The 53,461-nt window shown below is 70.8% G+C and carries 59 protein-coding genes and 2 tRNA genes (1 of these 61 cut by a window edge); 24 read left to right on the top strand and 37 right to left on the bottom strand.

All coding sequences use genetic code 11. The annotated features are described in order from the left end of the window. Nucleotides 1-358: the 5' portion of a GNAT family N-acetyltransferase gene (locus L1280_RS13640; protein WP_253582837.1), read on the bottom strand. 206 nt of this gene lie to the left of the window's left edge; the window shows 358 of its 564 coding nt (coding positions 1-358); it begins with the start codon at nucleotides 356-358; its stop codon lies beyond the left edge, outside the window. Further along, complete coding sequence (locus L1280_RS13635; protein WP_253582836.1) at nucleotides 324-899, bottom strand: GNAT family N-acetyltransferase; 576 nt, start codon at nucleotides 897-899, stop codon at nucleotides 324-326. The genes L1280_RS13640 and L1280_RS13635 overlap by 35 nt, the downstream gene beginning before the upstream one ends. A 111-nt stretch (nucleotides 900-1,010) precedes the next feature. On the opposite strand from L1280_RS13635, the gene L1280_RS13630 reads away from it, so the two are divergent. Continuing rightward, nucleotides 1,011-2,117: a Gfo/Idh/MocA family protein gene (locus tag L1280_RS13630; RefSeq protein WP_253582835.1), complete on the top strand. Its 1,107-nt coding sequence runs from the start codon at nucleotides 1,011-1,013 to the stop codon at nucleotides 2,115-2,117. Further along, the gene (locus L1280_RS13625; protein ID WP_253582834.1) at nucleotides 2,114-2,671 is read left to right on the top strand and encodes a putative glycolipid-binding domain-containing protein; all 558 of its coding nucleotides are present in this window, start codon (nucleotides 2,114-2,116) and stop codon (nucleotides 2,669-2,671) included. Before L1280_RS13630 ends, L1280_RS13625 begins: the two co-directional genes overlap by 4 nt. Before the next feature lie 3 nt (nucleotides 2,672-2,674). On the opposite strand, the gene yidD is transcribed toward L1280_RS13625, so the two are convergent. Both yidD and L1280_RS13615 read right to left on the bottom strand, forming a co-directional pair. Further along, entirely contained in the window at nucleotides 2,675-2,998 is a 324-nt protein-coding gene (gene yidD / locus L1280_RS13620) for a membrane protein insertion efficiency factor YidD (protein ID WP_253582833.1), read from the bottom strand. 55 nt (nucleotides 2,999-3,053) lie between these two features. Next, the gene (locus L1280_RS13615) at nucleotides 3,054-3,995 is read right to left on the bottom strand and encodes a hypothetical protein (RefSeq protein WP_253582832.1); all 942 of its coding nucleotides are present in this window, start codon (nucleotides 3,993-3,995) and stop codon (nucleotides 3,054-3,056) included. 68 nt (nucleotides 3,996-4,063) lie between these two features. Here L1280_RS13615 and L1280_RS13610 point away from each other — a divergent pair, with 68 nt between their 5' ends. Further along, a complete protein-coding gene (locus L1280_RS13610) occupies nucleotides 4,064-5,290 on the top strand; it encodes an FAD-dependent oxidoreductase (RefSeq protein WP_253582831.1) in 1,227 nt (408 codons plus the stop codon). Between the two features lie 8 nt (nucleotides 5,291-5,298). Beyond that, entirely contained in the window at nucleotides 5,299-6,078 is a 780-nt protein-coding gene (locus L1280_RS13605) for a hypothetical protein (protein WP_253582830.1), read from the top strand. Here the strand turns inward: L1280_RS13605 and L1280_RS13600 are convergent. The 4 genes from L1280_RS13600 to L1280_RS13585 all read right to left on the bottom strand — a co-directional run bounded on the left by L1280_RS13600 (nucleotide 6,065) and on the right by L1280_RS13585 (nucleotide 10,058). Next, nucleotides 6,065-8,281: an AAA family ATPase gene (locus L1280_RS13600; protein WP_253582829.1), complete on the bottom strand. Its 2,217-nt coding sequence runs from the start codon at nucleotides 8,279-8,281 to the stop codon at nucleotides 6,065-6,067. The two genes, L1280_RS13605 and L1280_RS13600, sit on opposite strands and share 14 nt — an antisense overlap. Beyond that, nucleotides 8,278-8,607, bottom strand: coding sequence for an ATP-dependent Clp protease adapter ClpS (gene clpS / locus L1280_RS13595; protein ID WP_253582828.1), 330 nt, complete (start codon nucleotides 8,605-8,607; stop codon nucleotides 8,278-8,280). The genes L1280_RS13600 and clpS overlap by 4 nt, the downstream gene beginning before the upstream one ends. 116 nt (nucleotides 8,608-8,723) lie before the next feature. Then, on the bottom strand, nucleotides 8,724-9,614 hold the full coding sequence (locus tag L1280_RS13590; RefSeq protein ID WP_253582827.1) for a YtxH domain-containing protein: 891 nt from the start codon (nucleotides 9,612-9,614) through the stop codon (nucleotides 8,724-8,726). 57 nt (nucleotides 9,615-9,671) lie between these two features. After that, nucleotides 9,672-10,058 (bottom strand): hypothetical protein, encoded by a 387-nt coding sequence (locus L1280_RS13585; protein ID WP_253582826.1) that lies wholly within the window; start codon nucleotides 10,056-10,058, stop codon nucleotides 9,672-9,674. A 153-nt stretch (nucleotides 10,059-10,211) separates the two neighbouring features. On the opposite strand from L1280_RS13585, the gene L1280_RS13580 reads away from it, so the two are divergent. The 4 genes from L1280_RS13580 to L1280_RS13565 all read left to right on the top strand — a co-directional run bounded on the left by L1280_RS13580 (nucleotide 10,212) and on the right by L1280_RS13565 (nucleotide 13,098). Further along, the gene (locus tag L1280_RS13580) at nucleotides 10,212-11,132 is read left to right on the top strand and encodes a DUF1517 domain-containing protein (protein WP_253582935.1); all 921 of its coding nucleotides are present in this window, start codon (nucleotides 10,212-10,214) and stop codon (nucleotides 11,130-11,132) included. A 139-nt stretch (nucleotides 11,133-11,271) separates the two neighbouring features. Continuing rightward, nucleotides 11,272-11,598: an HNH endonuclease gene (locus L1280_RS13575; protein ID WP_253582825.1), complete on the top strand. Its 327-nt coding sequence runs from the start codon at nucleotides 11,272-11,274 to the stop codon at nucleotides 11,596-11,598. 31 nt (nucleotides 11,599-11,629) lie between these two features. Next, nucleotides 11,630-12,136 (top strand): PH domain-containing protein, encoded by a 507-nt coding sequence (locus L1280_RS13570; RefSeq protein ID WP_253582824.1) that lies wholly within the window; start codon nucleotides 11,630-11,632, stop codon nucleotides 12,134-12,136. Beyond that, nucleotides 12,133-13,098 (top strand): hypothetical protein, encoded by a 966-nt coding sequence (locus L1280_RS13565; protein ID WP_253582823.1) that lies wholly within the window; start codon nucleotides 12,133-12,135, stop codon nucleotides 13,096-13,098. The genes L1280_RS13570 and L1280_RS13565 overlap by 4 nt, the downstream gene beginning before the upstream one ends. A gap of 64 nt (nucleotides 13,099-13,162) precedes the next feature. Here the strand turns inward: L1280_RS13565 and L1280_RS13560 are convergent, their stop codons facing one another. From L1280_RS13560 to L1280_RS13545, 4 genes are all read right to left on the bottom strand, one after another. After that, nucleotides 13,163-14,782 carry a HAMP domain-containing protein gene (locus L1280_RS13560; protein ID WP_253582822.1) on the bottom strand — a complete coding sequence of 540 codons (1,620 nt, stop codon included), beginning with the start codon at nucleotides 14,780-14,782 and terminating at the stop codon, nucleotides 13,163-13,165. Nucleotides 14,783-14,855: 73 nt separating this feature from the next. Beyond that, complete coding sequence (locus L1280_RS13555; protein ID WP_253582821.1) at nucleotides 14,856-15,293, bottom strand: hypothetical protein; 438 nt, start codon at nucleotides 15,291-15,293, stop codon at nucleotides 14,856-14,858. Further along, complete coding sequence (locus L1280_RS13550; protein WP_253582820.1) at nucleotides 15,290-16,108, bottom strand: hypothetical protein; 819 nt, start codon at nucleotides 16,106-16,108, stop codon at nucleotides 15,290-15,292. The genes L1280_RS13555 and L1280_RS13550 overlap by 4 nt, the downstream gene beginning before the upstream one ends. A gap of 157 nt (nucleotides 16,109-16,265) precedes the next feature. After that, the gene (locus L1280_RS13545; protein WP_253582819.1) at nucleotides 16,266-16,910 is read right to left on the bottom strand and encodes a monothiol bacilliredoxin BrxC family protein; all 645 of its coding nucleotides are present in this window, start codon (nucleotides 16,908-16,910) and stop codon (nucleotides 16,266-16,268) included. A gap of 73 nt (nucleotides 16,911-16,983) precedes the next feature. Between L1280_RS13545 and L1280_RS13540 the strand changes: the two genes are divergently transcribed. After that, nucleotides 16,984-17,214 (top strand): hypothetical protein, encoded by a 231-nt coding sequence (locus tag L1280_RS13540; protein WP_253582818.1) that lies wholly within the window; start codon nucleotides 16,984-16,986, stop codon nucleotides 17,212-17,214. Between the two features lie 3 nt (nucleotides 17,215-17,217). Here L1280_RS13540 and L1280_RS13535 read toward each other — a convergent pair whose 3' ends face one another. The 7 genes from L1280_RS13535 to L1280_RS13505 all read right to left on the bottom strand — a co-directional run bounded on the left by L1280_RS13535 (nucleotide 17,218) and on the right by L1280_RS13505 (nucleotide 23,519). Then, on the bottom strand, nucleotides 17,218-18,168 hold the full coding sequence (locus tag L1280_RS13535; protein WP_253582817.1) for a class I SAM-dependent methyltransferase: 951 nt from the start codon (nucleotides 18,166-18,168) through the stop codon (nucleotides 17,218-17,220). 115 nt (nucleotides 18,169-18,283) lie between these two features. Then, nucleotides 18,284-19,201, bottom strand: a complete 918-nt coding sequence (locus tag L1280_RS13530; RefSeq protein ID WP_253582816.1) for a phospho-N-acetylmuramoyl-pentapeptide-transferase — start codon at nucleotides 19,199-19,201, stop codon at nucleotides 18,284-18,286. Between the two features lie 141 nt (nucleotides 19,202-19,342). Next, complete coding sequence (locus L1280_RS13525) at nucleotides 19,343-20,341, bottom strand: isocitrate/isopropylmalate dehydrogenase family protein (protein ID WP_253582815.1); 999 nt, start codon at nucleotides 20,339-20,341, stop codon at nucleotides 19,343-19,345. A gap of 35 nt (nucleotides 20,342-20,376) precedes the next feature. Then, the gene (locus tag L1280_RS13520) at nucleotides 20,377-21,345 is read right to left on the bottom strand and encodes an FAD-dependent oxidoreductase (RefSeq protein ID WP_253582814.1); all 969 of its coding nucleotides are present in this window, start codon (nucleotides 21,343-21,345) and stop codon (nucleotides 20,377-20,379) included. Next, nucleotides 21,342-22,022, bottom strand: coding sequence for a tRNA (5-methylaminomethyl-2-thiouridine)(34)-methyltransferase MnmD (mnmD, locus tag L1280_RS13515; protein ID WP_253582813.1), 681 nt, complete (start codon nucleotides 22,020-22,022; stop codon nucleotides 21,342-21,344). Before mnmD ends, L1280_RS13520 begins: the two co-directional genes overlap by 4 nt. Before the next feature lie 76 nt (nucleotides 22,023-22,098). Next, nucleotides 22,099-22,587 (bottom strand): YsnF/AvaK domain-containing protein, encoded by a 489-nt coding sequence (locus tag L1280_RS13510; protein ID WP_253582812.1) that lies wholly within the window; start codon nucleotides 22,585-22,587, stop codon nucleotides 22,099-22,101. Nucleotides 22,588-22,676: 89 nt separating this feature from the next. Beyond that, nucleotides 22,677-23,519 carry a DUF2382 domain-containing protein gene (locus L1280_RS13505; protein ID WP_253582811.1) on the bottom strand — a complete coding sequence of 281 codons (843 nt, stop codon included), beginning with the start codon at nucleotides 23,517-23,519 and terminating at the stop codon, nucleotides 22,677-22,679. A gap of 299 nt (nucleotides 23,520-23,818) precedes the next feature. Here L1280_RS13505 and L1280_RS13500 point away from each other — a divergent pair, with 299 nt between their 5' ends. From L1280_RS13500 to L1280_RS13480, 5 genes are all read left to right on the top strand, one after another. Beyond that, on the top strand, nucleotides 23,819-25,825 hold the full coding sequence (locus L1280_RS13500; RefSeq protein WP_253582810.1) for a translation factor GTPase family protein: 2,007 nt from the start codon (nucleotides 23,819-23,821) through the stop codon (nucleotides 25,823-25,825). A gap of 69 nt (nucleotides 25,826-25,894) precedes the next feature. Then, on the top strand, nucleotides 25,895-26,917 hold the full coding sequence (locus tag L1280_RS13495) for a low specificity L-threonine aldolase (protein WP_253582809.1): 1,023 nt from the start codon (nucleotides 25,895-25,897) through the stop codon (nucleotides 26,915-26,917). Between the two features lie 53 nt (nucleotides 26,918-26,970). Further along, entirely contained in the window at nucleotides 26,971-27,921 is a 951-nt protein-coding gene (locus L1280_RS13490; RefSeq protein ID WP_253582808.1) for a CPBP family intramembrane glutamic endopeptidase, read from the top strand. 8 nt (nucleotides 27,922-27,929) lie between these two features. Continuing rightward, entirely contained in the window at nucleotides 27,930-28,316 is a 387-nt protein-coding gene (locus tag L1280_RS13485; protein ID WP_104991898.1) for a YkvA family protein, read from the top strand. A gap of 10 nt (nucleotides 28,317-28,326) precedes the next feature. After that, entirely contained in the window at nucleotides 28,327-28,992 is a 666-nt protein-coding gene (locus L1280_RS13480) for a hypothetical protein (RefSeq protein ID WP_253582807.1), read from the top strand. Nucleotides 28,993-29,045: 53 nt separating this feature from the next. Here the strand turns inward: L1280_RS13480 and L1280_RS13475 are convergent, their stop codons facing one another. Beyond that, on the bottom strand, nucleotides 29,046-29,546 hold the full coding sequence (locus L1280_RS13475) for a DUF456 domain-containing protein (RefSeq protein ID WP_104990117.1): 501 nt from the start codon (nucleotides 29,544-29,546) through the stop codon (nucleotides 29,046-29,048). Between the two features lie 58 nt (nucleotides 29,547-29,604). Between L1280_RS13475 and L1280_RS13470 the strand changes: the two genes are divergently transcribed. Together L1280_RS13470 and L1280_RS13465 are read left to right on the top strand one after the other, a co-directional pair. Beyond that, nucleotides 29,605-30,195 carry a peroxidase-related enzyme gene (locus L1280_RS13470; RefSeq protein WP_253582806.1) on the top strand — a complete coding sequence of 197 codons (591 nt, stop codon included), beginning with the start codon at nucleotides 29,605-29,607 and terminating at the stop codon, nucleotides 30,193-30,195. 13 nt (nucleotides 30,196-30,208) lie between these two features. Then, nucleotides 30,209-30,373 (top strand): hypothetical protein, encoded by a 165-nt coding sequence (locus L1280_RS13465; RefSeq protein WP_253582805.1) that lies wholly within the window; start codon nucleotides 30,209-30,211, stop codon nucleotides 30,371-30,373. Nucleotides 30,374-30,430: 57 nt separating this feature from the next. Here L1280_RS13465 and L1280_RS13460 read toward each other — a convergent pair whose 3' ends face one another. From L1280_RS13460 to L1280_RS13440, 5 genes are read right to left on the bottom strand one after another with little or no spacing between them, the layout of a single operon-like run. Beyond that, nucleotides 30,431-31,267 (bottom strand): 3-hydroxyacyl-CoA dehydrogenase family protein, encoded by an 837-nt coding sequence (locus L1280_RS13460; RefSeq protein ID WP_253582804.1) that lies wholly within the window; start codon nucleotides 31,265-31,267, stop codon nucleotides 30,431-30,433. Continuing rightward, entirely contained in the window at nucleotides 31,264-31,713 is a 450-nt protein-coding gene (locus L1280_RS13455; RefSeq protein ID WP_253582803.1) for a hypothetical protein, read from the bottom strand. Before L1280_RS13455 ends, L1280_RS13460 begins: the two co-directional genes overlap by 4 nt. 29 nt (nucleotides 31,714-31,742) lie before the next feature. Further along, the gene (locus tag L1280_RS13450) at nucleotides 31,743-32,066 is read right to left on the bottom strand and encodes a YciI family protein (protein ID WP_253582802.1); all 324 of its coding nucleotides are present in this window, start codon (nucleotides 32,064-32,066) and stop codon (nucleotides 31,743-31,745) included. A 10-nt stretch (nucleotides 32,067-32,076) separates the two neighbouring features. After that, nucleotides 32,077-33,258: an acetyl-CoA C-acetyltransferase gene (locus L1280_RS13445; protein ID WP_253582801.1), complete on the bottom strand. Its 1,182-nt coding sequence runs from the start codon at nucleotides 33,256-33,258 to the stop codon at nucleotides 32,077-32,079. 23 nt (nucleotides 33,259-33,281) lie between these two features. Continuing rightward, the gene (locus L1280_RS13440) at nucleotides 33,282-33,614 is read right to left on the bottom strand and encodes a nucleoside triphosphate pyrophosphohydrolase (protein ID WP_253582800.1); all 333 of its coding nucleotides are present in this window, start codon (nucleotides 33,612-33,614) and stop codon (nucleotides 33,282-33,284) included. 22 nt (nucleotides 33,615-33,636) lie between these two features. Between L1280_RS13440 and ffh the strand changes: the two genes are divergently transcribed. Further along, nucleotides 33,637-34,983 (top strand): signal recognition particle protein, encoded by a 1,347-nt coding sequence (gene ffh, locus L1280_RS13435; RefSeq protein WP_253582799.1) that lies wholly within the window; start codon nucleotides 33,637-33,639, stop codon nucleotides 34,981-34,983. A 96-nt stretch (nucleotides 34,984-35,079) separates the two neighbouring features. Next, nucleotides 35,080-35,155: transfer RNA gene (locus tag L1280_RS13430), tRNA-Lys, on the top strand. A 52-nt stretch (nucleotides 35,156-35,207) separates the two neighbouring features. Here the strand turns inward: L1280_RS13430 and L1280_RS13425 are convergent. From L1280_RS13425 to recX, 4 genes are all read right to left on the bottom strand, one after another. Further along, a complete protein-coding gene (locus tag L1280_RS13425; RefSeq protein WP_253582798.1) occupies nucleotides 35,208-36,110 on the bottom strand; it encodes a hypothetical protein in 903 nt (300 codons plus the stop codon). A 100-nt stretch (nucleotides 36,111-36,210) separates the two neighbouring features. Beyond that, nucleotides 36,211-36,921, bottom strand: coding sequence for a metallophosphoesterase (locus L1280_RS13420; RefSeq protein ID WP_253582797.1), 711 nt, complete (start codon nucleotides 36,919-36,921; stop codon nucleotides 36,211-36,213). 78 nt (nucleotides 36,922-36,999) lie between these two features. After that, a tRNA-Pro gene (locus L1280_RS13415) sits at nucleotides 37,000-37,076 on the bottom strand. Between the two features lie 110 nt (nucleotides 37,077-37,186). After that, nucleotides 37,187-37,696, bottom strand: a complete 510-nt coding sequence (gene recX / locus L1280_RS13410; RefSeq protein WP_253582796.1) for a RecX family transcriptional regulator — start codon at nucleotides 37,694-37,696, stop codon at nucleotides 37,187-37,189. Between the two features lie 197 nt (nucleotides 37,697-37,893). On the opposite strand from recX, the gene rpsT reads away from it, so the two are divergent. After that, entirely contained in the window at nucleotides 37,894-38,169 is a 276-nt protein-coding gene (gene rpsT / locus L1280_RS13405) for a 30S ribosomal protein S20 (protein ID WP_104990128.1), read from the top strand. A gap of 55 nt (nucleotides 38,170-38,224) precedes the next feature. Here the strand turns inward: rpsT and L1280_RS13400 are convergent, their stop codons facing one another. The 3 genes from L1280_RS13400 to L1280_RS13390 are packed head-to-tail and all read right to left on the bottom strand — an operon-like array spanning nucleotide 38,225 to nucleotide 40,390. After that, nucleotides 38,225-38,602 (bottom strand): hypothetical protein, encoded by a 378-nt coding sequence (locus L1280_RS13400; RefSeq protein WP_253582795.1) that lies wholly within the window; start codon nucleotides 38,600-38,602, stop codon nucleotides 38,225-38,227. Nucleotides 38,603-38,621: 19 nt separating this feature from the next. After that, entirely contained in the window at nucleotides 38,622-40,079 is a 1,458-nt protein-coding gene (locus L1280_RS13395; protein WP_253582794.1) for an aminotransferase class I/II-fold pyridoxal phosphate-dependent enzyme, read from the bottom strand. Continuing rightward, entirely contained in the window at nucleotides 40,076-40,390 is a 315-nt protein-coding gene (locus L1280_RS13390; protein ID WP_253582793.1) for a hypothetical protein, read from the bottom strand. Before L1280_RS13390 ends, L1280_RS13395 begins: the two co-directional genes overlap by 4 nt. Before the next feature lie 66 nt (nucleotides 40,391-40,456). On the opposite strand from L1280_RS13390, the gene L1280_RS13385 reads away from it, so the two are divergent. Beyond that, nucleotides 40,457-41,530, top strand: coding sequence for a GTP pyrophosphokinase family protein (locus L1280_RS13385; protein ID WP_253582792.1), 1,074 nt, complete (start codon nucleotides 40,457-40,459; stop codon nucleotides 41,528-41,530). Between the two features lie 148 nt (nucleotides 41,531-41,678). Here the strand turns inward: L1280_RS13385 and pgi are convergent, their stop codons facing one another. Beyond that, the gene (gene pgi, locus L1280_RS13380; RefSeq protein WP_253582791.1) at nucleotides 41,679-43,346 is read right to left on the bottom strand and encodes a glucose-6-phosphate isomerase; all 1,668 of its coding nucleotides are present in this window, start codon (nucleotides 43,344-43,346) and stop codon (nucleotides 41,679-41,681) included. Between the two features lie 222 nt (nucleotides 43,347-43,568). Between pgi and L1280_RS13375 the strand changes: the two genes are divergently transcribed. Further along, nucleotides 43,569-44,855 carry a thiolase family protein gene (locus L1280_RS13375; RefSeq protein WP_253582790.1) on the top strand — a complete coding sequence of 429 codons (1,287 nt, stop codon included), beginning with the start codon at nucleotides 43,569-43,571 and terminating at the stop codon, nucleotides 44,853-44,855. Next, nucleotides 44,852-46,210: a 3-oxoacid CoA-transferase subunit B gene (locus L1280_RS13370; RefSeq protein WP_253582789.1), complete on the top strand. Its 1,359-nt coding sequence runs from the start codon at nucleotides 44,852-44,854 to the stop codon at nucleotides 46,208-46,210. The genes L1280_RS13375 and L1280_RS13370 overlap by 4 nt, the downstream gene beginning before the upstream one ends. A 107-nt stretch (nucleotides 46,211-46,317) precedes the next feature. Here L1280_RS13370 and L1280_RS13365 read toward each other — a convergent pair whose 3' ends face one another. Both L1280_RS13365 and L1280_RS13360 read right to left on the bottom strand, forming a co-directional pair. Continuing rightward, nucleotides 46,318-47,037 carry an alpha/beta fold hydrolase gene (locus tag L1280_RS13365; protein ID WP_253582788.1) on the bottom strand — a complete coding sequence of 240 codons (720 nt, stop codon included), beginning with the start codon at nucleotides 47,035-47,037 and terminating at the stop codon, nucleotides 46,318-46,320. Nucleotides 47,038-47,046: 9 nt separating this feature from the next. After that, nucleotides 47,047-47,739 carry a TetR family transcriptional regulator gene (locus L1280_RS13360; RefSeq protein WP_253582787.1) on the bottom strand — a complete coding sequence of 231 codons (693 nt, stop codon included), beginning with the start codon at nucleotides 47,737-47,739 and terminating at the stop codon, nucleotides 47,047-47,049. Between the two features lie 222 nt (nucleotides 47,740-47,961). Between L1280_RS13360 and L1280_RS13355 the strand changes: the two genes are divergently transcribed. Next, nucleotides 47,962-50,232: a bifunctional (p)ppGpp synthetase/guanosine-3',5'-bis(diphosphate) 3'-pyrophosphohydrolase gene (locus L1280_RS13355; protein WP_253582934.1), complete on the top strand. Its 2,271-nt coding sequence runs from the start codon at nucleotides 47,962-47,964 to the stop codon at nucleotides 50,230-50,232. A gap of 106 nt (nucleotides 50,233-50,338) precedes the next feature. Here L1280_RS13355 and L1280_RS13350 read toward each other — a convergent pair whose 3' ends face one another. Continuing rightward, the gene (locus tag L1280_RS13350) at nucleotides 50,339-51,124 is read right to left on the bottom strand and encodes a phosphatase PAP2 family protein (RefSeq protein WP_253582786.1); all 786 of its coding nucleotides are present in this window, start codon (nucleotides 51,122-51,124) and stop codon (nucleotides 50,339-50,341) included. A 64-nt stretch (nucleotides 51,125-51,188) separates the two neighbouring features. Between L1280_RS13350 and L1280_RS13345 the strand changes: the two genes are divergently transcribed. Next, on the top strand, nucleotides 51,189-52,790 hold the full coding sequence (locus tag L1280_RS13345; RefSeq protein ID WP_253582785.1) for an ABC transporter ATP-binding protein: 1,602 nt from the start codon (nucleotides 51,189-51,191) through the stop codon (nucleotides 52,788-52,790). Between the two features lie 70 nt (nucleotides 52,791-52,860). Here L1280_RS13345 and L1280_RS13340 read toward each other — a convergent pair whose 3' ends face one another. Beyond that, nucleotides 52,861-53,325 (bottom strand): hypothetical protein, encoded by a 465-nt coding sequence (locus L1280_RS13340; RefSeq protein ID WP_253582784.1) that lies wholly within the window; start codon nucleotides 53,323-53,325, stop codon nucleotides 52,861-52,863. Between the last annotated feature and the right edge of the window lie 136 nt (nucleotides 53,326-53,461).

Below are 53,461 nucleotides of genomic sequence, written 5' to 3'. Positions count from 1 at the left end.
TGACCGTAGCGAGAGTGTCGAGGTACAGCTCGCCCGCCTCCGCCTCGGTGGGAATGGCCGGGTCCAGCCCCAGCGAGCGGCGGTGCTCGCGGAAAGGCCCGTCCAGCGCCTGCGCGAACTCGCCGGGATACAGCACGGCGAGGCCCACCGGACGGCCCTCCTCCCCCTCGGCGATCAGCGTGTGGATGAAGCTCAGGCGGTTGCCCCGCGTCACGAAGAATTCAGCGATGACGTGCGCGGCGTCCCCGTCGGTCGTGGTGCCCGTCAGGTGCTGGCCCACCCGCCCGATGGCCTCCTGAATCAGCGGGGCGGCAAAGGCCGCGTCAAAGGTCTGGGCCGGGCGAATGCGGGGGGTCATGCCGCCCAGTCTCCCACCCGCGCCGCAGCCGGGCGAGCCGCACACTGTCCCAGCGCTGCCCGTTCCACGCCCGCGCCTCCGGCACCCGCCCGCATTCGTGGTAGCCCACCCGTGCGGCGGCCCGGACCATCCGCCCGTTGCCGCTCCAGGTGGTCAGGGTGAGGACATGCGCGTCCGTCTCGCGGAAGGTCGCGTCGGTCCACAGCCCCAGCGCCCGCGTCCCCAGCCCGCCGCCCCAGTGGGCCGGGTTGTAGATCAGCACGCCGAGTTCCCACCAACCGCCGCCCGCCGGGGCCTCCTCCCAGCGGGTGACCATGCCGATGCAGGTGCCCTCCAACGCGATGATCTGGCGGTGGGGCGAGGGCGGTTCGGCCTGTGCCCGCTCGGTGTACTCCGTCAGCGACAGGGGAGAGGCGGGGCGGGCGGCATGAAAGTACGGCGCGTCCCAGCGTTTCCATTCCGGGTCTGTCTCGGCGTGCAGCCAGCGGTGCAAGGTGGGGAGGTCGCCGGGCTGACGCTCGCGCAGGGTGAGGGGAGGCATTCGCCCCAGGCTGCCAGATGACTCCGCTGCGGGCATCGGCCGGATGGCGTGTGGGCGAGCGGTGAAGAAGCCCTGACTGGCGCGGGTCGCCCCGACCGCTTACGGTGAACCATGCCCCTGAAACCGGACATCGAACACCCCGAATCTGGGCGTCGCCGCGCCGGGTACGCCATCGTCGGCATCGGGGAACTCAGCGCCGACGAGCTGATTCCCGCCGCCCGGACCAGCGAGCACGCCTACGTCGCAGCCCTCGTCACCAGCGAAAGGGACAAAGGCGTGGCCTTTGCGCGGGCCTACGACCTCACCGAGGAGGACGTGTACAGCTACGAGGACTTTGAGCGCTTGTCCGAGCGCGAGGATGTGGAGGCGGTCTATATCGTCCTCCCCAACGCCCTGCACCGCGAGTACGTGGAGCGGGCCGCGCGGATGGGCAAGCACGTCCTGTGCGAGAAGCCGCTGGGTGTGAACGCCGGGGACGCGCAGGCGATGGTGGACGCCTGCCGGGACGCCGGGGTGCTGCTGATGACCGCCTACCGCTGCCAGTACACGCCCCAGCACTGGGCCGCGCGGGACGCCGTGCAGGGGGGCAAACTTGGCCCGGTCAAGCTCGTGGACTCCATCCACGGTCAGGTCCAGGACGACCCCGAGGCATGGCGCATGAAGCGTGACCTCGCGGGCGGTGGTCCCCTGGTGGACGTGGGCATCTATTGCCTGAACACCATCCGCTTCGTGCTGGGTCAGGAACCCGAGTGGGTCTTCGCCGCGCAGCACCAGCCGCAGGATGACGAGCGCTTCCGCGAGGTCGAGGAGTCGGTCAGCTTCATGCTGGGCTTTCCCGGCGGCGTGATCGCCAACGGCCTGACGAGCTACGGCACCCAGAAGACCGCCACCCTGCGCGTGCTGGGCGAGAAAGGCACCGTCCTGATGGACCCCGCCTACACCTACCAGGGCCTGGAACTGACCATTTCCGACGGCGAGGGCGATTTCCAGCCCAAGCTCCCCGACGAGGACCAGTTCGGGCTGGAGATGGACCACTTCGCCCAGCGGGTCCGCGACGGCAAGAAGCCCTGGACCCCCGGCGAGGAGGGCGTGCAGGACCACCGCATCATGGACGCGATCTACGAGAGCGCGAGGACGAGGCAGGTCGTGCGGCTGGAGCGGGTGGAGGGCCGGGACGCCTTCCGGGGCACGCCGCCGCAGGTGCCGGGGCGGGAGTGAGGCAGGGAACGGACGAGGTCAAGGTCGTCTGGCGGAGCCTGAATCCTGACCGTCCCAGCCTAGAACACCTCCACTTGTCTCCCTGGGCAGAGGCGACAGGGACCGTCATCGGCATCAGCGAGGGGCAACCCTTCACTCTGTTTTACTGGCTTGATCTCGGAAAGGACGGTCATCCTATGCGCCTGCGCTGCGACGTGGATGATGGGCGGCATCTGGACCTCTCCCGGTCGGGCGGGGGCGAATGGACCACGGCGGAGCAAGAGGGTCTCCCACTGCTGCGAGGCTGTACCGACGTGGACATCCGCGTCACACCGTTCACCAACACTCTCCCCCTGCGCCGCTTGAGCCTGCGCGTGGGGGAGGGCCAGGAAGTGTGGGCCGTCTGGGTAGACGTGCCTTCGCTGGACCTACGGCCCACCCGCCAGCGCTACACGCGGACGGGAGAGGACACCTACCGCTACGAGAATCTGGACAGCGGGTACAGCAACGAGATCACCGTGGATGGGGCAAGGCTGGTGACGCTCTACCCGGACGCCTTTAAGCGGTTGGCTTAAGCCTCACCCGCACCGGAAAGGAATCGGGATCGGCCCGATGCAGCACACGCCGCGCGTCTCCACACTCGACCCCAGCGCGAGCGGCGAGCCGCCGTGCGAGCTGTTATAGATGGCGTTATGGGCCTCCCGGCACGCCCCGAACCGGGCGGCAATTCGGAGGCGCCCCCGCACCAGCCCGTCTTCCCGCACGATGCGGGCCACCGCCGCCGAGCACGACTCGCCGCCGTGCAACGCGGCGTGGGCGCAGCGAAAGCCCTTGCGCGGCGAGAGATGCTGCTGGTAGAGGCGGATGCCGGAAAGGGTCAGGCGGTCAAGGGGAGTGGGCATGGGGGGAGCGTAATGGGTGGTGGCCCGCTGCCTTGCCGGAACGTGTGAAGACGGCTCAATCCTTGAGCAGCCACAGGTTCGCCGTGCGGAAGCCTGCCGCATCCAGCGCTGCCCGGCGCTCGGGCCACCCAGTGGGGCAGATTGCCTGCACGGTGCGGACCCCCCGCACGGCGAGAGCATGGTGCGCCCCCTCCAGCAGCGGGCTGAAGGTGGCCCAGTCAGCCGCCGCGAGGTCATCCAGCGTGCCGACCCCGGCCGCGTCGTGCGCGGGTGAAAGGCCCGTGGGCTGCGGCACCACGAAGCCGTCCACGCCGTTCGGACCCTCGTGGACCAGCACGTCCCGGTCGGGCCGGGTCAGCGAGTGGCGCATCCAGCTTTCAAAGCGGGCTGGGGCGTCCGGGTGCGGCGTCCAGAAGCGGGGGTTGGCGCGGCGTTTGCCTTCCTGCGCGGCAGCGTTCAGGCGCACCAGTGCGGGAAGATCGGCCTCGGTCGCCGGGCGCACGGACGGGGGCCGGGTCGCCTGGGGGTCCACCGAGCGAGTCATCCAGAAGGTGAGGGGCCGGTAACCCCGCGCCGTGAGGTGGGCCAGCCGCTCGGAGGCACGGGTAGGGCAGGCCGTCACGAGGACCGCCGCGCCACCTTCCCACACGAATGTTTCGGCCCCGTCCAGCAGCGCGGCGAGGACTTCCGGGTCCGCCGCGTACAGCTCATCCCCGCTCAGTCCCGCGAGCAGACTTTGATACACGGGCGGGGCAGGAAAGAGACCCGCTGACACGACGCCCACCGCCTTCCCGCCGCGCTCGGCCAGCAACCAGGCAAACCGCTCCGGCTGTGCCAATTCGCGCTCCAGCCGCGCCCGCACCCGTGCTTCCGCGTCCGGGTGTGGCGCCCAGAGGTCCGGTGCCAGCTCCCTCCGCTGCTGGGCCGCCGCGAGCAGCAACGGTACGAGCTGCCCCACATCCTCCACCCCCGCCCGCCGAGTTGTGAGTGTGTTCACGAGTGGCAGCGTACACCCGCAGCATTCCTTACAGCCTGCCCCGACCTCACCGGACCAGAATGCCCGCCATGTCGCCGGGGCCGCAGGACGTGTGCATCGTGGGGGGAGGCCCGGCGGGGATGATCTTGGCGTTGCTGCTGGCCCGGCAGGGCATCCCGGTGACGGTGCTGGAGGCAGCGGGCGACTTTCAGCGCCGCTTCCGGGGCGACACCCTGCATCCCGCGATCATGGAACTCCTCGCCGGGCTGGGACTGGCCGCGCCCGTTCTGGGCCTGCCGCACACGCGGGCGCACCGGGCACGCCTCGTGCGGGCGGGAGGCACCCAGGTCATCGCGGACTTCTCGCGGTTGCGGACCCCCTACCCCTACCTCACGGTGATGGCGCAGTCGCGCTTTCTAACCTTCCTCGCCGCCGAGCTGGGGCGCTTCCCCCATGCGCGGGTGGTCATGGGCGCTCGGGTGGAGGGGCTGCTGGAGGAGGGCGGTGAGGTCCGGGGCGTGCGTTACCGCCGGGCCGGGGCGCTGCATGACCTTCCCGCCGCGCTGACCGTGGGGGCGGACGGGCGATTTTCCAAGGTGCGCGACCTCGCGGGGCTGGAATTGCGGCGGCTCTCGCCGGGGCAGGACGTGCTGTGGTTCTCGCTGCCCCGGCACGCGGACGACCCTGGTGGCAGCATTGACCTGCACCTACGCGGTCCGCACTGTATCGTGACCACCGACCACGGCGAGCGCTGGCAGGTGGGCTACTCCATCCGCAAGGGGAGTTACGCGGCGGCGCGGGCGGCAGGCGTGGAGCCTATTCGCGAGGCAGTGGCGGCCACCGTGCCCTGGCTGGCCGGACGGGTGCCCCTCCTGACCGATTGGCGCGAGCTGCACCTCCTCGCCGTGGAGGTCGCCCGCGTGCGGCGCTGGTGGCGCCCCGGCCTGCTCCTGATCGGGGACGCGGCCCACCCTATCTCGCCCATCGGCGGGCTGGGCATCAATATGGCCGTGCAGGACGCGGTGGCCGCCATGAATGTTCTGTGCGGTCCCCTGCGCTCGGGGCGGCTGCGGCCCCGGCATCTTGCCCGCGTACAGCGCAAACGGGCCTGGCAGATCGCCGTGCTGCAAGCCCAGCAGGTCATCGAGGAACGGGAGGTCGAGGGCCTGGACGGTGCCCAGCCGCTGCATGTGCCCAGCCTGCTGCTGCGGCTGCTTCAGGGGGTGCCCGGCTTGCAGGGAGTTCCTGGTTACGTGACCGCCTACGGCCTGCGCCCGGAACGGCTGCGGGCGCGGTGGCGGGCGACCCGGCTTTAGCTTGAGCTATGGCCCGACACGCCCGTTTTGCCCAGGCGAGGTTCGCCCTCTGGCCCGATGAGGGGCTGCTGGAAGCGGTCGCCTCCTTTCCCGGCGACTGGATCAACATCCTCCGCACAGACCTCCACCCCAGCCGGGGCCGCCTGAGGGTGGACCTCGCGGACGAGTTTTACCGGGCGTCCGAGGACGACGGTTGGCAGGGGCCGGGCGGGCAGCCTGACCCCCGGCACCATGACCGCCTCCTGCGCCTGACCTGGGAAAGCCGCTTTGAGGGCCAAACCCACTTTCCCAATCAGGTCTTTGCCCTGGAGAGCTACGACGAGTACTACGGCGGGCCATACGGCACCTTCCACCCGGTGCGGCAGGGCCTCCCCCAGTCCTGGCTGTACGAGGTGGTCAACGACCCCAGTCCCTGGATCACCGAGATGCTGGAGGAGAACGACAACACGGACACGTTTCCGCCCTACGGAGTGCCCGTCGCCCTCAGCGAGCGCGAGCGCCTCCGCAGCCCTCACCTGAAGCCGACCGGACGCTTTTTCCCGGAGGACGCGCGGCCTGAGGACACGGGCTGGGGCAGCGATTTTGCGTTTGTCTGGTCTGGCCCCCAACCGCCCTCCCCGGAAGAATTGGCTGAGGCACAAGCCGAGATTGCCCGCGTTCAGGACTCCCAGTGGCAGGCCCAGCGCCGCCGCCCACGCTACCGCCACCTCCTGATCGCGTCCAACAGCCACATTCTGGAAGTGCTGTGCGAAGACCTCCCGACCTGGGAGTGGGTCAGCGGAAGCTGAAGCCCTCGCCGTCCGCGTCCACCGTCACCGTGCCGCCGCCGCTGAGCCGCCCGAACAGCAGCTCGTCGGCCAGGGGGCGCTTCACGCGTTCCTCGATCACGCGGGCGAGGGGCCGCGCCCCCATCTGCGGGTCGTAGCCCAGCAGTGCGAGCCGGGCGCGGGCGGCGGGCGTGACTGTCAGCGAAACGCCACGTTCGGCGAGTTGCCCTTCCAACTGCCGCAGGAACTTGTCCACCACGTTCCCCATGACCTCCCGCGAGAGGGGCCGGAAGTGAATCACGGCGTCGAGGCGGTTGCGGAACTCGGGGGTAAAGGTGCGTTTGATGGCCTCCGCCTCCTCGCCCGCACGGCCCTCCCGCGAGAAGCCTAGGGCGGGTCGGCTGGCGTCGGCGGCCCCGGCGTTGGTGGTGTAGACGATCAGCAGGCCGCGCCCGTCCACCTTCTTGCCGGTGTGGTCGGTCAGGGTGCCGTGGTCCATCAGTTGCAGGAAGAGGTTGTACACGTCGGGGTGCGCCTTCTCGATCTCGTCGAGGAGCAGCACCGCGTGCGGGTTCTTCGCCACCGCGTCGGTGAGCAGGCCGCCCTGGTCGAAGCCCACGTAACCGGGAGGGGCGCCCACCAGCCGCGCCACCGTGTGCGCCTCCTGGTACTCGCTCATGTCGAAGCGCAGCAGCTCCACCCCCAGCCGGTCGGCCAGCGCCCGCGCCAGCTCCGTCTTACCCACCCCGGTCGGCCCCGCGAAGAGAAAAGCCCCTTGCGGCTTCTGGGGGTCGCGCAGCCCGGCGCGGGCCAGCTTGACGGCGCTGGCGACCGCTTCCACGGCGGCGTCCTGCCCGAACACGCGGGCCTTGAGGTCGGCTTCCAGCGTGGCGAGCGAGCGCACCTCCTCGGCCTTCACCGCGCCGACGGGCACGCGGGCCATCCGCGCCACCGTCGCCTCGATGTCCGCCTCCCCGATCTCGCCGCCCTGCCCCGCCGAGGAGCGGGCCGCCCCCGCCTCGTCCAGCACGTCAATCGCCTTGTCGGGCAGGAAGCGGTCGCGCAGGTGCCGGGCCGACAGCCGGACGGCGGCCGAGAGCGCCGCGTCGGTGTACGTGACCCCGTGGTGCGCCGCGTAGCCCGGCGCCAGCCCGCGCAGGATGGCGAGGGCGTCCTCCTCGGAGGGCTCGGGCACATCCACCGTCTGAAAGCGCCGCCACAGCGCCCGGTCGCGTTCGAGGTGGCGCAGCTCGGCGGGCGTGGTGGCCCCCAGCACCCGCAGCTTGCCCCGCGCCAGCGCAGGCTTGAGCAGGTTCGCCGCGTCCACACTGCCGCCCTCGGTGGCCCCGGCACCCACCAGCGTGTGCAGCTCGTCGATGAAGAGGACCGCGTTCTGCCCGTCCAGCGCAGCCAGGACGGCCTTGAGCCGTTGCTCGAAGTCGCCCCTGTAGCGCGTCCCGGCGAGCAGCGCCCCCAGGTCGAGGGCGTACACCGAAGCGCCCCGCAGGAAGCCGGGCGCCTGGCTGTCCGCCACCCGCTGCGCCAGCCCCTCGGCCAGCGCGGTCTTGCCCACGCCGGGTTCGCCCACCAGCACGGGATTGTTCTTGGCACGGCGGGCCAGGATATGCACCGTGCGCTCCAGCTCGGCCTCACGCCCGATGACCGGGTCGAACTCCCCCGCCCGCGCCTGCGCGGTGAGGTCGGTGGCGTAGGCCTCCAGCGGGTTCTGCTCGGCGGCGGCCTCCTCCGGGGCCTCGCCGTCCACCCCGGCCGCCCGGCGCTCGCGCTCACGGCCCGGCACCTTGGCGGCCCCGTGGGACACGTAGGCGAGCACGTCCAGCCGGGTGACCCCCTGCGCCTCCAGCGCGGCGCGGGCGGGCGAGTCCTCCTCCTCCAGCAGCTCGGCGAGCACACGGGCGCCGTCGGCTTGCTCGTGGCCCTTGCCGCTGGCGTGCAGTTGCAGCACCGCGCCCTGCACCACCCGGTGAACCCCCAGGGTGAAGTCGGGTTCGGCGTCTTCCACGCTCTCGAAGCCGTCCAGCAATTCATGCAGCTCGTCGCGCAGCCGCTCCACGTCGGCACCGACGGCGAGCAGGGCTTCCCGTGCCTCCGGGTCGTGGGTCAGGGCCAGCAGCAGGTGCTCCAGCGTGACGTACTCGTGCCCGGCCTCCCGCGCGTAGTCGGCGGCGCGGCCCAGGGTGACTTGCAGGTGGTCGCCGATCATTCGCTCGCCTCCGGCTCGGCCACCAGCCGCAGCGGATAGCCGTGCTGCCGCGCCTCGGCCGTCACCCGCGCCACCTTCGTCTCGGCCACGTCGCGGGTGTAGACCCCGGCAACGCCCTGCCCCTTGTGGTGGACCGCCAGCATGATGAGCTGGGCCTCCTGCTCGGACTTGCGGAAGTGGTGTTCCAGCACCGTTACCACGAAGTCCATCGGCGTGTAATCGTCATTGAGCAGCAGCACCCGGTACAGCCGGGGCCGCTGGGTCTGCGTGCGCTCCAGCGTCTGCGTGCGCCCCTGCGTGGTGGGGTCGGCGTCCCTGCGCGTCATGGAGCGAGTCTAGCGGGGGCAGGGGAGGGGGGCCGGGGCAGGGCTCACGGTCGGGGGAGGGAGAAACGAAAACCTCCCCGCGTGGGGAGGCTTCGTGGTGTCCCAGAGGGGACGGATTACATCTTGCGGTTGGCGTCCTTCACGTCGCTGCGGACCTCGTCGGAGGCCTTTTTCGTCTCGTTGAGGGCCTGCTGCACGAGGCGCTGCATGTCGCTGGCGCCCTCCTGCGCGTCGGCCTTGGCCTGGGTCCCAGCCTGCCCGGCGCCCGCGCCCCGGTCGGTGGCCGCGTCGCGCACCTCGGCCTTGACCTGCCCGGCGGTCTGCTGCGCGTCGCGCTTCACGTCCTGGGCCGTGTCCCGCGCCTGGGCGGCGGCGTTCTGGGCGCCCTGCTTGGCGTCCTGGGCCATGTCCTTGGCCTGCGCGGCGGCCTGGTTGGCCCCGGCCTTCATGTCGGCGGCGGCGTCCTTGGCGTCAGCCTTCACTTGCTGCGCGGTTTGCTGGGCATCGCGCTTGAGGTCCTGGGCCTTGTCCTGGGCCGTCTCTTTGGCCTGGTTCACCGCCTGTTTGGCGTCGCGCTGGGCGTCCTGGGCCGCGTCTTTCAGCTCGCCGCCCACATGCTGACCCTCGCGCTTGGCCGTGTTCGCCACGTCACGGGCAGCGTCCCCGGCCTCGGCGGCGGCGCCCTTCACGGCGACCCCGGCCTCCCCCGCGACTTCCCTGGCCTTGTCCACGGCAGCCTGCACGCCGCCCTGCTGGGCCGCGTCCTTGACCTCCTCGGCCTTGTCCGCGATCACGGCCCCGGCACTTGCGGCGGCGTCCTTGGTCTTCTCCCAGCCCTGGCTGACCTTCTCGCCGACATTCTCGGCGGCGTCCTTGAGGCCGAGTTCGGCGAGCTTGGCGTCGAGCGCCCTGCGGTTTTGCTCGCGGCTGAGGTAGTAGGCCCCGGCCCCGATCAGGGCACCCAGCAGCAGGAGGCGTTTGGTGGGAAAGTGACTGTTCTGCGACATAGGGTCAGCCTAGGCCCCCGCCTCTCATGAGCGGATGAGGGGGGCATCAGCCCAGATTCACCCCGCCGCGCTGCGGTGCAGCCCCAGCCGCCGCGCCAGCCCCTCTTCCAGCAACCATTCCTCGGGTTCCTCGGAGCCGGTCACGCGCACGAGCACGCACCCCCGGTCGAGGTAGAAGGCGACGATCTTGGCCCAGGCGTCCTCCTCGTTCCCCGCCGTTTCCTCGATGTCTTCCAGGGTGCCCCACACGTCGCCGTCCACCTCGGCGCTGCGCAGGGCCTCGGCGTGGGCGCTCAGGACATAGGCGTCCACGCCTTCCTCGGGGGGATAAGTCTCGCCGGGGGTGCGCACGTCCAGCCGTTCGTCGCGCTCGTAGAGGCGGGCCAGGAAAGCGTCCCACTCGTCGGGGGTCAGGGTGAGGACGGAGGAGGCGGAGGCGTTCATGGGGGCAGTGTAAGGGGGAGGGGGACGCCACGGGCTCGCCCCTCGGCCTAGACTGCCCCCATGCCGAAAGAAGCTGGGCCGAACCGAGTGGGTTTGTCTGCTGCCAGAAGTTCCTTGCGGGCGGCGCTCCCCTTCGCCGCGCTGCTGCTCGTGATGGTCGCCGCGCTGGCGCTGCTGGGCGAGGCGGCGGCGCAGTCGGGCGGCGGCTTCGGGGGCAGCAGCAGTGGTGGGGGGTTCGGAGGCGGCGGCAGCGGCGGTGGGGGCAGCTTCGGCGGGGGCGGCGGGTATGGAGGCGGCTACGGTGGGGGCTACGGTGGAGGGTACTCCGGCCCCATCATCATCGGCGGGGGGGGCTTCGGGCCGGGCTACGTCGGCGGGGGGGGCGGTTTCGGGATCATCGGGCTGCTGCTCTTCGGCGTGGTCGTGATGGGGGTGCTGGGCTTCATGCGCCGCAGCATGGCGGGCGGGGCGCGGGGGCTGGGCGGTGCGGGGAGCCTGAGCGGGACCGCGCAGGCGGTCAGCGTGCAACTCCTGCTCGCCGAGGGCGACGAGGTCAAGCGCGACCTTCAGCGGGTGGCCCGCTCGGGCGATCCCGACTCCAACGCGGGGCTGGCCCGGATGCTTCAGGAGGCGGCCCTGGTGCTGCTGCGCCACCCCGAGCGCTGGGTCTACGGCGAGGTGCAGCGGGCGCAGGGTTCGGCGGGCGCCGCCGACAGCCAGGTGGGGGCCTGGGCGACCGAGGCCCGCGCCGCCTTCACCGTGCAGACCACCAGCAACTACCAGAACCGCGACCCAAGCACGGGCTTCGAGCAGCGCGGCGATTACACCTTCCAGCCCGATGGCACCGACCTTTACCTCGCCGTGACGATCGCGGTTGCCGCCCACACCCTGGGCGACCTGCCCCCGGCGGGCGTGACCACCGCGCAGGAGGCCCGCGCGGCCCTCTCGGCCATCAGTGCGGTGGCGCCCGGCGACCTGATCCGCGCCGAGGTGGTCTGGAGTCCCGACGCGGAGGGCGAGTTCCTCTCGGAGGACGAGGCGATCCGCAAGTATCCGGGGCTGACGAAGCTGTAAGTGGGCAGTGGGGAGCAGGAAGTGGAGGGTGGGGCAACCGCTTCTGCCCCTTGTTCCACGTCCCACTGACCACTCCCCACACCCCGCCCTCGTAACGCCCCACCCGGTCCCCCGCCGCCAGGGACGGCATCATCGCCGGGTGGCCCGCCGCCGTCCCGAGTCCAACTGGCCCCCGCCGCCCCGCGCCCCCGAGGTCTGCGGCCTGTGCGGGCGCGAAACCCCGGTGCTCACCGAGCACCACCTCGTGCCCCGGTCGCAGGGGCGGCGCCAGGGGGTCAAGATTCACGAGCTGCCCACCGTGATGCTGTGCCCCGCCTGTCACAAGTTCCTGCACCGGACCTTCAGCAATGCCGAGCTGGCGGGCGAATATTCCAGCGTAGAGGCCCTGCTGGCACACGAGGACGTGCGCCGCTTCGTGGCCTGGGTGCGGGGGCAGCCCGCGAGCAAGGCGGTGCGCGTGCGGTAGCCCGGAGGCTGTCGCGGCCTAGACTGCCCGCATGTCCACCCCCGTGCCCCTCGCCTCCCCAGAGTCGCCGCCCGCCCTGCGCCTCGTGACGCTGGGCGTACCGCTGCTGCTGGCGGGAGCTGCCTTCCTGCCCGACGAGGGCCGCTCCCCGCCTCACCCCGAACTCCTCGCCGTGGCCCTGCTGACGGGTCTGGGCTTCTGGCTGGCTCCGCGCCGATTGAGGTACGAGTTGACCGGCGATGGCGTCGTTATCCAGACCCTGCTGAGCCGCACGGTCCTGCCCTATGCCGGGTTGCGGGCGCGGCGCTCGGCGGGACGGTTGGGGCTGCGGACCTTCGGCACCGGGCTGCCGGGCTACCTCACCGGGAACTTCACCTTCGGGCCGGACCCGGCGGCGCGGAACGTGCGGGCGGCGGCGACCCGCACGGGCGGCGGGGTGCTGCTGGAATCGGGCGGGCAGGTCTACTTCCTGACACCCGCGGACCCCGGCGGCTTCCTGGCAGCCCTGGCCCGGCGCGGGTCACGGGTGGAGGAATGAGCCTCGTCCTGCTGCCCGATCTGGGCGACCTGTTGCGGATGCACCCCCAGCTCAACGCGGGCACGCTGGCAGAGGCGCTGCGTTGTCTGGGCCTGCGCGAGGTCCTGTGGGCCAGCGGCCCCGACCCCGACCACCCCCTGCGCGACGCGCTGCCCGCCGCCGGATTCGGGCTGGAGGACCTGCCCCTCTCCGACCCCGCCCCGGCCGCCGCCGAGCACGAGCAGCTCGTGGGCTTCCTCAACCAGTACCCCCAGGGTCGCGAACGCTTGCGGGCGGCAGGCCGCGCCGAGGCCGAGTTCACGGCCGTGCTGACCGCGCCGCTGACGTTGCCGGGGGTGCTGGCACCGGAGATGGAGGAGGCCGTCACCCGCTACCACGCCGCCGTCCGTGACGCACTGGGCGAGGGACCGGGCACCCGCTGGCGCGAGCGGCGGCTGGGGGAGGTGGCACAGGGTCTGGCGGGCCGCTCCGGGGCCGTCCTGGCGCCCTTGGACGACCTCTTCGCGCTGCGGGACCGGGTGCCGGGGGCCGCCCTGCCCGACCTCACCGGCTTCGCGCCCGGCGAAACGTCGCGGCGGCGGGCGCTGGCTGACCGCGCCTGGCAACTGCGCGAGGAGGACGATCTGGAGGCCCTGCTCTCGGCCCTCGACCGCGAGGAAGGCGACGCGGTGACGCCGGAAGCCGAGCTGCTCGCGGCGGGCGCGGGGCTGTGCCTCGCGGTGGGGGACCTGGACGCGGCCCGCACCCGGCTGGAGCGGGCCGCGCACGCCCTGCGCGGGGACGAACCCCGCAGCCTGCCGGGGCTGGTGCTCGCCCGGCTGGGGCAGGTCCGCGACGCCCAGGGTGACCGCGAGCTGGCCGAGCGCACCTACCGCGCGGTGCTCGCCCTGAGCTACGCGCCCGCCGTGGCCCGCGAGACGGCGGGCGCGGGGCTGCAAGACCCCTTCCGCATCGAGGTGTAGCTCAAGCGGGGAGGCCGGGAGGGGCGCGTGTTCGCCCTCCCGGCCTCCCCCTCCCCACGTCGGGTTACGCCCGCTTGCGCCGCCGCAGGCGCTCCATGGCCGATTCCAGGCTCAGGCGCATGCGCTCCAGGGCCTGCGCGAGGTCGCCGATCTCGTCGTTGCGGTCGGCCCGCACCGGCTGGGCGAGGTCGCCCATGCTGATGGCTTCGGCGGACTTCACGAGGCGCTCGATGGGTTGCACGATCCGGCGGGTGGCCCGCAGGGTCAGCAGGGCGGCGGCCAGCGCAGCGAGCAGCGAGATCCCCAGCACCAGCAGCAAGGTGGTCCGCAGGCGCCGGGTCGCGTCGGTGCTGTCCACACCCACCGCGATGCGGTAGAGCAGGTCGCCCGAACGCTCGGAGGCGTCCACCGGGGTGCGGACCCCGTCACGGCCCTCGACCACACCCAGACGGCTCACGATGAAGGTCTCGTTGCCGCCGCGCTGGTTCTCCTCGTTCTCGGCCAGGGCACGCAGCTCGCGGGCCTGGGCCGACTCGCCCGCGCCGACCTCCTCGAGTTGCGCGAGCTGCTCGCGGTAGGCGTCGGCCGGGGTGCCCCGGTTCACGAAGGTGCCCGTCTGGGGGTTGGCCTTGATGAAGTCGGCGACCTGACCCTGCAGCGCCCCGTCCAGCCCCGGATTCTGGCTGCGGAAGTAGACCGTACCGTCGGGCAGTTCCACCTCCACGAAGCCCACCGCCGAGCGCTTGAGGAGGGCGTCGAGCTGGGCATTCACCGTCTCCTGGTCGCGGGTGTCGAGGCTGGTGCCCACCGCGACCGCGACCGCCTCGGCGTTCTGGCGAATCAGGCGCTGCTGCGCGTTCGGGAGCAGCACGGCCAGCGAGAGCAGCGAGAGGCCCGCCGCCACGCCCAGCGGCGCGACCGACGCCACGATGAGCTGCTGCGCGAGGCTGCGCCGCCGTCCCGCCGGGGCCGCGCTGCCCTCGGCCGCCACGGCGCTCAGGAAGCGGTCGGCGTCCGCCCCGGTCCCCGCCGCTGCCGCCTCGGGGGCCGGAGCCGCCGGAGCGCCGCTCAACGTGAGCGCCCCGGTGAAGTCCGACCACGAGTCGTCTCCGGCAGGCACGGGAGCCGCGTCCGGCCCGGTCACGCGGGGGGCGGGCGGGTCGGGCGAGAAGACGGTCGTGCTGCCTCCCAGCCCGCCCAGGCCTCCCAGCACCCCAGCCCCAGCCAGCCCGGCCGTCGCCAGCACCGGCTCGCGGGTGGCTTCGGCGCCGACCGGCACCGGCATGGCGAAGGGATCGGCGTCGAGGCCCGGAATACCACCCAGTCCGCCAAAGGGGTCGGCACCGCCCAGCGGCGCGGCGGGGGCGAGTTCCACGTCGTCTGCCGCGCCGGCGCGGGGACCGGGAGTCAGCGGCGCGGCGCCGCCCCCCTCGAAAGGACTCACGTCCAGCCGCGTCTCGTCGCGCACCTCCTCGAGGGCGACGGCGGCGCCGACCTCCTCGAAGACGCGCAGCAGCAGCTCGGCGCGGGGGCGCCCGCTGGGCTTCATCAGGCGGCCCGAGCGCCGCGAGGCCAGCCGGGCGGCCTGCTCGGGCGAGAGGCCGAAGCGCGAGACGAGCTGCGCTTCGAGTTCGGGGCGCACCCCGTCGGGAACAGGCTGGCGAATCACGACCGTGTACTTCATGGGAGTTCCTTCCGGGCCACGCGCCGAGCGGGCCAGCAGTCAGTGGGCAGGGGAGTGGGGGAGGTGGGAAGGGTCACGCGAGGTCCCGCGCCCGCAGGTGGCGCACGAAGACCGGCACCTGCGCCTCGCCGAGTTGCTGGGCGAGGGCCGAGAGCAGGGCGCTGAGGGTAGGACTGTCCCCCAGTTCGTCCAGCACGTCGTCCACCACGAATTCGCCCATCGGCCCGACGGCCGCGATCACGCAGGCGGTCACGGCGCCCAGCACCTCGTCGGTGACGGGCTGGGTGCGCTGCGCCGCCCGGCGGACCCAGGCGTCAGCCTGCGTCACGGCCGCTCCCACGTCGGGTGCGTTCACGCGGGCCAGGGCGGCGACCTCGGCCGCCGTGCGGACCCCGTCGATGTGGTGCAGCACCCGCCACAGCACGAAGGGCAGCGGCAGCTCGTCGCGCAGGCCTGCGGGCCAGGTGGGCACCCCCGCCGGGGCGCCGCCCGCCAGCGACGCGGCGGTCACGCGGCCCCCAGCCCGGCGGCCCGCCACTCGGGCCGGTCCGGCAGGGTGCCCAGCGGCAGGTCATCCAGCGGCTGCCCCAGCCGCGCGAGGCTGGCGCGGAAGGCGGCGAGCAGGGCCGGGTGCAGTTCCTGGGCAGGCACGCCGGGGTCCACCGTCAGGCGCCCGCCCTGCACGGTGACCTCCCGCGCGAAGGGGTCGAGGCAGGCGTGCTCGGCCGCCAGCCGCACGCACACGGTGCGCCACGCCTCGTCCAGCGGCGCGTGGCGGTGCGTGGTCTCGAGGAGGTCTTGCCAGAAGGCCAGCAGCTCGGTGTCGGAGGGGGCCTGCGCCGCCTCGCCCAGCAGCTCGCACGCGGCGCCCGGCTCCGGCAACGTTCCGCCCAGAAGCTGCCCGCCCTGCCAGTAGCTGCACGCCCCGTCCGCGAGCAGCACGCCGGAAAAGCGGCTCCCCTCCAGCCGCGCCCGGCCCACGGGCCAGCCTTCTTCCAGCGGCTGCGGGGTGCGGGTGCGGGCGGCCCAGAGGGTTTCGGCGACGGCCGGGGGCAGCGGCGTCAGGCTAACCTGGGCGCGGGGCAGTCCGGCCATCGCCTGCGGCCAGCCCACCTCGCCCCCGGCGGTGAACCCGCCGCGCAGCGCCCCGCCGACCCACACGAAGCGTGCCCAGTGCGGCCCCTGCTGCGCGTCGAACACGGCGCTCAGGCCCTGGCCCTGGCGGGTCAGCAGATCGCTCGTGACCTCGGTCCAGGGGTAGTGGTCGGTGTGCAGGCCGCGGTACACGGCGGGTTCAGGCGGAAGGGGGAGCCGGGGCTGGGGCATGGGGAGTCACCTCGGAGACGCGGGAACGGCACGTGGAACATCACGCTTGTGGCCCATCACACCGCACGCCCTCTTACCGTTCGCTTACATCCCCCTCATCCGCCGGGCAGGGCAAACCCGCCCGGCAGTGCGGCCGGGCGGGCAGGCAGGGTGGAGTTTACCCGAGTTCGTTCAGCAGTTCCTGGACGCGTCCGCGCAGGTCGCCGCGCTCCTGGGGGGCGCCGAGCTGGTGCAGGCCGCCGTGGTAGGCGTCGGGGTCCCCGAACAGGCGCGAGAGCAGTTCGAACTCGCGCTGGCTGCGCAGAGAGGCGTCGTCGCGGAAAAGGGTCACGTACTGGTCCTGAAAGGCCCACTCGTTCAGTTCGCCGTTCAGGAAGGCGCGCATCAGGCGGCGGTAGGGCTCCACGTTGTCGTCGGTCGCCACCGTGCCGGTGCCCTCGCGGGCGGGCACCTGCTGGCTAAACACGGGTCCCAGAGCCTCCGGGGTGATGTCCCAGTTGTTCACCTCGAACTGAGGCTGGCCCTCCCGGAACAGGATGAACTGCGGGCTGTGGTGCGTGATGCCGGTCAGTTCGGCCACGTGGTTGCTCGCCGGGCGCCAGTCCACCACCCGGATAAAGCCCACCGGCAGCTCGTGGCGCTGGAGGAAGGTTTCCAGGACCCCAAAGCCCTGCATCGTCTTGTGGCAGGTTCCGGCCTTGAACACGGCGGCCAGCGGGTACTCCCGCAGGAACTGGTCCACCTCTTCGGGCGTCGTCAGGGGCACAAGCACCTGGGTCTGTTCGGTCGCGTTCCCGGTCATGGTTACAGCATACCCGCTGCTTTGAAAAACGAAGTGACCCGGTCCACAAGCGGCGGGGAAGGTAGGCTGGGGCATGGACGGGGCCACCGAGTTCGTCAGCTTCACGGTCGGGAACGTGAGCCTCAGCGGCTTCGTGACGCCGGACGAACTCGCCCGCATCGAGTCGGGCGAGGTGGTGGACGTGCTCCTGCGTGGGGTCATCGCGGTCCACGGCGACGTGGGCGAGGACGTGCCATTGGGGGACGTGGCCTGCACCTTTATCGGCGGCGAGCTGTCGCCTTTCGCTCCACCGCGCGGGGGGTGACGCTCAATTCAGCGCCCACACTCCGGCTTTGAGGTGGGCCGCGCCGGGATAGTCCTCGCCCGCGCCCAGCCGGGTGAGGAGCTGGCCCCGCCGCTCGGCCTCCGTCAGCCCGGCTGCAACCATTCGCTCGAAAGCCGCGCCGCTTAACCCCGCGTGGTTCGTCACGGCGAGCACCCGGCCCCCCGGCGCGGTCACTTCCGCCGCCAGCGCCGCCAGCCGCGCGTAGTCGCGCTCGGCCCGCCATATCCCCGTTTTCCCCCGCGCGAAGGAGGGCGGGTCGAGCACCACGAGGTCGAAGCGGTCGCCCCGCTTGCGCAACCTGCCGAGCCACTCGAACACGTCCCCATACAGGAAGTCCGCGTCGGGAGCCGGAAGGCCGCTCAGCGCGTAATTCTCCTGTCCCCAGACCAGCACCTTCCGCGAGAGGTCCACGTTCTTGACGACCCCCGCCCCGCCTAGCGCCGCGCTGAGGCCGAAGCCGCAGGTGTAGGCGAAGGTGTTCAGCACCCGCCCGCCCTCCGGCGCGTGCGCCCGTACCCAGGCCCGCAGCGGCCGGGCGTCCGTGAACAGGCCGATGCTGAGGTCGCCGCCCGGCCGGATCAGGAAGGGCACCCCCGCCTCCAGCGCGGTCACCTCGGGCCGCGCCTCGCCCCAGACCGGCTCAGGGGGCGTGAGCCATTCGCGGGCCACGTTCGCCGCGTGCCGGGCCTCGGCCGGGCGGCGTTTGAGGTACACCCCCGCCACACCGGGCAGGGCACCGCACGCCGCCGCCAGCCTCGCCTCCTCCCCCGACGACAGGTCCGCGTACAGGCTCAGCACCGCCGCGTCCCCCGCGAGGTCCAGCGCGAAGAGGCCCCCCGTCTCGGTGGTGTGCGCCGCCCGGTACACGGTCGTGCCCCCCGCGGGCAGATGGGCACGGCGGGCGAGGAGGGCCGGGAGGTCGGGGGGCTTCACCCGGCAAGTGTAGGGGGTGAGTGGAAAGCGAAGAGTGGGCAGTAGTGAGTGGAACAAGAAAGTGGGAGCCGAGGCATTTGCTCTGGCTCCCATTCCCGACTCCCGACTTCCCGCCCTACGGCCTGCCCCCCAGAATCCACCACACCAATGCGGTCGCCACCGCTGTAATCACCCAGAAGCGGGTGGTGACGTGCGTTTCGGGCCAGCCACTCAGCTCGAAGTGATGCTGAATCGGGCTCATCTTGAAGACGCGCTTGCCCCGCGTCTTGAACGAGATCACCTGAATCGCCACGCTCAGCACGGCGACCACCGGGATAATCGCCGCCAGCGGCAGCAGCCACACGTCGGCGTACAGCACGTAAGCCCCCGCCGCGACCGCCCCGATCGCGTGGCTGCCCATGTCGCCCATAAAGACCCGTGCCGGGTGCGCGTTGAACCACAGGAAGCCCAGCAGCACGGCCACCATCAGCGCCGAGACGGGCGACACCGCCAGCAGCGGCAGCAGCACGATCATGGCGACTCCTGCCAGCAGCCCGTCGAGCCCGTCCGTGAAGTTGAAGGCGTTGACCGCGCCCACCATCACCAGTGTCAGCAGGATCACGTCGAGGACCGGCCCCAGGCTGGGCAAGACCTCGTGCGAGGCGAGCGGCGCGGCGAAAAAGGCGAAGACCAGCCCCACCAGAAATTGCAGCGGGAACTTCTCGCGGGCCAGCAGTTCCTTCTTGCCCTTGCCGCGCATCCGCGAGACGATCTTGAGCAGGTCGTCAATCCCGCCGATCACGCCCATCGCCAGCGCCGCGAGCATGATCAGCAGCTCGCGCTCGCCGCCCGCGTTCCCGGTCAGGTACAGCGGGAAGAACACCAGCGCGAGCGCCAGCACGAAAGCCACGCCGCCCGCCGTGGGCGTTCCCTCCTTTTTCAGGTGTGTCTGCGGCCCGTCCGCCCGGATGGGCTGGCCCCAGCCCCGCGCCCGACTGACGCGGATAAAGAGGCCCACAAGAAACCACGAGAGAAGAGCCGCCACGACCATCATGGGCGGCTCCAGCGGAGGGCAGGGGACAGGCAGGGGCGCAGCATCTCAACCGGGGAGGGTAGCACGGAGGGGAGTGCTTTCCGGCAGTCAGAGAACAAGGGCCGGGCCCTCGCAGGCATCCGGCCCCCATCCCCCGCAGCCCTACAGCCGCGCGATCACCGCGTCCGTGAACTCCTTCGTTCCGGCGGTGCCGCCGAGGTCACGGGTGCGCGGCCCCTCAGTGAGCACCGTGTTCACGGCCTCGTCAATGCGGCGGGCCACGTCGTGCGCCCCGATGTGGTCGAGCATCAGCACCGACGCCAGCATGGTCGCCGTGGGGTTGGAGATGCCCTGCCCGGCAATGTCTGGCGCCGAGCCGTGCACGCTCTCGAAGATGCCGAACTGATCGCCGACGTTCCCGCTCGCGGCGATGCCCAGCCCGCCCACCAGCCCGGCGGCGAGGTCGGAGAGGATGTCCCCGAACATGTTCGTCATGACCATCACATCGAACTGCGAGGGATTGCGCACGAGCTGCATCGCCGCGTTGTCCACGATCATGGTGTTCGTGGTCAGGCCCTGGACGCCCTGCGCCTGCTCCAGCACGCTGTCCATAAAGAGGCCCTGGGTGACGGGCAGCACGTTGGCCTTGTGGACCACCGTGAGCTTCTTGCGGCGCTTCAGCGCGAGGTCGGCGGCGAACTTGCCGATGCGGTCGCTGGCGTCCTTGGTGATCACGGTGTCGGCGATCGCGGTGTCGCCGTAGCGCCGCTCCTGCTCGACATACAGGCCCTGGGTGTTCTCGCGCACGATCACGAGGTCCACGTTCTCGTAGGCGCCGGGCACCGGGCGGGTGCGGGTGGGGCGCACGTTGGCGTACAGGTTGTACTTGCGCCGCAGGTGGCGAATCGCGCCGAAGAACCCGTCGGGCTTCTCGCCGCTGGGGCTGGTCGCCGCGCCGAAAAGGGTCGCGTCGGTATTCTCCACGGCCTCGTAGGTGGCTTGCGGCACGCTGGTGCCATGGTCGAGAAAGTACTCGTAGCCCGCCTCGGCGGTCACGTACTCGGCGTCGAGGCCAGCGGCTTCCAGCACGCGGCGGGCGGCGGGGATGACTTCGTGGCCGATGCCGTCTCCCTCAATCAAACAGATGCGGTACTTCGCCATAACCCCGCCAGTGTAAGCGGTGCCTGTGCCCGGCGTTACGTTGCGGTCTCCCGCAGCACGTCACCCGCAACGTGACGCGCGAGCAGCGGCCCCAGCAAAAAGCCCTTGCTGCTCAGCCCGGAGAGCCGCCACACGCCGTCTGGCTGCCGTCCGGCCACCAGCCCGGAGAGGCGGATGCCGCTCCAGCGTCCGGTCACCCGCACGCCGCGCAGGTCAGCCAGCGCGTCCCCCCGGTTCAGCAGCCAGCGCAGTGAAGCGGCGGGGAGGGTCGGCTCCTGCCAGGTCGGCGTCGGGACCTCGAACGTCGCCCCCAGAACGCCCGTTCCCCCGGCCCTCGGTGCAAGGTACGCCCCGAAGCTCACCGGGAGGGCCGTGGCCGGGCGGTCCAGCGTGAGCAGCGTGCCTGCCCGGTGGGTGCCCGCTTCGCTCGCCCAGCCCGACCCCACCGCGCCGCCGCACCAGACCAGCGCGTCGCCCTGGAGCCGGGGACCTTCCTCCAGTGTGATCGAGTGGGCGTCCCAGGCGACCGCCCGACCCCGCACGACCTCCGCCCCGCTCACGTCCAGCAGCCCCGCGCAGAAGGCCGCGCCGTCCAGCCAGCCCCCTGCCGGGATCAGCAGGGCGTGCGGCCAGCCTGGGGAGAGGGACGCAGGAAAGTCCCCCGGCGTCAGCCAGCGGTGGGGGAGGGCCGGGGGGAGGTTCCGCGCGAACTTGGCCCGCGTGCGCTCGTCGGGCACCGGGCGCAGCACGCCCTCCTGACCGTGGGGAATGGACCAGCCCGCCGCCTCCAACTCGCGCACCAGTGCCCAGGTCAGCGCGAGGCCCTCTAATGCCCGCCCGTCCACCTGTCCCGACTGCCCGCGCACCGGGTTGAGCAGGGCGGAAGGCACGTGGCTCGCCGCGTGAATCCCAGCGTCCACCACCGTCACCTGCGCCCCCCCCTGCGCCGCGAAGTACGCCACCGCCGCGCCCGCGACGCCGCCGCCCACGACGAGCACCCTCACCGCCGCACCGCCCGCAGATGCTCGCGCTTGCCGGGGGGACCGGGGCGGCGCTCGACCTCCAGACCCGCTGCCGCCAGCGCCCGGCGCACGTGTCCGGCGGCGCTGTAGGTCGTCAGCACGCCCCCCGGCGCCAGGGCCGAGGCCAGCCGCCCCACCACCTCGGGCGTCCAGACTTCCGGGTTGCGGGCGGGCGAGAAGCCGTCGAGGTAGAGGGCGGTGGCCCAGTCCTGGGGGAGCGGCGCGGTGCGGATGTCCTCGAACCGGACGGTGAGGGAGACGCCGGGCACCCGAACGGTCAGAGGGTCCGGTCCGCCCCACCCCGCCAGCACCCCCTCCCACGCGGGATCGTCGGCCCCCTCGCTGCCCTCGGCCACCTCCCGCAGCACGGCCACGGGCGCGGGGTCGAACTCGTAGGCCACGTACTCCAGCGGGACGCCGCGCCGCGCACATTCCGCTAGCGTCGCTCGGAAGTTGACGCCCAGCCCGAAGCCCACCTCCAGCACGCGGGGGCAGGGGTGTTCGTGGGTGCCGCTCCCCTCCACGAAGACATGCCGGGCCTGCGCCGCTGCCCCGTGCCGAGAGCCGTAGGCCTCGCCGTAGCGGGCGCTCAGGGCGGTGCGTGAGCCGTCGGGGGTCAGCAGGATGGGTCCGGCAGGAGAAGGGTCGGCGTCGGTCATCGGCCCGCAGGATAGGGCCTGCCCCCACGACAAGCCGCCCCCGGTAGGGTCCGGCGGGCGGCAAGGGAGGGGCGGCTCAGCGGGTGGGGTCGGGGTCGAGCGGAGTGGGCATTGTCCGCTCGCGCACCAGCCCCTGCGGGTCCTCCACGGCGAGTTCCTCGCGGCGCAGGGTGATCTCTTGGGTCTGGGTGTACACGCGGGCTTCCTTGGCGATGGTCACGTCGCTGAAGGGATAGACCTGCTTTTCGATCAGCGCCCGTTCCTCGTACAGCGGGACCTCGTAGACGCGGCCCACCTCCAACTCTTCGCCGTTGAGGGTCGCCTGCCCGCCGGTATTCTCGCGCACGGTGATTTCGAGGTGTTCGCGGCGCAGGGTGATGGGCACATTTTCCTGACGCTCGGTGACCACGCGGCGGATGGTAACGGCACCGACCGTCTCGGGCACGACCTCCACGAGGGCACGTTCCTCGTGCAGGCGCAGGCGCTCGATCAGCTCACGGCGCTCATCCTGCTCGCGCAGGGCCGCGTCGGTGGGGCGGTCGTGGTCGGGTCTGTGGTCGTCCATGGGGGTCCTTTCCAGTGGGGGAACCAAGAAGAAGGCGGGGTTGCCCCCGCCTCCGCCCCCGCACCTGAGTGGCGGAGGGTCGTGCCTGATCAGCGGCGACCGTTGTTGCGGTCGGTGTCCGTCATGGTGGTGCTGGTGGTGGTGTCGCCGTCTTGCAGGCGCACTTCGCCCGTCTTGTTGACGTCGAGCACTTCGCGGCCCACGGTCTCGGTCACGGTCTGGGTGTCGGTCACGGTGCGCTTGCCGATCTCGACTTCCTCGACCACGTAGGCCTGCTTGCCAACATTGGCCCGCTCGGCTTCGAGGTCCACGCGCACCGTCTCGCTCGCCGCGCCCAGCACCGCGCCCTCGACCGGGCGGGCTTCGGTCACGGGGTGACGCTCAATGACGACTTCCTCGCGCTGGAGGCCCACGTTGACCTGCTCCTGACGGGTTTCGACGTGCTTGCCGATCTCGACGGCCCCGGCGCGGAAGCGCTCCTTGTTGACGACCAGGCGCTCTTCCAGAAGCTGGAGGCGGTCCGGCGTGCGGTAGGCCCGCTCGCGGTAGGCGGTCTCGTCGGTGTCGGCTGCCCGCAGGACGCGCTCGTTCGTCTGCTGGAAGCTGGTATCGGTGTAGGTCTGGTCGTAGCGGTACTCTTCGAGGTCGCGGACCTGGTCCTTGGTCAGGTTGTCGAAGTACACGCCGCTGTCGTCGAAGCGGGCGTCACCGACCGGCACGACGACTTCCTTCGAGGAGAACCAGCCGCCCACGTCCAGGATCAGGTAGCGGATGCGGCCGCTGCTGGGGTCCACCAGCGCGTCGCGCACGGTGCCGATCTTCTCACCGTTGTATCCGTAGGCGGTGTTGCCGCTGGGGTTGTAGACGCCCGCGTTGTCGTACATGTTGTCGCGGCTCAGGTCGGACAGGCGCATCAGGTTCATCTGGGTCATGTGTTGCCTCCGTGCATGGAATGGTGGTGCTCTTGCGTGCAGAGCGAGGCGCTCGCCCTTACGCGTAGCAGTTTCGCCGCCGCCCTCCCCATCTGGCTGAGGTCTCCCTAAAGCCGCTCCTGGGCAGACCTTGAGCAGAACGTTATGTTCGTCACGCTGCGGGTGTATGCTCGGCCCACACAAGCTTGACGAGGCTGCGGTGGCCGTTCGCCCGCCTGTTCGTGCGCTCCTTCTGCCTGCCAGAACGCGCCCCAGAACAAAGGTCAGGTGGTTTGTCCGTGCAAGACGGGAGACAGGACATGCCGGTCCGTGTGGTGAGCCTGGTGGGCCACAGCGGATCGGGCAAGACGACGCTTTCCGAAGCCCTGCTGGTGCGCAGTGGGGCTTTGCCGCGTGCGGGCCGGGTGGAGGACGGCACGACCCAGAGTGACCACACCGACGCCGAAAAGGCCCACGGCTTTTCCATCACGACCGGGGTGCTGCGCCTGACCCACGCGGGCACCGACCTGACGCTGCTGGACACGCCGGGTTACGCCGACTTCGTGCGCGAGATTCGGGGAGCGATCCGCGCCGCCGACTCCGCGCTGGTGCTGGTGAGTGCGGTGAGCGGCGTGGAGGTCGGCACCGAGCGGGTGTGGGCCACCGCCGACCGCTTCGCCATGCCCCGGATCGTGCTGATGTCCAAGATGGACCGCGAGCGGGCGAACTTCTCGGCGGTGCTGGCCGACATCCGCGCGACCCTGAAGGGGAACGTGGCGGCGGCCTTCCTCCCCGTTGGTGAGGGACCCGACTTCCGGGGCGTGGTGGACGTGCTGGGCACCGACCCGAGCCACCCCGACCTCCCCGCCGAGGTCCGCAGCGCCCTCCCCGAAGCCCGCGAAGCGCTGATCGAAGCCATCGCGGACACCGATGACGAGTTGATGACCCGCTACCTCGAAGGCGAGGAGCTGTCCGCAGAGGAACTGCGCTCGGCCTTCTTGCGGGCGGTCCATGCCGGGACCCTCTTTCCGGTGCTGCCCGTCTCGGCAGCGACGGGGGGCGGGCTGGACGAGCTGCTGGACCTGATGGTGCGCGGCCTGCGCAGTGCCCAGGAACGTGGCGTGCTGACCGGGGTGGACGGCCAGACGACCCGCGAGCCGACGCCGGACGCCCCCTTCAGTGCCCGCGTGTGGCGGGTCAGCGTGGACCCCTTCGTGGGCAAGCTCGCGCATATCCGGGTGTGGAGCGGCACGCTGCGCCCCGGCGACACCCTGCGCAACACCACGCGCGGCGCCGAGGTGAAGCCTGCCCACCTGTACGTGATGAGCGGCCACGACCTCACCGAGGTGCCCGAGCTGCGGGCCGGGATGCTCGGCGTGCTCACCAAGCTGCCCGAGTTGCACACTGGGGACACGCTGGCCGACCCCGCCCAGCCCATCGAATATGACCCGCTGCTGCTCCCCGACCCGGCGCACACGGTCGCCCTCTCTCCGCGTACCCGGCAGGACGAGGACCGTCTCGGCGCGGCGATGGCCCGGCTGCTCGACGAGGACCCCACCCTGCGCTTCTCGCGCGAGGAGCAGACGGGCGAACTGCTGCTCTCGGGCATGGGCGACATGCACACGACCATCGCGGTGGAACGCCTCGCCGCGCTGGGCGTCAACGTGGACACCCATCTGCCGCAGATTCCCTACCGGGAGACCATCCGGGCCTCCGCGCAGGCGCAGGGCAAGCACAAGAAGCAGTCGGGCGGCCACGGGCAGTACGGCGACTGCCACCTGCGCCTCTCGCCGGGACCGGGCTTTGCCTTCCGCTCGGAGGTCGTGGGTGGCGCGATTCCCGGCAAGTACCTGCCCAGCATCGAGAAGGGCGTGGCCGACGCGATGGAGAAGGGGCCGCTGGCGGGCTACCCCATGCAGGACGTGCAGGTGGCCGTGACCCACGGTTCCTATCACGACGTGGATTCCAGCGACCTCGCTTTTCGCACGGCCGGGGCGCTGGCCTTCCGCAACGCGGTGGAGGGAGCGCGGCCCACCCTCCTCGAACCCGTGCTGCTGCTGCGGGTGCGGGCTCCGGCGCAATTTACCGGGGACCTCGTGGGCGACCTCCAGACCCGCCGCGCCCGTGTGCAGGGCATGGAGCCCGAAGGCACCGTCATCACGATCACGGCAGTCGTGCCCCAGGCCGAACTCCAGACCTACAGCGCCGACCTGCGCTCCCTGACCGGGGACCGGGGGGCCTTCAGCGTCAAGCCCCAGGGCTATCAGGACGTGCCTGAGCACTTGGCGAAGAAGATCGTGGAGGCGCGGAAGACGGCGGCCGGGTAGGGGGAGGGGAGGCCGGAAAGGAACCTGCCACCGCGCACCGCGCCCGGCCTCCCGCGTACCATTCTCTCCATGACCGTCGCCCCTCCCCGCGTCCTGGCCGACCTCCGCTCCGATACCGTCACCACGCCCACCCCCGAGATGCGGGAGGCGATGGCGCAGGCCCCGGTGGGCGACGACGTGTACGGCGAGGACCCCACCGTCAACGCGCTTCAGAGCGAACTCGCCCGCCTCGCCGGATTCGAGGCGGGCCTCTTCATGCCCTCGGGCACGATGACCAATCAGGTCGCCATCGCCCTGCACACCCGCCGGGGCGAGGAAGTGATCTGCGCGGAGGGCTCGCACATCTACGAGTGGGAACTCGGCATGATGGCGACCTTCTCAGGGGTCGTGCCCCGCTTCGTGCCCGCGCCGCTGGGCGTACCCGACCCGGAGGCGGTGCGCCTCGCCGTGCGCCACAGCGTCCACCAGTCACCCACGGGGATGATCAGCCTGGAAAACACCCACAACAAGGCGGGCGGAACGGTGCTGCCGCTGGAGGTGCTGACTGCCATCCGGGGCGTGGCCGACGAGGAGGGGCTGCCCCTGCACCTCGACGGGGCGCGGGTCTTCAACGCGGCGGCGGCGCAAGATGTGCCCCTGGCCGAGATCACCCGCCACTTCGACACGGTGAGCATCTGCCTGAGCAAGGGGTTGGGTGCCCCGGTTGGCAGCGTGCTGCTGGGCAGCGCCGCCGCCATGAAGCAGGCCCACCGCTACCGCAAGATGATGGGCGGCGGCATGCGTCAGGCCGGGGTCCTCGCCGCCGCCGCGCTGGTCGCTGTGCGCGAGGGTCCTGCCCGCCTGAAGGAAGACCACCGCCGTACCCGCCGCCTCGCCGAAGCGCTGCTGGAGGCCGGGTACAGCGTGAATCTGGCCGCCGTGCAGACCAACATCATCTACGTGACCCTGCCCGACGCGGCGGCGCAGGTGGCCCGCTGGGCCGAGGCGGGGGTGCTGGCGAGTGCGCTGGGGCCGGACTCGGTGCGTTTCGTACTGCACCACCAGGTCGGGGACGAGGCGCTAGAGGAAGCGATCCGGGTGCTGACCGCCTGAGCCCGCCTGGGGTCAGAGGTCTCCGCCGAGCCGGGCGCGGCATACTGCCTCCCATGACCGCCCCGGACCGGCCCGTTTCCCCCAGCATCCCGCAGGCTCCGGGCATCCGCGCCGTGGACGGCAACCGCGCCGCCCTGACCCTCTTGATCGCGCAAAACGTCCTGTCGGCGGTGTTTATCGGTCTGGGGATGCCCTTGGGAACGGCGCTGCTGCTGTCTTTCGTAGGGAACGCGGCCCTGGCCCTGACCGTCTTTCGGCGGCCCATGCAGGCCCTCTTCCGCGACTCGCGCTGGCGTACGCCGCCGTCGTGGGGGCTGTCGCTGGCGGCTTTTGTGCTGGCGTTCCTGGCGTCTCGGGCCTTCGTGCTGGTGTACGTGACCCTTGTGCCGCAGTCGGCCGACGCCATTCCGCAGTTCGTGAGTCAGGGGCCGGACCTGTGGGTGCTGCTGCTCGCCGCCGGGTTGCTGATCCCCTTCGCGGAGGAGGTCGCCTTCCGGGGCCTGATGCTGCGTGGGCACGAACGGGCGGCGGGCTTCACGGTGGCGGCGGTCACGACCTCGCTCGCCTTCGGGGTCGCCCACGGCGTTCCGGCCAGCGTGGTCGGCATCATCCCGCTGGCCTACGCGCTGGCCCGCCTGACCCAGCACAGCGGCAGCCTGTGGAACGCGGTGATTGTCCACGCGCTGAACAACACATTGGCGGTGGCGCTGGGCAGTGTCCTGGCCGGTCGGCTCCCCGACAACACCGAGCAGGCGGGCGAACTGCTGAAAAATCCGGCGCTGGCGGTGCCCGTGGCGATTGGGGCGGCCCTCTTTGGCGTCGCGGTGCTGACGGTGCTGCACCTCTGGCTGACCCCCAGGGCCGATCCCCAGGAGCGGCAGGCGCCCGGCCCGTGGCTCAGCGCGGCGTATGTCGGCGTGGTGCTGTTCGGGGTGGTCGCGGCGGCCCTGACCCTGCCCGCCGTGCAGCAGACCCTGACCGATCTGCGCGGGGTGATGCGGTAGGCACGGCGCTGAACCGCTTGCGGGCTTTCGCCCGGCGGCTGAAGGCCGACCTGCTGGCCCTCAGCCTCGCCGCCCGTGACCCCCGCACCCCGTGGCTGGCCCGCGCCCTGGCCCTGCTCGTCCTGGCCTATGCGCTCAGCCCCATCGACCTGATTCCGGACTTCATCCCGGTACTGGGGCAGCTCGACGACCTGCTGCTCGTTCCCGCTGGGCTGTGGCTGGTGCTGCGCCTCGTGCCGCCCGCCGTGCTGGAAGACGCCCGTGCCGAGGCCGCCCGTCATCCCGCGCGGCTGGCCCGCTCCGGCTGGGGGCTGGTGCCCATGCTGGGGCTGTACGCCCTCGCGCTGTGGGGGCTGTGGCACCTGTGGGTCACCCGCTCCGGCTCGGGGGGCTAGAGTGCCCCCGATGGCCCGCCCGCGCCCCACGCCTGCCCCGCCCCCCACCGCGCCCCTCGCCGCCGAACTGCTGAGCGGCCCGGCGGCCTTTTTCGCGCGGTTGCGCCAGGTGCCGCCCCTGCCCTGGCGGTATGCGCTCCCGCCCGTGCTTGCGGCCCTGCTCGGCGGGGTGGTCTACGCCCTGCTGCTGCGCCCGGTCGTGGGGGCGACGGCCCAGGGTGCGGCGGCGTTCGCCTCTTACGCGGTCAACGTCTTCGGCACCTTCTTCCTGACGGTGGTGGGCGCGGCGCTGATGGCGGGGCTGGGCTGGCTGGGAGCCGGACGCGAGGGCCGTGCCCCGGAGGTCTACGGGGCAACCTTTGTGCTGCTGCCACCGCTGTATCTGGCGCTGTCGGTGCTGGTCCTCCTGTCGGGAACGGACTTGGGCCTGATCCGTGTGGACGGGGCCGCGCTTTCTCAGCGTGAGTTGCTGGAGGCGGTGATGCAGAGCAGCCTCGCCCGCGTGACCGTGCTCCTGCTGCTGCTCGCGCCCCTCGCGCAGTTCGCGCTGGCCTACCGGGGCTTCCTGACCCTGACGGGGGACCGCCGCCGGGCGCTCCTCGGCACGCTCCTTCCCCTCCTCCCCGTGCTGGCGGTGACGGCGTTGGGCCTGGCCCCGCTCTTGGCGGCCTGGTAAAGCGGCCAGCAGAAAGGGCCGGAGCCTCGGCCCCGACCCTCCCGAACCCCCGTTCAGCCGAAGATGCTTTTGCTGGGGTCCCAGAGGCGCCACAGCTCGTAAATCCCGATCAGCAGGTGCAGCACCAGCTTGGCGGCGATGCCGGTCAGTAGTCCCAGCAGGGTGCCCCAGGCGGCGCGAATGGCGTCGGGCGCGGGCTTTCGCACGATCAGGAGTTCCGCCGCCAACGCCCCGGCGAGCGGTCCCACGATCAGCCCGAAGGGAATGAAGATGCCCACCAGCCCGCCGACCAAGGCTCCCCACCCGGCCTGCTTGCTGCCCCCATACCGCCGCGCCCCCCACGCCGAGGCGAAGTTGTCGATCATGGAAATCAGGAACGTGATGACCGCGAAGGTGAGCAGAAAGGGCAGGTCCGGCCACACCTGAAACCCGTCGATGAAGGTGGCGGCGACCGTGCCCGCGAAGATGATCAGCGTGGCGGGCAGCGCGGGCACGAAGGTGCCGACCATGCCGACGACCCAGGCGACCAGAAAGACCAGAAAGGCGAGACTCATACGCTGGTGAGATACGCGGGGCGGGGGAAGGGAGTTCCGGGGCGGGTAAGCTGTCCCCATGACCACAACCCAGCCGCCCACCGACGAGCGCCGTCTCTCCTACCTGCCCGTCCCCGACGCCTCCGGGGTGCCCGAGGGCGTGAGCAAACTGTGGGCCAAGGCTGAGGCGAACATGGGCTTCGTGCCCAACGTGTTCCGCGCCCAGGCGGTCAACGGCGAGCAGTTCCTGGCGTGGTGGAACTACTTCAACCTGCTGCTGAACAAGGAGGGGTACCTGAGCAACGCCGAGCGCGAACTTGTCGCCGTGGTGGTGAGCAGTGTCAACCGCTGCCTGTACTGCGCCGTGTCGCACGGGGCGGCCCTGCGCCACTTTGACGGCGACCCCCAGAAGGCCGACGCGGTGGCGGTGAACTGGCGCCACGCCACCCTGACCGAGCGCGAGCGCGTGCTGTGCGAGTACGCCGAGAAGCTGACCCTGCGCCCCGCCGAGGTGACCGAAGCTGACCTCCAGCCCCTGCGTGGGGTGGGGCTGGACGATCACCAGATCATGGAACTCGTGCAGGTGATCGCCATGTTCAACATGACCAACCGCGTGAGCAGTGCGCTCGGCTTCCAGCCCAACGCCGAGTACTACGCGCAGAGCCGCTGAGGAGGTTTCCGCCATGACGAAGAACGAGAACGACCGCACGCCCCAGCCGCAGGACGAACAGCACGAGCAACTCTCCGAGTCCGCTCAGGACACGCCGCAGCCCTCCCCGGAGGACGAGGCGAGCGGCGACGGCAAGCATGGCCGTCCCAGCGACGATTCGGACCCCGGTCACAGCTAGCAGGCCGAAAGAGGAGGAGCGAAGGCCTGTGCCCCGCTCCTCCTTTCCGGTCGGGTGTCAGTAGCTGTAAAAGCCCCGCCCGCTCTTGCGCCCCAGCAGCCCGGCCTGCACCATCTTCCGCAGCAGCGGCGAGGGGCGGTACTTGTCGTCCCCCAGCCCCTGGTGCAGCACCTCCATGATGGCGAGGCAGGTGTCGAGGCCGATAAAGTCCGCCAGCGTCAGCGGCCCCATCGGGTGGTTCATGCCCAGCTTCATGATCTGGTCGATGGCTTCCGGCTCGGCCACGCCTTCCATCACGCACTGGATGGCCTCGTTCAGCATGGGCATCAGGATGCGGTTGGACACGAAGCCGGGGAAGTCGTTGCACTCCACGGGCGTCTTGCCCATCGCCCGCGCCGCTTCCGTGACCTTCTGCGCCGTCTCGTCGCTGGTGGAGTAGCCACGAATGACCTCCACCAGCGCCATCAGTGGAACCGGGTTCATGAAGTGCATCCCGATAAACCGCTCGGGCCGCCCGCTCGCCGTGGCGAGGCTGGTGATGGGGATGGAGGAGGTGTTGCTCGCCAGGATGCCGCCCGGCTTCACGATCTCGCCCAGTTGCCGGAAGAGTTGCGCCTTGATCGGCTCGTTCTCCACGATGGCTTCCACCACGAGGTCACAGTCGGCGAAGTCGCTCAGTTCGGTCGTGAATTTGATGCGGCCCAGCACCTCTTCCGGCGTGCCCGTCAGCCGCCCCTTCTCGTGCAGCTTGGCGAGGCTCTTTTCAATGACAGCCCGGCCCCGGTCCAGAAACTCCTGCTTCACGTCCTGCACGACCACGCTGAATCCACTCTGCGCGGCGACCTGCGCGATGCCGCCGCCCATCTGTCCTGCTCCGATGACTCCGAAATTCATGATGGTTCTCCCACATTGTCCGCATCCTTCACCGGGAAGCGGTCGAGAATAGCTTTGAGCCCTGCAATGGCCTCAAGTAGATGCGACTGGTCGATCTCAAAAAAGAAGAGGTGTTCCTGAGTCATGTTGTCGGGTGTTATTCCAATTTCGCCTGAGATGTGCCCGAGTTGGTTACCTCTTAAGCTGATACACAACTCCGGCTCAATGGGGTGAAGGTTGGCCTCTCCCTCGAGTACGTGATGAAGAGTCTCCAACTCGTTGCAAAAGCCGAGAAGTTCAACAGTCCTGAGAAATGGCCCATTCACGTGCACCCAAGACTGACCCGGCACATTCACTTCTGCCGTCACGACAAGCCAGTTCGCGTCCCAGTAGTCGGTTGCTTCGGGAAATTGGTACCGATGGACCCACAGACGCAACGGCCCCAACTTGAAGTCGGGTTGACCCATCGCGGCTCTCTGCCGTTTTCGCCCTTCGCTCATTCCACCAGCGGCACGCTGTCCAGCATCACCGCCCGCCCCCGCTTGACCGGCGTAAACGGCGTGTACGTGTACTCCGAGCACCCCTCCAGCACGAAGGGATCGTCTTTGAAGACTTCCTCCAACTGCTCCTGGCTCTCCGCCTGCGCGATAAGTACGCCGCCCGTGCCGTCCACCTTGCGGCCCGAGGTCAGGAAGAGGCCCGAGCGGTAGTGCTGGTCCAGCCACTCCCGGTGCCGGGGCGTGACGGCGGCGAGGTCGTCTCCGCTCTTGAGGTAACGGCTCTGAATCACCCACAGGGTCGGTGTGCTGCCTGGCGTCATGGGCGTCAGCTTACGAGAGCCGCTTGACGGACAGCGCGAGGCCGTTGCCGCCCCCCATGCACAGGGTCGCCACGCCCGTCTCCTTGTCCTGTTGCCGCAGCGCGTGCAGCAGCGTGACGAGGATGCGGGCGCCGCTCGCGCCGATGGGGTGGCCCAGTGCGACCGCGCCGCCATTCACGTTCACCCGCTCGGGGTCCAGCCCCAGTTCACGCTGTACGGCGAGGCTCTGGACGGAAAAAGCCTCGTTCAGCTCCCACAGGTCCACGTCGCCCACGGTCAGGCCGCTCTTTTCCAGCAGCTTCTTCGTGGCGGGCACGGGCGTCATCATCACCCACTCGGGGGCGAGGCCGCCCGTCGCGTAGGAGGTGATCTCAGCCATCGGCGTCAGCCCGTGCGCCTGCGCCGCTTCCTCGGACATGATCAGCAGGCTGGAGGCGCCGTCGTTCAGGCCGGGGGCGTTGCCCGCCGTGACGGTGCCGTCCTTCTTGAAGGCGGGCTTGAGGCGGCCCAGCGTCTCCGGGCTGGTGTCGGCGCGTGGCCCCTCGTCGGTGTCCACGACCACGTCGCCCTTGCGGCCCTTGACGGTCACGGGGGCGATCTCGTCGCGGAACCGTCCGGCCTCGGTCGCGGCGATCGCCTTCTGGTGGCTGCCCGTCGCATAGGCGTCCTGCGCCTCGCGCCCGATCTCGTACTTCTCGGCCACGCGCTCACCCGTCAGGCCCATGCCCTCGTCGTTGATGGAGCACCACAGGCCGTCGTGCGTGTTCGCATCCAGCACCTGCGCGTGCCCCAGGCGGTAGCCCTTGCGGGCACCAGGCAGCAGGTGCGGCGCGTTGCTCATGGACTCCATGCCGCCCGCCAGCATGACCGTCTGGTCGCCCGCGCGAATCGCCTGCGCCGCCAGAATCACGGCCTTGAGGCCCGAGCCGCAGACCTTGTTCACCGTCAGGGCGCCGACCTCGTGCGAGAGGCCCGCCTTGAGGCCCGCCTGCCGCGCCGGGTTCTGCCCGCTGCCCGCCTGCACGACCTGCCCCATGATGACTTCCTCTACCAATTCGGCGGGAATGCCGCTGCGGCGCAGGGTTTCGCGCAGGGTGATGGCCCCCAGCTCCACGGCGGTCACGTCCTGCAAGGCCCCCAGAAATTTGCCCGTCGGCGTGCGCGACGCCGAGACGATCACAGCTTTGGTCATACGGGAAGGATAGCGCGGGCAGGCTAACGGGCGTTAGGTTCGCTGCCCGGCAGCTCCAGCCATACCCGCCCCACGAAGGCTCCACGTTCCGCCGCTTTCTGCACACGCAACCGCTCCAAATCCCCCGGCGTCAGCCCGTGTCGGGCCGCCAGCGCGTGGAGCACCTCCAACACGTCCGCCAACTCCTCCGGGGTGCCGTCCGCCAGATATTCCCCGACCTCCTCGGTCAGCTTGGCCCGCAGCGCGGCCCCGAACTCGGCCTCGTCCAGCACGCGATAGCGGCTCGCCGGGAAGCGTTCGGGAATCCGGTCGCGGACCAGTTTGCCGATGGCGGCGCGGTCTACGGAGTCGTTCACGCCCGCATGCTAGCCTCGCCGCATGTTTGAGGCGCTCGGGAACAAGTTGCAGGACATCCTCGACCGGGTGGGCCGCGAGAGCAAGCTGACCGAGAAACAGGTCAAGGAGGCCATGCGCGAGATTCGCATGGCCCTGCTGGAAGCCGACGTGAACTTCACCGTCGCCAAGGACTTCGTGGCCCGCGTCACCGAGAAGGCGGTGGGGCAGGAGGTGCAGGGGTCGCTGACCGGCGGGCAGACGGTCGTCAAGCTCGTACACGACGAACTGATTCAGACCCTCGGCGGCGAAACCCACCAGCCCACCCTGAAAAACGAGGGCAACGTCTGGTTCATGGTCGGCCTCCAGGGGGCTGGGAAGACCACCAGCACGGGCAAGCTCGCCGCCTTCTACAAGGGCAAGGGCCGCCGCGTCCTGCTCGTCGCCGCCGACACCCAGCGCCCCGCTGCCCGCGACCAGCTTGAAGTGCTCGCCAATCAGGTGGGCGTGCCGGTGCTAAAAGTCGCCGACGGCGAGACGCCCCAGGAAACCAAGCGCCGCCTTGACGAGTACCTGAAGACCGACTTCCGTGACCTCGTGATCGTGGACACGGCGGGACGCCTCCAAATCGACGAGGCGCTGATGGACCAGCTTGCGAACCTTCAGACCGAACTCCGGCCCACCGAGACGCTGCTCGTCGTGGATGCGATGACCGGGCAGGAGGCGCTGAACGTCGCCCGCGTGTTCGACGAGCGGGTACACCTCTCCGGCCTGATCATCACCAAGATGGACGGCGACGCCCGTGGCGGGGCGGCCCTCAGCGCCCGCAGTGTGACGGGGAAGCCGATCTACTTTGCGGGGGTCAGTGAGAAGATCAGCGGCCTCGAACCCTTCTACCCCGACCGGGTGGCAGGCCGCATCCTGGGCATGGGCGACGTGCTGGGGCTGATCGAGCGGGCACAGCAAGCCGACCTCAAGGCGATGGAGGTCAAGAAGCCGGGCGACTTCGACCTCGAAGACCTGCTCTTGCAACTGCGTCAGATTCGCAAGATGGGGCCGCTGGGCGACCTCCTGAAGCTGATTCCGGGCATGAGCCGGGCGCTGCCGGAGGGCTTCAACGTCGACGAGAAGCAGATTCAGCGCATCGACGCGATGATCTCGTCCATGACGGTCAAGGAGCGGCGCAACCCCAAGATCATTGACGGGCGCCGCCGCAAGCGCATCGCGGCGGGCAGCGGCTCGACCGTGCAGGACATCAACCGCCTGCTGAAGATGCACGAGCAGATGAAGGAGATGATGAAGGTCTTGCAGCGCCTGAGCGGCCCCGGCGGCATGGGCAAGGGCATGAAGCCGCCCCGCATGCCCCCGATGCCGCCTGGCATGAAGCGCTGAGCCACGCGCCCCGCCCGGGCGCCCGGCGTTGACGTGGGTGGGGGGGCTGCCTATACTCAGGCCCGCTGCGAAACTTGCAGCCCCCGCCTCCCGCGCGGGACGTTAGCTCAATCGGTAGAGCAGCTGACTTTTAATCAGCGGGTTGTAGGTTCAAGTCCTACACGTCCCACCAAGAAAAAGCCCCGCCAAGCGCGGGGTTTTCTCGTTGCCCGTTCTGGCGGGCGTCAGCGGCCTTCCCGCGCGTCTTGCAGCACTTCGCCCGCCAGCGTCAGGGCCGCCGGGCCAAGGGGGCTGCGGGTCACGCCCAGCAGGGTGCCGAGCTTGTCGCGGCGGGGGCTGCTCAGGTAGCTCCAGCGCTCCAGGTCCGCGCGGTGCAGCCGGGCCGCCTCGTCGCGCAGCAGCCGCACGGCGCCGTCGTAGTAGCCCGACTGGAAAGCGGCGCGGGCACGCTTCTCGTGCTCGACCATGCCCAGGCCACGGGTGGCGAGCAGCACCCGGCGGGCTTCCTCCTCGCCACCGAAGCCGTAGAGGCTGTCGAGGTGGTAGACCGCTTTCGGGAAGCGCAGGCCCGCCGCCGCCCGCCACGCGTGGGGCAACCGCAGGGCGAATTCGGGCCAGCCGTGGATGTGGGTGAGCAGTGCGGGGTACAGCAGCTCCACCGCCACCGTCCGGGCCTCGGCCAGCGCGAGCAGTTGCTCCTGCACGCCGTGGCCGGGACCCGTCAGGGTGCGGCGTGCCGTGTCCAGCCGCTCGGCGGCGCGGCCCAGCAAGTCCTCGCGGTGCCCGGCGAGGCGCTCCTCGTTCAGGGTCCACAGGGTGCGCTGAATGCGGCCGTAATGCCCGGTGGGGTCGTACACCACCCGACTGGTCGCCAGCAGCGCGACCGGGGCTTCCTCGCGGGCCACGTCCCAGGTGCGCCACGCTTCCAGCTTCTCGTAGGGGTAGCGGTGAACGGTCACGCCCGCCCGCGTCTCGGACTGCGCTGAGAGCAGGCCGCGCTCGAAGGCGACCAGCGTGGGCTGGCTCCCGGCCCAGGCGTCGTCGGTACCGTAGCTGCCCGCCTGGGCGACCGCCCGGACCTTGCGGTCGGCGACCAGGCGGTCCTGAACTTTCTCGAGGTCCTGCAAACATGCCTCCAGGGCCAGCATAGCGGCGAGAACGGGGGATTCGGGTCAGAGCCGTCCCAGGAGCCGCGTCCGGTTCCTTAACCCCGGCGTCGGGGGGAGCTCAGGGGGCCGGGGGAAGGTCCAGCAGCAGCCGGGGCCGGAATTTCAAGCCGTCGGCGGCCACCAGGTGCGCCGGAATCCCCGCCCAGTGGCGCAGCGCCCGCTCGGGGGGGACGCCATGCAGGTGCCCGTACACGATCAGGTCGGGCCGCGCGGCCTCGATCACGTCGGTCAGCGGGTTGGGCGGGTAGGGTGGGCTGGCGGGGGGGTAGTGCAGCATCAGGATCAGCGTGTCACCGGGTTGCCGCAGCCGCGCCGCCGCCGCCGTGCTCAGGCGCAGGCGTTCGGCCTCGCGTTTCAGGAGCCGGTCGTCTTCGGCTCCCAGCGGCTCGTACCCCGGCGTGAGCCAGCCGCGCGTGCCGCACACGACCACCCGGCCCACCCGCAGGGCGTCGTTCTGCACCGCCAGCATTCCCGGCGGCAGGGCCGAGCGCAGCTTCGAGAGCCCCGGCCACCAGTAGTCGTGGTTGCCGCGCAGCAGCACCTTTGTTCCTGGCAACCCGGCCACCGGGGCGAGGTCGGTCAGGGCGTCGGGCAGCCGCATCGCCCACGAGAGGTCGCCCGGCAGCAGCACGAGGTCCCCTTCGCGCACCACCTCGCGCCACTGCGTGAAAATCGCCTCCGGGTGCCCCGCCCAGTTCGGCCCGAAGACCGTCATCGGCTTGGGCGTGACGGAAGCGAGGTGCAGGTCGGCGATGGCGTACACGCGCATGGGAGTAGGCTCACAGGGGGCGGAGGGGGAAACCAGACAGGGAAGAAGCCTCCCGCCAGAGGGGAGGCTTCTTCCACGTGGTCGGGGCGAGAGGATTCGAACCTCCGACCCCTTCGTCCCGAACGAAGTGCGCTACCAGGCTGCGCTACGCCCCGCCGAACCACGGCACCGAGGAGGGGGCAGGACAGAAGCCCGCTTTCGGTGCGCCCGGTAGTCTACGTGGGGGGCCAGGGGGTGTCAAGCGAGGGGCAGGGGTCGCCCGCAGCTATTCGGCGCCCCCGTCCTCCAGCGGCTCCTGCTGCGCCACCTCGCGGATGGCGGCCCAGATCGCCGCGCCCCCGAAGCCCCGGCGGGCCAGGAAGGCGTAAGCACTCGCGCGGGGGTCGCGTTTGCGGGACAGGGCGGGCCAGCGCCGTTCCAGCAGTTCGCGGGCCTCCTCGGCCTCCCGGTCGGGGTCGCGGGCGGCGAGCGTCTCCTCGATCAGCCCCTCGGACACGCCCCGGCGCTTGAGGGTCTGGCGCACCCGGAAGCCGCCCACGCCCCGGCGACTGCCCTCGGCGCGGGCGACCCCGGCGTCGTTCTGATAACCCAGCTCCTGCACGCGGGCCAGGACCTCGGCGGCGAGCGTAGGGTCGTCGGTGCGGCGGGCGAGGCGGGTTCGCAGCTCGGCTTCCGTGAGCGCCCGGCCCGCCAGTGCCCGGAAGGCGTAGGCGAGGAGGTCGTCTCTGGCCTTCTGCCGCTCGGGGTCCGGGGGGAGGGCTGCCTCGTCCGTCACGCCCGTCAGTATGCCGCTTGCGCCGGGGTGCCGGGGGGCGCTAAGCTCCCGAGGTTGCCCCCATCCCCAGGGTGGGGCGGCCCTGGCCCCGTCATCGGCGGCGGCCGGGAGCGCCGAGGCCCGGCGCGTCGAGTTCCCCGCGTGAGAGCGCGTGTGGGGACCGCCCCGCGAGATGCGGGAGAACAAGGAGAATCCTCATGGCCCTACGTCACAAGTCCGCCCAGAAGCGTCACCGCCAGAGCCTCAAGCGCCGCCTGATCAACCGCAGCCGCAAGAGCACCATCAAGACCTTCACCAAAAAGGCCATCGCCGCCGTGACGGCTGGCGAGGACGTGGCCGCCGCCCAGAGCAAGGCCGAGAGCCTGATCGACAAGGCCGCCAAGGGCAGCACCCTGCACAAGAACGCCGCGGCCCGCAAGAAGAGCCGCCTCGCCAAGGCCATCAACCGGGCCAAGGCCGCGCAGCAGGCCTGAGCTTCACCCGTCCAGAGCCGCCTCCCCTGTGGGGGCGGCTGTGTTGTGGGCGGCGCTAGTCCCGCGTCTCGGAGAGGTCGAGCAGCCCGGTATACGCGTCGAAATCCACCACGAGTTGATAGCGCCCCGGCTGCCCGCCGCCCACGAGGTGCAGGGTCCACTCGTCGCGGTCGCCCACCTTCTGACAGGTGCGCCCCACAAGCTGGCTTCCGTCGGGCGCGAGCAGCCGCAGCACCGCCCGCCCGCTCTGCACCTCGCAGCGGCCCCGGTAGCCGACCCGCTGCCCGTCCTCGTAGACCTCCAGCGTGTAGCGGTTCTGGCCCTGGGCGTTTACCAGCCACGTCGGGGTAAGGGTCACGTATCCAAACCGCAGACCCAGGGTCACGTACAGCAGCGCCAGAGCGGCAACCAGGGCGATCAGCAGGAGGCGCACCTCCTCAGTGTAATTCAGCTCACCCAGGGCTGTCGGTCGGGTTTCTCGCGTTCGGGGCCACCGCTCTCGCCAGCCGCGCCACGCCCGCCCGCAGCCGCTCGGGAGGCAGGTGCGCGAAGGCGAGCAGCATGGCGGGTGGACGTGGAAGCTGCGCGAGTGGCCCCGTTGGGGTCAGCGCGACGCCAGCGGCAGCGGCCCGGTGAACGGCCTCGGCTTCGCTCAGGCCCGGCGGCAGAGAGAGGTGGACGTGCAGCCCGGCCCGCGCCGGAGTGACCCTCCACCTAGGCAATTCGGTTTCCAGGGCTGCGAGCAGCACCTCGTGGCGGTGGCGAATCGCCTGCCGCGCTCCCCGCAGGTGCCGGGCATAGGCCCCCGAGGCCAGCACGTCGGCCAGGGCGCGGGCGTCCAGCGTGGCGGGAGCGCGGTCGGTGAGGGGGCGAGTGCCTGCCAGCACGCGGATGACCTCGCGCGGGGCCACGAGATACCCGCTGCGGGTCACGGGGGCGAGGCTTTTACTGAAACTCCCCAGCAGGATCACTCGCTCCGGCGCCAGCCCCTGCATCGCCGCCGGGGGCCGCCCGCCGTGGTGCAGGTCGGCGGCGTAGTCGTCCTCCAGCACGAAGGCCCCGGTCCGGGCCGCCCACGCCACCACCTCCGCTTGCCGCGCGGCGGGGAGCAGCGCTGTCGTGGGGTACTGCGCCCCCGGCGTGAGGTAGAGCAGGGTGGCCCGCGCGGGCAGCGCGGCGGGGTCGAGGCCGTGACCGTCCACCGGCACCGGGCAGAGGGTCGCCCCCGTCGCCCCCAGCGCGGCGCGGGCACCGGGGTAGGTGGGGTCTTCGAGTGCGGCGACCCGCCCTTCTTCCAGGAAGACGCGGGCCAGCGCGTCCAACGAGGCCTGGGTGCCTCCCGTCAGCATCACCATGTCGGGGGTCACGCGGGCGCCGCGCTCGGCATTGAGGTAGGCGGCGAGTGCCCGGCGCGTCTCCAGCGGGCCGAGTTCGGCGTCGGGGTCAGGGGGAAAGGCGTGCTCGGCGGCGCGGGCCTGCCGTGCCAGAGCCTGTGCCCACGCCCCCGCCGGGTACAGTTCCGGCACCGGCTGGCCGACCCGGAAGTCCACCGCGTAGTCGCCGCCCACGTCGGGCACGGCCCCCGCGAGGGCGCGGCTGGCCCACGCGCTGAGGGGGAGCGGCGCAGGCGCGGCGTCCGTCGGGGGCGGCGCGGGCACGGCCACGCGGGTGCCGCTGCGGGGGCGGGTCTGGAGGTAGCCTTCGGCCTCCAACTGCTCCAGCGCGTCCACCACCGTGTTGCGCGACACCCCCAGCCGCCCGGCGAGGGCGCGGTGCCCCGGCAGCCGGGTCCCCTGCGGCAAGGTGCCCGCCACGATCGCCCCCCGCAGGGTGCGGGCCACCCGCGCGTGCAGCGCCTCGCCGGGCAGAGGTGGGGGCAACCCGGCGGGCAGCCCGGCGTCGCCCCTCACGGCCGGGAGAACTCCCGCTCCAGCCACGCCGGGTCGCCCCCCTCGGCGGCGAGGGCCTGCCCTGCCAGGGTGAGAAAGCGGCCCACGGCCTCCTCCGCTTCCTCGGGCGTCACCCCATGCGCGGCGGGGTCCGCCAGCACCTCACGCAGCAGCCCGAAGACGGGTGCGTCGGGGTGCAACGTGCCCGCGACCGTCACGTCGGTCCGCCACTTCAGGAGGTAGTCCAGCGCGTAGGGGCCGGGTTCCAGCACGCAGCCGCCGGGATAGGGAATGCGGCCGGGAGCGCGGAAGGCGATGGTGGGAGAGGCCATGGACGCATGATGCACTCCTCATGTCGGCCCCCGCCGTGATGCCCGCCGCCTATCATGGCCTTCATCATGGACAGCGACCTGCTGCGGGCCTACGAGGTCAACCTGCCCCATTACGAGCAGTTGCGGGACGCGGTGGTGGCGCACACGACCCGGCTGCTCAGCGAGCAGGGCCTCAACATTCACCATGTCACTGGGCGGGTGAAGAAACGCGCCAGCCTCGCGGACAAGCTGCGGCGCAAGCCGGGGCGCTACCGCACGCTCGCGGACGTGACCGACCTCGTGGGGGTGCGGGTGATCACCTACTTCGCCAGCGACGTGGATGTGGTGGCCCGGCTGATGGAGGAACACCACGTCGTGGACTGGCACCACTCCAACGACAAGTCGCGGATGCACGACCCCGACCGCTTCGGCTACCTCGGCGTGCACTACGTGCTGCGGGCCGAACCCGACCTCGTGCCCGAGCTGCCCGGCCTGACCTACGAGGTGCAGATCCGCTCCATCCTCCAGCACGCCTGGGCCGAGATCGAGCACGATCTGGGGTACAAGAGCCGCGAGGCCGTGCCCCGCGAGGTCCGGCGCCGTTTCTACCGCCTCGCCGGGCTGCTGGAGATGGCCGACGAGGAATTCATGGCGCTCGACCGCCTCAGCCGCGACTATGCCGCCACCCTGCCGCGCCGGATCGAGGAGGCCCCCGACAGCGTCTTTATCGACGCGCCCAGCATGACCTACCTCCTGGGTGCGCCGCCGATCCACGACCTGGACACCCAGATTGCCGCTGCGCTGGGCGTGCCCCTGCTTTCGGGCTGGCCCGACCCCGAGCGCCCGCAGCGGCTGGCGAGCCTGCTGCACCATGTCGGGGTGCATTCGGTGGGCCTGCTTCAGAAGGAACTGACGCGGGGTGGGGAAGACGTGGTGCGTTTTGCTGCCGCCCTGCTGCCGCACCTGCGCGAGCTGTGGCGTCCGGCGGGCGGCCTGCGCCCCGGCAGCAGCGTGGTGAATTACGGCCTGCTGCGGGCCTGCGCCAATCCCGACACCGACCCCACCGAGGTCGTAAATCTGCTCGACCTCAGCGGCTCGGCGGTGCAGATGGCGGATACGGTGCGGGCGGTGTACGCGCGGGAGATGACGCCGGGGGACTGAGGGTCTGCCTCACAGCGGTGGCCGGACCAGTGGATGGGTTTGCCCTCCATTGGTCCGGCCCGAGTGGAGCGAGCATCCGTCATGGAGAGCGGCGGGAGAGGAGTTGAAGGGACGCTGTTCGTCCCTTCAACGCAACGGGGCACCGCAATCAGCTCCCAGCCCGCCGCTCGCGGTACCAGCGAATCAGCGCGTTCGTGCTCGAATCGTGCCGCAGCTCCGGCTCTGCCCCGGCTGTCAGCTCCGGCACGATCTGCCCGGCGAGCACCTTGCCGAGTTCCACCCCCCACTGGTCGAAGGAATTCACGTCCCAGACCACGCCCTGCACGAAGACCTTGTGCTCGTACAGCGCGATCAGGGCGCCCAGCACGCGGGGGGTCAGCCGCTCGGCGAGCAGCGTGTTCGTGGGCCGGTTGCCCTCGAAGACGCGGTGCGGGGCCAGTTCCGGTGAGATGCCCCCGGCCAGCACCTCCTCCCGCGTCTTGCCGAACGCCAGCGCCTCGGTCTGCGCGAACACGTTGGCCGTGAGGAGGTCGTGGTGCGTCGGCCCCTGCGCCGTGGGCAGGGGATTGAGGCTCTGCGCGAAGGCGATGAAATCGCAGGGAATCAGCGTCGTGCCCTGGTGGATGAGTTGGTAGAAGGCGTGCTGCCCGTTCGTGCCCGGCTGCCCCCACACGACCGGGCCGGTGTCGTAGTCCACCTCCCGGCCCTCCAGCGTGACGTGCTTGCCGTTGCTCTCCATGTCGAGCTGCTGGAGGTAGGCCGGGAAGTACGCGAGGTACTGGTCGTAAGGCAGCACCGCGTGCGTCTGGGCGCCGAAGAAGTTGCGGTACCACACCCCCAGCAGCCCCAGCAGCACGGGCAGGTTGGCTTCCAGCGGCGCGGAGCGGAAATGCTCGTCCATGTCGTGGAAGCCCGCCAGCAGCTCGCGGAACCCGTCCGGACCGATGGCGATCATCAGCGAGAGGCCGATGGCGCTGTCGAGGCTGTACCGCCCACCCACCCAGTCCCAGAAGCCGAACATGTTGGCGGGGTCGATGCCGAACCCCTGCACCGCTTCGGCGTTGGTCGAGACGGCGACGAAGTGCCGCGTCACGGCGCTTTCATCTCCCAATCCATCAACCAGCCACGCCCGCGCACTCGCCGCGTTCGCCATCGTCTCCTGGGTGGTGAAGGTCTTGGACGACACGATAAACAGCGTCTCGGCCGGGTCGAGGTCGCGGGTCTTCTCCACGAGATCGGTGCCGTCCACGTTGGAGACAAAGCGCAGGGTGAGGCCCCGGTCGGCGTAGTGCTTGAGCGCCTCGGACGCCATCACCGGGCCGAGGTCCGAGCCGCCGATGCCGATATTGACGATGTTGCGGATACGCTGACCCGTCGCCCCGCGCCACTCGCCGGAGCGCACCGCCTGGGCGAAAGTCGCCATACGGTCCAGCACCTCGTGGACGGCGGGCACTACGTTCTCGCCGTCCACCATCACCACCGCGTCGCGCGGTGCCCGCAGCGCGGTATGCAGCACGGCGCGGCCCTCGGTCACGTTGAGGCGCTCGCCCGCAAACATCGCGTCCCGTCTCTGCTCCACGCCGACCTCCCGCGCGAGGTCCAGCAGCAGGCGCAGCGTCTCGTCCGTCACCCGGTTCTTGGAGTAGTCGAGAAAGAGCCCCGCTCCTTCCGCCGTCAACCGCTCGCCCCGCTGCGGGTCCGCCGCGAAGAGGTCGCGCAGGTGCAGGCCCACGATCTCGGCGTGGTGCGCCGCGAGCGCCTGCCACGCGGGAAGTTGCGTTCTGGAGGGAACCGGGCGGGGGGCAGGGTCGCTCATGGCGGGAGCATACCAGCGGCTCCCGGCGGGCTTTGAAGGCGGCCATTGGGGGAAGGTTGGGGACTGGCAGCGCCATAGGTGAGGCACCTGACCTGGCAACTGGCAAGCGGGTTGCATTCCAGCTCGTCCCTCCCGGCTGGAAATCCGCCCACCTTCCGCGCTTGAATGGCGGGCGATTCGTCCGCCGCTCTGCATCCTCCCTCCGAAAGGAAGTGCCCCCACATGGCCCAGGCCTCCCCCGCTCAGCCCCTCCAAGACCGCGATGTGGTCATCGTCTCCGCTGTTCGCACGCCCATCGGGGCGATTCGCGGCTCGCTCTCCACCGTTCGCCCCGACGACCTCGCCGCCCACGTGATCCGGGAGGCGGTGGCGCGGGCGGGCATCTCCCCGGACCTGATCGAGGAAGTCATCCTGGGCTGCGCGAACCAGGCGGGCGAGGACAACCGCAACGTGGCCCGCATGGCCGCCCTGCTTGCGGGGCTGCCCGACACGGTGGCGGGGCTGACCGTCAACCGGCTGTGCGCCTCGGGCCTGTCGGCGATCAACACCGCCGCCCGCGCCATCCGCAACGGCGACGGCGACGTGTACGTGGCAGGCGGCGTGGAGAGCATGACCCGAGCGCCGCTGGTGATGGGCAAGGGCAGCCAACCCTTTGCCAATGGCAACGTGACGGCCTACGACACAACCCTGGGCTGGCGCTTTCCGAATCCCGCGATGGAGGCCCTCTTTCCGCTTGAGGCGATGGGGGAGACCGCCGAGAACATCGTGGAGCGCAGCCGCGCCGGGGACATTGCGGGCGGCGAGATTACCCGCGAGGAGCAGGACGCCTTCGCGCTGGAGTCGCAGCGGCGGGCGGTCGCGGCCCTGAACGCGGGCACCTTCCGGGGGGAGATCGTGCCGGTCGAGGTCAAGGGGCGGGGGGGCGTGACCGTCTTCGACACCGACGAGCACCCCCGGTATAAGCGCGACGGCGACACCTTCTCCCTCGCCACCGACGAGGCGACGCTGGCGGGGCTGAAGCCCGCCTTTCGCAAGGGCGGCAGCGTGACCGCCGGAAACGCCTCGGGCCTGAACGACGGGGCGGCGGCCCTCGTCCTGATGAGCGCGGGGAAAGCCCGTGAACTGGGCATCCAGCCGCTGGCCCGCTGGGTCGGCGCGGCGTCGGCGGGCGTGGACCCGCGCGTGATGGGCCTCGGCCCGGTGCCTGCCGCCCGCAAGCTGATGGAGCGGCTGGGTGTGAACCTGGGTGACGTGGACCTCGTGGAACTCAACGAGGCGTTCGCAGCGCAGGCCCTGGGCTGCATCCGCGAACTGAACCTTGACCCCGCGCGCGTCAACGTGAACGGCGGCGCCATCGCCCTGGGGCACCCCCTGGGCATGAGTGGGGCGCGGCTGGTGACTACCCTGACGCACGAGCTGCGGCGGCGCGGCGGGCGCTACGGGCTGGCGACCCTCTGCGTGGGCGTGGGGCAGGGCGAGGCGGCCCTGATCGAGCGGGTGGAGGCGTGAAAACGGTTCCGGTCCTCTCGCTGGAGGAAGCCGCCCACCTCGTCAAACCCGGCCAGACCCTGCTGGTCGGCGGCTTCGGGATGACGGGCAACCCGGTTCACCTGATGCACGCCCTCGCGGAAACCGGGACGGGTGACCTCACCTACGTCGCCAACAACGTGTCCGAACCCGGCCTCAGCGGGGGGCGGCTGCTGCGCAATGGGCAGCTTCGCAAGGCGGTCGGCTCCTACTTCACCTCCAACCCGGAGGCGGTGAAGGCGTACCAGGCGGGCGAGCTGGAGGTCGAGTTGCTCCCCCAGGGCACCCTTGCGGAAGCGTTGCGGGCGGGTGGGGCCGGAATCGGCGGCTTTTACACGCCGACGGCGGCGGGAACCGTGATTGCCGAAGGAGCAGACGTTCGCGTGCTGAATGGCCGCGAGATGGTCTTCGTGCCCGCCCTGCGCGGCGACGTGGCGCTGCTGCGGGCGTGGCGGGCGGACCGGGCGGGGAACCTCCAGTACCGCCTCACCGAGCAGAACTTCAACCCGCTGATGGCGACCGCCGCCGACCTCGTGATCGTGGAGGTCGAGGAGATCGTGGAGGTCGGCGTCCTGGCGCCCGAGCACGTCCACACGCCGGGGCTGTACGTGGATTACCTCGTGCAGGCCACCCTGACCCCGGATGACCTGGGCAGCAGCGCCGACGTGAAAGGCGGTGCGAAGAAGGTGGACGAGTCGCGGCTGCACATGGCCCGCCGTGCCCTGCAAGAATTGCGCCCCGGCGACGTGGTGAACCTCGGCATCGGGATTCCCACGCTGGTGGCCGACCTGATCACGCCCGAGCACGGGGTTATCCTCCACACCGAGAACGGCATGCTGGGCGTCGGCCCGGCCCCCGAGGGCGGCGGCGCGATGGAGTACCCCGTCAACGCGGGCAAGATTCCGGTCACGGCGCTGCCCGGCGCGAGTTACTTCGACTCGGCGGCCTCCTTCGGCATGATCCGGGGCGGGCATGTGGACGTGGCGGTGATGGGCGGCTTGCAGGTGGACGAGGCCGGGAACCTGGCGAACTGGGCCGTCCCCGGCAAGCCGCTGCTGGGCGTGGGCGGCGCGATGGACCTGGCGAGCGGGGCGCGGCGCCTGATCGTCACCATGACCCACACCGAGCCGGGCGGCGCTCCCAAGCTGGTGCCCGAATGCACCCTGCCGCTCACCGCGCGGGGCCGGGTGGACATGGTGATCACCGACAAGGCGGTCTTCGAGTTCGTGGACGGGGCGCTCACCCTGACCGGGCTGATGCCGGGGGCCACGCTGGACGAGGTGCGGGCGACGACAGCGGCGCGGTTCGTGGAGCGGGTGGGCGAGCTGACGGTCTGACGCGGGGGAAGCCCCCTCACCCTTTGCTGCGCAAGGCCCTCCGCCTCGCGGCTCTACGCGTCACCCCTGGGGAGAGGGGCGCTGCGAAGCAGCGGGGTGAGGGGTCCTTACTTCCCCACCCCCAACTGCCCTGCCAGCCACTCGGCCCCCTCGTCCACCGCCCCGGACGGCACCGCGTGGCCGCCCTCCCACCAGCGCAGCTCCTTCGGGCCGGAGGCGGCTGCGTACAGGCGCTCGGCCTGCTCGGGACGGATCACCGGGTCATGCCGCCCGTTCAGCATCAAGAGGGGTCGTCCCCCCAGCTTGTGGGCGGCCCGCAGGGGATCGGCCACCGTCCGCGCCACCGCCGTGAGCGGCGTGCCGCCCGGCAGGTCGCCGCCCGCCGCGAGGACGACAGCGCCGACCTCCCGCCGCTGGGAGGCCAGGACGACCGACAGGAACGACCCCAGCGAGTAGCCCACTACGCCCACCTGCCCAGCCTCACCCTGGAGGAACTCCACGCCCGCTCCCGCCTCCCGCAGGGCGAGGCGCCACAGCCGCGCGAGTTCCAGCGGGTTGCGCAGGGCCTGAAGCTCCAGCGGATCGCCCCGCGTGCCGTGCAGCGGCAGGTCGGGGGAGAGGGACGCCACCCCCCGGCGCAGCAGCGCCCGGCCCACCGTATCCGCCATCACGTCCCCGCGCGACGAAAAGCCGTGCAGCAGCAGGGCGGCGGGTTGGCCGGGAGCCGGGACCTCGGGCCGCAGCCACACGGCGGGTACGGCCTCACCCCCGGCGGGGAAGGTTAGGCGGGTCCGGGTGCCTTCTGGAACGGGGGTGGCGGCGGTCACCCGCCGAGGCTAAGGCCCCGGCCGCCGCGTGTCCGTGACCGGGTTGCCCGAGTGGGCAGGCGGGGCGAGCACGTCCCCAGCGCTGACCCCCGGCGCGAGTGCCCCGTGCAGGATCAGGCTGAAACGGTCCTGCCAGTCGCGCAGCACCTCGCGTTGGTCGCGGTGCCCGCCGTGCAGCAGCGCGAGCAGGCAGGCGTCCACCAGGAGCGCCCCCGCCATCCGGGTGTCTACCCCGTCACGCAGCACGCCCCGGTCGCGCATGGCGATCAGGACGGGCTCGACGAGCGCCACCAGCGTGACCGCCGTCGTCATCGCGTCCCGGTCGGCCTCCGCCTGACTGCCCGCAGGCTGCCGCGCCCCCAGCACCGCCTGCCCCACCGCCCCGACAAGGTGGCGGTAGCGCACCCCCAGGTCGGCCATCCGCGCTGTCACCTGTGCCCACACCTGCTGCGGGTTGGCCCCGGCCCGCAGGCGGGCGACCGCGTCGTCGCGGCTGGCCTGCACTGCCTTTTCGAAATGGGCGAGCAGCATATGCACCTTGGAGGGGAAATAGCGGTAGAGGTTGGTGCGGCTCACATACGCGGCGCGGGCAATGTCCTGGGCGCTGACCTCGTCCAGCCCCCCCCGCGCGAACAGCTCGAACGCCACCCGCGCGATGCGCTCGCGCCGGGCCTCGTCCTGCTCGTGGCGGTCGACTTTCACGTCCTCCAGGGTAGCGTGCCCAATCTGATCGCTGCGTAGCCGGGCGTACCCCCACGCTGAGGCGGCCTTCATCTGACCGGGGTTGTCTGGCCCCCATTCGGCGGGGGCCGATGCTCTATCCTGCCGGGCGTGCAGGTCCCCCCCGACAGCGGCCGCGACGACCCCCGCCCGGACGAACAGCGTCCGGTGCCCCCGCCCGTTCCGGACGCGGACGACCACGGCATGCCGGAACTGCGGTCCCTCATCGCCGACCGCCCTGGGGCCGAGCGCGAGGCGGTCGAGCGGGCCTACGTCTTCGCGCGGGACGCCCACGCCGGAGTTTCCCGCAAGAGCGGCGAGCCGTACATCACCCACCCGGTCGCGGTCGCGGTGATTCTGGCCCGGCTGGGGATGGACACCGAATCCATCATGGCCGGGCTGCTGCACGACACCGTCGAGGACGTGGACGGGGTGACCTTCGAGATCATCGAGCGCGAGTTCGGGGAGGGAGTGCGGCGCATCGTGGAGGGCGAGACAAAGGTCTCCAAGCTCTCCAAGCAGGGCAGCCAGCAGGCCGAGGTGCGCGACACCGGCCGCGACCTGCAGGCCGAGAACCTGCGCCAGATGCTCGTGGCGATGACCGGCGACATCCGCATCATCGTGGTCAAGCTGGCCGACCGCCTCCACAACATGCGGACGCTAGGCTCCATGAAGCCCGAAAAACAGGTCCGCATCGCCCGCGAGACGATGGAAATTTTCGCCCCGCTCGCGCACCGCCTCGGCATCGGGCAGATCAAGTGGGAACTCGAAGACCTCGCCTTCCAGTATCTCCAGCCCGACGCCTACGCCTACCTCCAGACCCGGCTGCGGACCCGGCAGGAGGAGCGGCAGCAACTCATCGAGCAGGCGGTCGCGGGGCTTCAGGCGGCCCTGGAAGACGATCTCGAACTCCCCGAGTGGGTCAGCGACATCGATATCGCGGGCCGCAGCAAGCACCTCTGGAGCATCCACAACAAGATGCAGAAGGAGGGCAAGGCGCTCGAGCAGATTTTCGACCTGCTCGCCATCCGGGTGATCCTGACCCCGCGCGAGCTGCAAGTGCCCCCCGGCACCGATGAAAAGCGCCGCGAGCGGGCCGAGGAAACGCGGGAAAAGCGCATCTGCTATCACACGGTGTCCATCGTGCATTCGATGTGGACGCCGCTGCCGGGCCGCTTCAAGGATTACATCGCGGTCCCGAAGCCCAACGGCTACCAGAGCCTGCACACCACCGTGATCAGCCAGAGCGGCCAGCCTATCGAGGTGCAGATTCGCAGCTTGCGGATGCACGAGGTCGCCGAGTACGGGGTCGCCGCCCACTGGATGTACAAGCAGGGGAGTGCTCTGGCGCAGCGCGACCGCGAGAACTGGATCGCGCAACTGCGCGAGCTGCAAAACGAGATCAACGACGCGTCGGATTACATGGACGCGGTCAAGACCGACATCCTCTCGCAGCGGGTGAGGGTCTTCACGCCCAAGGGCCTGGCGATCAGCCTCCCGGCGGGCAGCACCCCGGTGGACTTCGCCTACCACATCCACACCCGCATCGGGGAGACGACGGTGGGGGCACGGGTGAACGGCTCGATCGTGCCGCTGTCGCACCGGCTGCAAAACGGCGACATGGTGGAAATCGTGACCTCGAAAAACAGCAAGCCGAACCAGGGCTGGCTGAACTTCGTGGTGACCCGCTCGGCCCGCGCCAAGATTCGCCACTACTTCCGGCAACAGGAGCGCGACGAGGCCCTGCAGCGCGGCCACGACCTGCTGGAGCGCTACCTGCGCAAGCGGCACCTGCCCGTGCGCCAACTGATGCGGACCAAGCTGCTGGAGGACGCCTCGCAGAAGCTCCTGGGCACCCGCAACCCCGACGACCTGTACCTCGCCCTGCATGCGGGCAAGCTGACCCCCAGCGTGGTGGGGCGGCTGCTCTCGCCCAGCCTCGCGCAGGAGCAGGCCGACGCGGTCGCCCGCCGCGCCTCGCCCACGCCCCGGCCCCCCACCCCCGGAGGCGTGTACGTCGAGGGCCTGAGCACGGCCACCAAGCTCGCCAACTGCTGCAACCCGATCCGGGGCGACCAGATCATGGGCTACCTCACGCGGGGGCGGGGGGTCAGCATCCACCGCATCGACTGCCCCAACATGATCCGGCTGCTCAAGGACGAGCCCGAACGCTGCGTCGCCGCCTCCTGGGATTCGGGCACGCCGGGCGGCACCATCGTGGACCTCGACGTGGTGGCCCCCGACCGCCAGGGCCTGCTGGCCGACGTACTGGGGGCGATCGCCGCCGAGAAGCGCAGCCCGATGAAGATTGAGGCGGGGGTGGGGGCGGACGGCGTGGCCCACATCCTGCTGCGGCTGGCCGTGACCGGACAGGCCGACCTGGAGACGGTGCGGGAGGCGATCCGGCGCGTGCCGGGGATCACCGATGTGGTGCGGCAGGGCAAAAACGGTGGGCGGGGGCGCGTGAGTGCTTGAGGGGAGCTGGAAGCCTGGGAGCCCCAGACTCTTTTCCGCAGTTTTAGAAAGCAGCGCAGCAAAGGGGGCGTGTCAGCCACGCCCCCATCAACCTTTCCTGCTCTGACTACGCCCGCCGCAGCCAGCGCCCCAGCAGCAGCGGCGCTCCCTCCGCCGCGACCCACACCAGCACCGCGTAGCGCAGCGCCCGCACCAGCGGCAGGTCGCTCAGCCCACCCAGCACCGCCGCCAGCCCGAAATACACCGCGAAGACGATCAGCAGGCCGAGCACGGCGACGGTGGCTCGCCCAGTCCAGTCACGCGGCGGCTGGTAGTTGGGGCGCACGAACCAGAACCCCGCCGTCAGCCCCAGGGCGACCGCATACTCGCGCGGCGTTCCGGCAGGCAGGAAGGCCGCGACCGCCAGGAACAGCGCCGGAATCAGCCAGCGGGTCGCCCCCGGCTGCGCGAAATGTCCCCGTGCCGCGAGGGCCGCAAAAGCCGCCCCCAGTCCCAGTCCCACGATCACGTCACTCGGATAATGCACATTCAGCGCCAGCCGCGAAAAGGCAATCAGGCCAATCAGGATCAGGGCGACGACCCACGCGCCGGGCCGCCCAAGCTGCGCGGCGATCCCGCCCCACAGGGTCGTGCTCATCTGGGTGTGCCCGCTGGGAAGGCCAGGGCCGCCCGCCGTGGCCCGCGCCGCCTCGCTGGCGACCGCGCCGTTGTCGAAGGGGCGGGGCAGATCGAAGCCGAACTTCAGGGCCGTATTGACCAGATACGACAGGGCAAAGGCGACGCCCAGATTGCGCCCGCCCCAGGGGTTCACCAGCCAGGTGTAGAGCGCGAGCACGACGATAAAGACCTCGTCACGTCCCAGGTTCGTGACGGCCAACCAGAAGGCTTCCATGTCGGGCCATTGTGACGCTTCTTTCGTTCCGGATGCCAGGGGGCGGGGCCGTTACACTGGGGGCATGACGGTTTCTTCCTCCCCGGTGCAGGCTGGCCCGGCGCACCGTTCCGAGTCCGCGCTGGAGCTGCGCGGGATCACCAAACGCTTTCCCCTGGTGCTCGCCAACGACAACATCTCCATGAACGTGCGGTGGGGCAGCGTCCACGCCCTGTGCGGCGAGAACGGCGCGGGCAAGAGCACCCTGATGAAGATCGTGTACGGCGCCCAGCCCCCCACCTCCGGCGAGATCGTCGTGGACGGTGAGGTCGTGAACTTCACCGACCCCTCGCAGGCCATTGCGCGGGGCATCGGCATGGTGTTTCAGCACTTCATGCTGGTGGATACCCTGACCGTCACCGAGAACGTGATTCTGGGCGCCGAGCCGACCTCGGGCGGGGCCATCGACTACGCCTCGGCGCGGCGGCGGGTGGCGGAGTTGATTCGGCAGTTCGGCTTCGCCCTCAACCCCGACGCCCTGGTGGGGGACCTCCCGGTGGGCCTCCAGCAGAAGGTCGAGATTCTCAAGACGCTGTACCGGGGTGCCCGCATCCTGATTCTGGACGAGCCGACCGCCGTGCTGACCCCCAGCGAGACGGACGAGCTGTTCGACTTCCTGAAAAATCAGTACGCGGCGAGCGGCAACGCCGTCATTTTCATCAGCCACAAGCTGCACGAGGTCCTGCACATCTCGGACACCATCTCGGTGATTCGCGACGGCAAGATGATCGGCACCATTCCCGCCCAGGGCGCGACCACCGAGACGCTCGCCCAGATGATGGTGGGCCGTGAGGTCAGCCTGCGGGTGCAGAAGGCCCCCGCCCAGCCCGGCGAGGTCGCGCTGGACGTGCGCGGGGTCAGCGTGCGCGGCGAGCACGGCTTCGCGGTCAAGAACGTGTCCTTTCAGGTGCGGGCGGGCGAGATCGTCGGGATCGCGGGCGTGGAGGGCAACGGCCAGAGCGAACTCGTGGAGGCGATCACCGGCCTGACTCCGGTCGCGGGCGGCGAGATCACCTACCTGGGCCGCCGGGCGCAGGGCGTGCGCGAGGTCGAGGCGTCGGGCCTCTCGCATATCCCCGAAGACCGCAATGAGCGCGGGCTGGTGCTGGACATGACCACTGCCGAAAACTACATCCTGGGCGAGCACGACCGCGCTCCCTTCGCCGGGCCGCTGGGCTTCTTGCGGCTGGACGTGATCGCGGAGAACGCCAAGCGACTGAGCGAGCAGTACGACGTGCGCCCCCGCAGCCCCCACCTGCGGGCCGGGCAGTATTCCGGCGGCAACGCCCAGAAGCTGATCGTGGCCCGCGAGATGCGGAAAGGTCCCAAGATTCTGGTCGCTTCCCAGCCCACGCGCGGGGTGGACATCGGCGCGATCGAGTTCATCCACGCCCGCATCGTGGAAGCCCGCGATCAGGGCCTCGCCGTGCTGCTCGTCAGCGCCGATCTGGGCGAGGTGATGAACCTCTCCGACCGCATCCTGGTGATGTACGAGGGCGAGGTCGTGGGCGAGGTGCCCGCCAGCGAAGCCACCGAGACGGGCCTGGGCCTCTTGATGACCGGCAGCGGCGGCACGAGCGGCCGCAGCGGCGAGATCAGCGAAACCCTGCAAACCGGCGAACGCTGAGCTGGATAAGGGATAAAGCAGAGGGGCCGCCTCCGGAATGGGGGCGGCCCTCGCGATGACGGGAAGGGGTTTAGAGGCAGTCCACGACGGGAATCTGGGTGACGCTCTCCGCGATGTTGCTCGCCCCGCCTGCGGCGTCGTAGCCCTGCACCCGGACGTAGGTGTAGCCCTTGACGGTCACGTTCGTGATGGGGTTCACAGTGATCGCCTGGGCACCCAGGCCGTTTTTCAGGGTCTGGGGAGCCATGCCGGGCGTCAGGGTGTACTCGTAGCGCCCTGCTCCCCGGTAGTCGATCGGGCCGTAATCCTCCGTGGCGACGGTCTTGGTCTGCCCCGTACGGGCACCCGTGAACTGAATCGCCAGTTGCGAGAGGCCGCCCGTCCAGCTCACGTCCACACCCACGCGCGTATCCCGGTTGTCGCAGATCACGTAGCTGCCCGCCGCGATGGTGTTGCCATTCTGGTCACGAACGTTTTGCGTCAGGCGGTAGCTCGTCTCGTAGCCGGTGACCGACAGATTACGGACGGGACTCACGGGGGTCACTCCTCCACAACTCGCCAGCACAGCACTCAGGCTAGTACAGCGTTTTTGAATTTGTCATAGTGAGGTATGAGCCGTCCTCTTCGCTATCCAGTGACTTTGAGTGCTAAGCAAGAACAGACTCTGCACG

The sequence above is a fragment of the Deinococcus sp. HSC-46F16 genome, from assembly GCF_024171495.1.
Classification (GTDB): domain Bacteria; phylum Deinococcota; class Deinococci; order Deinococcales; family Deinococcaceae; genus Deinococcus.
The sequence above is the reverse complement of the archived record's forward strand: the minus strand, read 5'-3'. Positions and strand labels throughout refer to the sequence as shown.

Coding starts and splice junctions, on each gene's coding strand:
- L1280_RS13635 (WP_253582836.1), bottom strand. CDS start 899: ATGCCTCCCCTCACCCTGCGCGAGCGTCAGCCCGGCGACCTCCCCACC.
- L1280_RS13630 (WP_253582835.1), top strand. CDS start 1,011: ATGCCCCTGAAACCGGACATCGAACACCCCGAATCTGGGCGTCGCCGC.
- yidD (WP_253582833.1), bottom strand. CDS start 2,998: ATGCCCACTCCCCTTGACCGCCTGACCCTTTCCGGCATCCGCCTCTAC.
- L1280_RS13610 (WP_253582831.1), top strand. CDS start 4,064: ATGTCGCCGGGGCCGCAGGACGTGTGCATCGTGGGGGGAGGCCCGGCG.
- L1280_RS13605 (WP_253582830.1), top strand. CDS start 5,299: ATGGCCCGACACGCCCGTTTTGCCCAGGCGAGGTTCGCCCTCTGGCCC.
- L1280_RS13600 (WP_253582829.1), bottom strand. CDS start 8,281: ATGATCGGCGACCACCTGCAAGTCACCCTGGGCCGCGCCGCCGACTAC.
- clpS (WP_253582828.1), bottom strand. CDS start 8,607: ATGACGCGCAGGGACGCCGACCCCACCACGCAGGGGCGCACGCAGACG.
- L1280_RS13590 (WP_253582827.1), bottom strand. CDS start 9,614: ATGTCGCAGAACAGTCACTTTCCCACCAAACGCCTCCTGCTGCTGGGT.
- L1280_RS13585 (WP_253582826.1), bottom strand. CDS start 10,058: ATGAACGCCTCCGCCTCCTCCGTCCTCACCCTGACCCCCGACGAGTGG.
- L1280_RS13580 (WP_253582935.1), top strand. CDS start 10,212: ATGGTCGCCGCGCTGGCGCTGCTGGGCGAGGCGGCGGCGCAGTCGGGC.
- L1280_RS13570 (WP_253582824.1), top strand. CDS start 11,630: ATGTCCACCCCCGTGCCCCTCGCCTCCCCAGAGTCGCCGCCCGCCCTG.
- L1280_RS13565 (WP_253582823.1), top strand. CDS start 12,133: ATGAGCCTCGTCCTGCTGCCCGATCTGGGCGACCTGTTGCGGATGCAC.
- L1280_RS13560 (WP_253582822.1), bottom strand. CDS start 14,782: ATGAAGTACACGGTCGTGATTCGCCAGCCTGTTCCCGACGGGGTGCGC.
- L1280_RS13550 (WP_253582820.1), bottom strand. CDS start 16,108: ATGCCCCAGCCCCGGCTCCCCCTTCCGCCTGAACCCGCCGTGTACCGC.
- L1280_RS13545 (WP_253582819.1), bottom strand. CDS start 16,910: ATGACCGGGAACGCGACCGAACAGACCCAGGTGCTTGTGCCCCTGACG.
- L1280_RS13540 (WP_253582818.1), top strand. CDS start 16,984: ATGGACGGGGCCACCGAGTTCGTCAGCTTCACGGTCGGGAACGTGAGC.
- L1280_RS13530 (WP_253582816.1), bottom strand. CDS start 19,201: ATGATGGTCGTGGCGGCTCTTCTCTCGTGGTTTCTTGTGGGCCTCTTT.
- L1280_RS13525 (WP_253582815.1), bottom strand. CDS start 20,341: ATGGCGAAGTACCGCATCTGTTTGATTGAGGGAGACGGCATCGGCCAC.
- mnmD (WP_253582813.1), bottom strand. CDS start 22,022: ATGACCGACGCCGACCCTTCTCCTGCCGGACCCATCCTGCTGACCCCC.
- L1280_RS13510 (WP_253582812.1), bottom strand. CDS start 22,587: ATGGACGACCACAGACCCGACCACGACCGCCCCACCGACGCGGCCCTG.
- L1280_RS13505 (WP_253582811.1), bottom strand. CDS start 23,519: ATGACCCAGATGAACCTGATGCGCCTGTCCGACCTGAGCCGCGACAAC.
- L1280_RS13500 (WP_253582810.1), top strand. CDS start 23,819: ATGCCGGTCCGTGTGGTGAGCCTGGTGGGCCACAGCGGATCGGGCAAG.
- L1280_RS13495 (WP_253582809.1), top strand. CDS start 25,895: ATGACCGTCGCCCCTCCCCGCGTCCTGGCCGACCTCCGCTCCGATACC.
- L1280_RS13490 (WP_253582808.1), top strand. CDS start 26,971: ATGACCGCCCCGGACCGGCCCGTTTCCCCCAGCATCCCGCAGGCTCCG.
- L1280_RS13480 (WP_253582807.1), top strand. CDS start 28,327: ATGGCCCGCCCGCGCCCCACGCCTGCCCCGCCCCCCACCGCGCCCCTC.
- L1280_RS13475 (WP_104990117.1), bottom strand. CDS start 29,546: ATGAGTCTCGCCTTTCTGGTCTTTCTGGTCGCCTGGGTCGTCGGCATG.
- L1280_RS13470 (WP_253582806.1), top strand. CDS start 29,605: ATGACCACAACCCAGCCGCCCACCGACGAGCGCCGTCTCTCCTACCTG.
- L1280_RS13465 (WP_253582805.1), top strand. CDS start 30,209: ATGACGAAGAACGAGAACGACCGCACGCCCCAGCCGCAGGACGAACAG.
- L1280_RS13460 (WP_253582804.1), bottom strand. CDS start 31,267: ATGAATTTCGGAGTCATCGGAGCAGGACAGATGGGCGGCGGCATCGCG.
- L1280_RS13455 (WP_253582803.1), bottom strand. CDS start 31,713: ATGGGTCAACCCGACTTCAAGTTGGGGCCGTTGCGTCTGTGGGTCCAT.
- L1280_RS13450 (WP_253582802.1), bottom strand. CDS start 32,066: ATGACGCCAGGCAGCACACCGACCCTGTGGGTGATTCAGAGCCGTTAC.
- L1280_RS13445 (WP_253582801.1), bottom strand. CDS start 33,258: ATGACCAAAGCTGTGATCGTCTCGGCGTCGCGCACGCCGACGGGCAAA.
- ffh (WP_253582799.1), top strand. CDS start 33,637: ATGTTTGAGGCGCTCGGGAACAAGTTGCAGGACATCCTCGACCGGGTG.
- L1280_RS13420 (WP_253582797.1), bottom strand. CDS start 36,921: ATGCGCGTGTACGCCATCGCCGACCTGCACCTCGCTTCCGTCACGCCC.
- rpsT (WP_104990128.1), top strand. CDS start 37,894: ATGGCCCTACGTCACAAGTCCGCCCAGAAGCGTCACCGCCAGAGCCTC.
- L1280_RS13390 (WP_253582793.1), bottom strand. CDS start 40,390: ATGGCCTCTCCCACCATCGCCTTCCGCGCTCCCGGCCGCATTCCCTAT.
- L1280_RS13385 (WP_253582792.1), top strand. CDS start 40,457: ATGGACAGCGACCTGCTGCGGGCCTACGAGGTCAACCTGCCCCATTAC.
- pgi (WP_253582791.1), bottom strand. CDS start 43,346: ATGAGCGACCCTGCCCCCCGCCCGGTTCCCTCCAGAACGCAACTTCCC.
- L1280_RS13375 (WP_253582790.1), top strand. CDS start 43,569: ATGGCCCAGGCCTCCCCCGCTCAGCCCCTCCAAGACCGCGATGTGGTC.
- L1280_RS13355 (WP_253582934.1), top strand. CDS start 47,962: ATGCCGGAACTGCGGTCCCTCATCGCCGACCGCCCTGGGGCCGAGCGC.
- L1280_RS13350 (WP_253582786.1), bottom strand. CDS start 51,124: ATGGAAGCCTTCTGGTTGGCCGTCACGAACCTGGGACGTGACGAGGTC.
- L1280_RS13345 (WP_253582785.1), top strand. CDS start 51,189: ATGACGGTTTCTTCCTCCCCGGTGCAGGCTGGCCCGGCGCACCGTTCC.